This is a genomic window from Actinokineospora sp. NBRC 105648, assembly GCF_030269645.1.
Classification (GTDB): Bacteria; Actinomycetota; Actinomycetes; order Mycobacteriales; family Pseudonocardiaceae; genus Actinokineospora.
The window spans coordinates 1-57,671 of record NZ_BSTR01000023.1; the positions used below are offsets into that span (position 1 = coordinate 1).

The 57,671-nt window shown below is 71.2% G+C and carries 49 protein-coding genes and 1 pseudogene (1 of these 50 running past the window's edge); 27 read left to right on the forward strand and 23 right to left on the reverse strand.

Features of this window, described 5'->3' with window-relative positions:
• Positions 1–416 precede the first annotated feature (416 nt).
• From QSK30_RS20450 to QSK30_RS20460, 3 genes are all read right to left on the reverse strand, one after another.
• Positions 417–2,018, reverse strand: a complete 1,602-nt coding sequence (locus QSK30_RS20450) for an amidase family protein (protein WP_285504937.1) — start codon at positions 2,016–2,018, stop codon at positions 417–419.
• A gap of 418 nt (positions 2,019–2,436) precedes the next feature.
• On the reverse strand, positions 2,437–4,707 hold the full coding sequence (locus QSK30_RS20455) for a catalase (protein WP_285504938.1): 2,271 nt from the start codon (positions 4,705–4,707) through the stop codon (positions 2,437–2,439).
• Between the two features lie 315 nt (positions 4,708–5,022).
• The gene (locus QSK30_RS20460) at positions 5,023–6,159 is read right to left on the reverse strand and encodes an esterase/lipase family protein (RefSeq protein ID WP_285504939.1); all 1,137 of its coding nucleotides are present in this window, start codon (positions 6,157–6,159) and stop codon (positions 5,023–5,025) included.
• 170 nt (positions 6,160–6,329) lie between these two features.
• Between QSK30_RS20460 and QSK30_RS20465 the strand changes: the two genes are divergently transcribed.
• From QSK30_RS20465 to QSK30_RS20480, 4 genes are all read left to right on the forward strand, one after another.
• Positions 6,330–7,424, forward strand: a complete 1,095-nt coding sequence (locus QSK30_RS20465) for a polyprenyl synthetase family protein (protein ID WP_285504942.1) — start codon at positions 6,330–6,332, stop codon at positions 7,422–7,424.
• A gap of 26 nt (positions 7,425–7,450) precedes the next feature.
• Positions 7,451–8,932, forward strand: coding sequence for a phytoene desaturase family protein (gene crtI, locus QSK30_RS20470; RefSeq protein WP_285504943.1), 1,482 nt, complete (start codon positions 7,451–7,453; stop codon positions 8,930–8,932).
• Positions 8,929–9,912, forward strand: coding sequence for a phytoene/squalene synthase family protein (locus tag QSK30_RS20475; protein WP_285504945.1), 984 nt, complete (start codon positions 8,929–8,931; stop codon positions 9,910–9,912). The genes crtI and QSK30_RS20475 overlap by 4 nt, the downstream gene beginning before the upstream one ends.
• A gap of 88 nt (positions 9,913–10,000) precedes the next feature.
• Positions 10,001–10,747 carry a phosphotransferase family protein gene (locus QSK30_RS20480; protein WP_285504947.1) on the forward strand — a complete coding sequence of 249 codons (747 nt, stop codon included), beginning with the start codon at positions 10,001–10,003 and terminating at the stop codon, positions 10,745–10,747.
• Between the two features lie 221 nt (positions 10,748–10,968).
• Here QSK30_RS20480 and QSK30_RS20485 read toward each other — a convergent pair whose 3' ends face one another.
• Positions 10,969–12,003: a Rieske (2Fe-2S) protein gene (locus tag QSK30_RS20485; RefSeq protein ID WP_285504949.1), complete on the reverse strand. Its 1,035-nt coding sequence runs from the start codon at positions 12,001–12,003 to the stop codon at positions 10,969–10,971.
• An 11-nt stretch (positions 12,004–12,014) separates the two neighbouring features.
• Entirely contained in the window at positions 12,015–12,884 is an 870-nt protein-coding gene (locus QSK30_RS20490) for a YhjD/YihY/BrkB family envelope integrity protein (RefSeq protein ID WP_285504951.1), read from the reverse strand.
• Positions 12,885–12,962: 78 nt separating this feature from the next.
• Here QSK30_RS20490 and QSK30_RS20495 point away from each other — a divergent pair, with 78 nt between their 5' ends.
• Positions 12,963–13,643: a CDP-alcohol phosphatidyltransferase family protein gene (locus QSK30_RS20495; RefSeq protein ID WP_285504954.1), complete on the forward strand. Its 681-nt coding sequence runs from the start codon at positions 12,963–12,965 to the stop codon at positions 13,641–13,643.
• On the opposite strand, the gene QSK30_RS20500 is transcribed toward QSK30_RS20495, so the two are convergent.
• From QSK30_RS20500 to QSK30_RS20510, 3 genes are read right to left on the reverse strand one after another with little or no spacing between them, the layout of a single operon-like run.
• Positions 13,644–15,122: a phytoene desaturase family protein gene (locus QSK30_RS20500; RefSeq protein WP_285504956.1), complete on the reverse strand. Its 1,479-nt coding sequence runs from the start codon at positions 15,120–15,122 to the stop codon at positions 13,644–13,646.
• Positions 15,123–16,229 (reverse strand): glycosyltransferase family 2 protein, encoded by a 1,107-nt coding sequence (locus QSK30_RS20505; protein ID WP_285504957.1) that lies wholly within the window; start codon positions 16,227–16,229, stop codon positions 15,123–15,125.
• A complete protein-coding gene (locus QSK30_RS20510) occupies positions 16,226–17,032 on the reverse strand; it encodes a carotenoid biosynthesis protein (protein WP_285504959.1) in 807 nt (268 codons plus the stop codon). The genes QSK30_RS20505 and QSK30_RS20510 overlap by 4 nt, the downstream gene beginning before the upstream one ends.
• Before the next feature lie 85 nt (positions 17,033–17,117).
• Here QSK30_RS20510 and QSK30_RS20515 point away from each other — a divergent pair, with 85 nt between their 5' ends.
• A complete protein-coding gene (locus QSK30_RS20515; protein WP_285504960.1) occupies positions 17,118–18,719 on the forward strand; it encodes an FAD-dependent oxidoreductase in 1,602 nt (533 codons plus the stop codon).
• Between the two features lie 140 nt (positions 18,720–18,859).
• Here the strand turns inward: QSK30_RS20515 and QSK30_RS20520 are convergent.
• From QSK30_RS20520 to QSK30_RS20530, 3 genes and pseudogenes are all read right to left on the reverse strand, one after another.
• Positions 18,860–19,640: pseudogene (locus QSK30_RS20520) on the reverse strand (transposase family protein).
• 287 nt (positions 19,641–19,927) lie between these two features.
• Entirely contained in the window at positions 19,928–22,204 is a 2,277-nt protein-coding gene (katG, locus tag QSK30_RS20525) for a catalase/peroxidase HPI (RefSeq protein ID WP_285504961.1), read from the reverse strand.
• Positions 22,205–22,229: 25 nt separating this feature from the next.
• Positions 22,230–22,655 (reverse strand): Fur family transcriptional regulator, encoded by a 426-nt coding sequence (locus tag QSK30_RS20530; protein WP_285504963.1) that lies wholly within the window; start codon positions 22,653–22,655, stop codon positions 22,230–22,232.
• Between the two features lie 134 nt (positions 22,656–22,789).
• On the opposite strand from QSK30_RS20530, the gene QSK30_RS20535 reads away from it, so the two are divergent.
• Complete coding sequence (locus QSK30_RS20535; RefSeq protein ID WP_285504965.1) at positions 22,790–24,100, forward strand: NAD(P)/FAD-dependent oxidoreductase; 1,311 nt, start codon at positions 22,790–22,792, stop codon at positions 24,098–24,100.
• Positions 24,101–24,684: 584 nt separating this feature from the next.
• Here QSK30_RS20535 and QSK30_RS20540 read toward each other — a convergent pair.
• From QSK30_RS20540 to QSK30_RS20575, 8 genes are all read right to left on the reverse strand, one after another.
• On the reverse strand, positions 24,685–25,869 hold the full coding sequence (locus QSK30_RS20540; protein WP_285504967.1) for a carboxylate-amine ligase: 1,185 nt from the start codon (positions 25,867–25,869) through the stop codon (positions 24,685–24,687).
• Entirely contained in the window at positions 25,866–26,063 is a 198-nt protein-coding gene (locus QSK30_RS20545) for a CDGSH iron-sulfur domain-containing protein (protein WP_285504968.1), read from the reverse strand. Before QSK30_RS20545 ends, QSK30_RS20540 begins: the two co-directional genes overlap by 4 nt.
• Before the next feature lie 158 nt (positions 26,064–26,221).
• Positions 26,222–27,502 carry a glycosyltransferase family 2 protein gene (locus QSK30_RS20550; protein ID WP_285504970.1) on the reverse strand — a complete coding sequence of 427 codons (1,281 nt, stop codon included), beginning with the start codon at positions 27,500–27,502 and terminating at the stop codon, positions 26,222–26,224.
• On the reverse strand, positions 27,496–28,458 hold the full coding sequence (locus QSK30_RS20555; RefSeq protein WP_285504971.1) for a glycosyltransferase family protein: 963 nt from the start codon (positions 28,456–28,458) through the stop codon (positions 27,496–27,498). Before QSK30_RS20555 ends, QSK30_RS20550 begins: the two co-directional genes overlap by 7 nt.
• 294 nt (positions 28,459–28,752) lie before the next feature.
• A complete protein-coding gene (gene ppk2 / locus QSK30_RS20560) occupies positions 28,753–29,727 on the reverse strand; it encodes a polyphosphate kinase 2 (RefSeq protein WP_285504972.1) in 975 nt (324 codons plus the stop codon).
• Between the two features lie 439 nt (positions 29,728–30,166).
• Positions 30,167–31,447 (reverse strand): GAF domain-containing protein, encoded by a 1,281-nt coding sequence (locus tag QSK30_RS20565; protein WP_285504974.1) that lies wholly within the window; start codon positions 31,445–31,447, stop codon positions 30,167–30,169.
• Positions 31,448–31,529: 82 nt separating this feature from the next.
• Complete coding sequence (locus QSK30_RS20570) at positions 31,530–31,967, reverse strand: SRPBCC family protein (protein ID WP_285504976.1); 438 nt, start codon at positions 31,965–31,967, stop codon at positions 31,530–31,532.
• Between the two features lie 248 nt (positions 31,968–32,215).
• The gene (locus QSK30_RS20575; protein WP_285504978.1) at positions 32,216–32,650 is read right to left on the reverse strand and encodes an Hsp20/alpha crystallin family protein; all 435 of its coding nucleotides are present in this window, start codon (positions 32,648–32,650) and stop codon (positions 32,216–32,218) included.
• Between the two features lie 163 nt (positions 32,651–32,813).
• Here QSK30_RS20575 and QSK30_RS20580 point away from each other — a divergent pair, with 163 nt between their 5' ends.
• From QSK30_RS20580 to QSK30_RS20610, 7 genes are all read left to right on the forward strand, one after another.
• Complete coding sequence (locus QSK30_RS20580) at positions 32,814–33,452, forward strand: HSP18 transcriptional regulator (protein WP_285504980.1); 639 nt, start codon at positions 32,814–32,816, stop codon at positions 33,450–33,452.
• 98 nt (positions 33,453–33,550) lie between these two features.
• Positions 33,551–33,811, forward strand: coding sequence for a hypothetical protein (locus QSK30_RS20585; protein ID WP_285504981.1), 261 nt, complete (start codon positions 33,551–33,553; stop codon positions 33,809–33,811).
• 37 nt (positions 33,812–33,848) lie between these two features.
• Positions 33,849–34,703 (forward strand): RCC1 domain-containing protein, encoded by an 855-nt coding sequence (locus QSK30_RS20590; RefSeq protein WP_285504982.1) that lies wholly within the window; start codon positions 33,849–33,851, stop codon positions 34,701–34,703.
• A 133-nt stretch (positions 34,704–34,836) separates the two neighbouring features.
• Positions 34,837–35,253, forward strand: coding sequence for a DUF6892 domain-containing protein (locus QSK30_RS20595; RefSeq protein ID WP_285504983.1), 417 nt, complete (start codon positions 34,837–34,839; stop codon positions 35,251–35,253).
• Positions 35,254–35,720: 467 nt separating this feature from the next.
• Positions 35,721–36,305: an alpha/beta hydrolase gene (locus QSK30_RS20600; RefSeq protein ID WP_285504984.1), complete on the forward strand. Its 585-nt coding sequence runs from the start codon at positions 35,721–35,723 to the stop codon at positions 36,303–36,305.
• A gap of 23 nt (positions 36,306–36,328) precedes the next feature.
• Positions 36,329–37,516 (forward strand): zinc-dependent alcohol dehydrogenase, encoded by a 1,188-nt coding sequence (locus QSK30_RS20605; protein ID WP_285504985.1) that lies wholly within the window; start codon positions 36,329–36,331, stop codon positions 37,514–37,516.
• Positions 37,513–38,400, forward strand: a complete 888-nt coding sequence (locus QSK30_RS20610; RefSeq protein WP_285504987.1) for an SDR family NAD(P)-dependent oxidoreductase — start codon at positions 37,513–37,515, stop codon at positions 38,398–38,400. Before QSK30_RS20605 ends, QSK30_RS20610 begins: the two co-directional genes overlap by 4 nt.
• 170 nt (positions 38,401–38,570) lie before the next feature.
• On the opposite strand, the gene QSK30_RS20615 is transcribed toward QSK30_RS20610, so the two are convergent.
• On the reverse strand, positions 38,571–40,439 hold the full coding sequence (locus QSK30_RS20615; protein ID WP_285504989.1) for a helicase-associated domain-containing protein: 1,869 nt from the start codon (positions 40,437–40,439) through the stop codon (positions 38,571–38,573).
• 41 nt (positions 40,440–40,480) lie between these two features.
• On the opposite strand from QSK30_RS20615, the gene QSK30_RS20620 reads away from it, so the two are divergent.
• Positions 40,481–40,627, forward strand: coding sequence for a hypothetical protein (locus QSK30_RS20620; RefSeq protein ID WP_285504991.1), 147 nt, complete (start codon positions 40,481–40,483; stop codon positions 40,625–40,627).
• Between the two features lie 1,312 nt (positions 40,628–41,939).
• Here the strand turns inward: QSK30_RS20620 and QSK30_RS20625 are convergent.
• Positions 41,940–43,094, reverse strand: a complete 1,155-nt coding sequence (locus QSK30_RS20625; RefSeq protein WP_285504993.1) for a glutathione-independent formaldehyde dehydrogenase — start codon at positions 43,092–43,094, stop codon at positions 41,940–41,942.
• Between the two features lie 68 nt (positions 43,095–43,162).
• Positions 43,163–43,516: a hypothetical protein gene (locus QSK30_RS20630; protein ID WP_285504995.1), complete on the reverse strand. Its 354-nt coding sequence runs from the start codon at positions 43,514–43,516 to the stop codon at positions 43,163–43,165.
• Positions 43,517–43,526: 10 nt separating this feature from the next.
• Between QSK30_RS20630 and QSK30_RS20635 the strand changes: the two genes are divergently transcribed.
• The 10 genes from QSK30_RS20635 to QSK30_RS20680 all read left to right on the forward strand — a co-directional run bounded on the left by QSK30_RS20635 (position 43,527) and on the right by QSK30_RS20680 (position 52,886).
• The gene (locus QSK30_RS20635) at positions 43,527–43,760 is read left to right on the forward strand and encodes a hypothetical protein (RefSeq protein ID WP_285504997.1); all 234 of its coding nucleotides are present in this window, start codon (positions 43,527–43,529) and stop codon (positions 43,758–43,760) included.
• Between the two features lie 945 nt (positions 43,761–44,705).
• Positions 44,706–45,026: a hypothetical protein gene (locus tag QSK30_RS20640; RefSeq protein WP_285504998.1), complete on the forward strand. Its 321-nt coding sequence runs from the start codon at positions 44,706–44,708 to the stop codon at positions 45,024–45,026.
• A gap of 36 nt (positions 45,027–45,062) precedes the next feature.
• Positions 45,063–46,364, forward strand: coding sequence for a glycoside hydrolase family 18 protein (locus QSK30_RS20645; RefSeq protein ID WP_285505000.1), 1,302 nt, complete (start codon positions 45,063–45,065; stop codon positions 46,362–46,364).
• Positions 46,365–47,628: 1,264 nt separating this feature from the next.
• Positions 47,629–47,988 carry a MerR family transcriptional regulator gene (locus QSK30_RS20650; protein WP_285505001.1) on the forward strand — a complete coding sequence of 120 codons (360 nt, stop codon included), beginning with the start codon at positions 47,629–47,631 and terminating at the stop codon, positions 47,986–47,988.
• Positions 47,989–48,083: 95 nt separating this feature from the next.
• Positions 48,084–48,368, forward strand: a complete 285-nt coding sequence (locus tag QSK30_RS20655) for a P-loop NTPase family protein (protein WP_285505002.1) — start codon at positions 48,084–48,086, stop codon at positions 48,366–48,368.
• Between the two features lie 828 nt (positions 48,369–49,196).
• The gene (locus tag QSK30_RS20660) at positions 49,197–49,952 is read left to right on the forward strand and encodes a methyltransferase domain-containing protein (protein ID WP_285505003.1); all 756 of its coding nucleotides are present in this window, start codon (positions 49,197–49,199) and stop codon (positions 49,950–49,952) included.
• Between the two features lie 195 nt (positions 49,953–50,147).
• Positions 50,148–50,654, forward strand: a complete 507-nt coding sequence (locus QSK30_RS20665) for a metallophosphoesterase family protein (protein ID WP_285505004.1) — start codon at positions 50,148–50,150, stop codon at positions 50,652–50,654.
• 319 nt (positions 50,655–50,973) lie between these two features.
• Positions 50,974–52,086: a hypothetical protein gene (locus tag QSK30_RS20670; protein WP_285505005.1), complete on the forward strand. Its 1,113-nt coding sequence runs from the start codon at positions 50,974–50,976 to the stop codon at positions 52,084–52,086.
• 414 nt (positions 52,087–52,500) lie between these two features.
• Positions 52,501–52,716, forward strand: coding sequence for a hypothetical protein (locus tag QSK30_RS20675; protein ID WP_285505006.1), 216 nt, complete (start codon positions 52,501–52,503; stop codon positions 52,714–52,716).
• A complete protein-coding gene (locus QSK30_RS20680; protein ID WP_285505007.1) occupies positions 52,713–52,886 on the forward strand; it encodes a hypothetical protein in 174 nt (57 codons plus the stop codon). The genes QSK30_RS20675 and QSK30_RS20680 overlap by 4 nt, the downstream gene beginning before the upstream one ends.
• An 828-nt stretch (positions 52,887–53,714) precedes the next feature.
• Here QSK30_RS20680 and QSK30_RS20685 read toward each other — a convergent pair.
• A complete protein-coding gene (locus QSK30_RS20685; protein ID WP_285505008.1) occupies positions 53,715–54,014 on the reverse strand; it encodes an STAS domain-containing protein in 300 nt (99 codons plus the stop codon).
• A 662-nt stretch (positions 54,015–54,676) separates the two neighbouring features.
• On the opposite strand from QSK30_RS20685, the gene QSK30_RS20690 reads away from it, so the two are divergent.
• Positions 54,677–57,448, forward strand: a complete 2,772-nt coding sequence (locus QSK30_RS20690) for a winged helix-turn-helix domain-containing protein (RefSeq protein WP_285505009.1) — start codon at positions 54,677–54,679, stop codon at positions 57,446–57,448.
• 47 nt (positions 57,449–57,495) lie between these two features.
• On the forward strand, positions 57,496–57,671 hold the beginning of the coding sequence (locus QSK30_RS36955; RefSeq protein WP_352231600.1) for an ANTAR domain-containing protein. 409 nt of this gene lie beyond the right edge of the window; only the first 176 of its 585 coding nucleotides appear in the window; its start codon is at positions 57,496–57,498; its stop codon lies off the right edge, out of view.

A 57,671-nucleotide genomic window follows, 5' to 3' on the forward strand; every position in this document is an offset into this window, starting at 1 on the left:
ATCAACCGGCTCAAACGCCACCGTGCCGTGGCCACCCGGTACGACAAGCTGGCCGTGCGCTACGAAGCCACCGTCTATGTCGCCGCGATCAACGAATGGCTCTGATCGACTTCGATACAGGCCCTAGGTGCTTGGGCACTCGATCGGGGTGCCGGGGTCGGCGCGGTGCTGGCGGTACAAGTCGGTGCCCAGCCGCTTGAGCGAACCCTCGACGGCGGTGCGGATGTTGGCGGGCTGCTGTCCAGGCCCTCTCGGCCGGTGTGTGACAGGAATCTGGACTTGGTGGCCGGCTCGACTTGGTCGCGGCGGCCCTCCAGGGCTCCACACCGACGAGGAATTCGTCGGTGTGGAGCCCGTGTATCTCCGCGGCGTCGAGGAACGTCACGCCTTGCCCCTCTTGGTCCGGTCCACCGCGCTCAATGTGTTGTCGGTAGGTAGCGCGGGGTCTGCCGGGTGTTGGTGGCCTGCTCGAAGGCGTACGCGAACCCGATCAGGCGGGCGTCGCTGAACCGGGTGCCGATGAAGGACAGGCCCAGGGGCAGCCCGTTCGTGGAGTAGCCCGCCGGCACGGTGATGTGCGGGTAGCCGCCCGCCGCGGCGTGGGTGGTCGTCTTCGCGAAGGGGGCGCTGTCGCGTTCGCGGCCGATGACCGGTGCGGGCAGTGACGTCGGGGTGACGATGGCGTCGAGGCGGTGCCGTGCCAGCAGGTCGTCGATCGCCCGCCTGGCCGCGCCGGTGGCCGCCTCGCGGTGGGCCCGGTACGCGGGGGCGGTCAGGTCGCCGTCTGTCCCGTTGGCCATGTCGAACAGCAGGTGGTCGAACCCGTCGGGGTGCCGCTCGTAGTACTCGATCAACTCGCGGAGGTCCCTGGGGTGGCTGCCCGGTGTGGCGGCGAGGTAGGCGTTCAGGTCGTGCTTGAACTCGGTCAGCACCGCGGGCAGCATGTGCGCCGTCGTCACGTCCTGGATGTCCGGCACGTCCGCGCCCTCGACCACGGTGGCACCCAGATCGCGCAGCCGCCGCACAGCCGCGTCGAAGACCCGGTCCACATCGGCGTCGACCCCGGTGTGCCCCTCGCGCCACAGGCCGATGCGCTTGCCCCGCAACGCGTCCCGCCGCAAGACGGTGCGGGGATCACCCGGCAGCGTGCCCGCCGCGACCGCGGTGTCCGGGTCCGCCGGGTCGACGCCCTGGATCGCCCACAGTGTCAACGCCGCGTCGGTGACGGTGCGCGCGATCGGCCCCGGCGTGTCGTGGCGCGAGGTGATCGGCACGATCCCGCCGCGGCTCACCAGCCCGAGGGTGGGCCTGATCCCCACGGTCGAGGTGGCGCTGGCCGGGTACACGACCGACCCGTCGGTGTCCGTGCCGATCGCGACCGCGGCCAACCCCGCCGCGGCGGACACCGCCGAACCGCTCGACGAACCGGACGGGCTGCGGTCCAGGACGTAGGGGTTGCGCGTCTGGCCGCCGACCGCGCTCCGCCCGTCCGGCAGGTTGGACCCGCGGAAGTTCGACCACTCGGACAGGTTGGCCTTGCCCAGGACCACCGCGCCCGCCGCCCGCAGCCGCGACACCAGGAAGGCGTCCGCCGCGGGCTTGGCCCCGAGCAGCGCCGTGGAGCCCGCGGTGGTCTGCTGGCGGTCCGCGGTGTTCATGTTCTCCTTGAGCAGCACCGGGATTCCCTCCAATGGCCCCCGGGCCCCGTGGGCGCGTCGATGGGCGTCGCTGCGCCGCGCCATGGCGACCGCGTCCGGGTTGACCCGCACCACCGCGTTCAGGCGGGGGTTCAGCTGGTCGATCCGGCGCAGGTAGCCGCGAGTCACCTGCTCGGAACTGAGCCGACGCGCGCCCATGGCCACCTGCAGGTCGACGACCGTGACGTGCTCGAGCAACCCGACCAGGGCCGCGTCACACCTCGCACCGGTCGAGGCCGCGGCGGGCGAGAGCGAACCCACCGCCAACACCGCGGCGAGCCCGGCCACCGCCAAGCACCTCCGCCGACTGAACGCACCCATCGAGTCCTCCTCGTACCTCTGTCCACACGGGACGCGACACGGTGTCGCGCACCCAGGGAGAACGTTATGGAGGCGCTGTGGGTGAGGCCATCCTGCTGGGTCCCGGACCGGCGGTAGCGCAGGCACCACCACGCGGCAGGCGAGGGTAGCCGTGTCGGAGGTGTCCATCGAACGCGGTCACGAGCGCGCTCGGTCCGCCTGAGTGCCTACCGTGCGGGCGTAGGCCGGGGATGGTCCATCATCGGTTCGGCGGCGAGGACGGCCTGTTCGTCACGGCGGTCCCGCACATGCCGGTAGACCTCGCCCGGTCGAAGACCTCGTCGAGATCGCCCGAGGCCACGTACCGGGGGATCCAGGTTCACCGCGGTCCGAGCCAGTATGTCCACTGAGGACTTCCCGGCTCGGACCGCCGGCACCGCTACCTCGCGGGGGCGGTGAAGCGCTCCCAGACCCGGTGCAGGGTCAGCAGTCGGGTCACCTCGGTGAACACGTCGTCCGGGTCGTTCCCGACGACCACGCCCGGTGCCCCCGGGGGTACCCGCGCCTCCAGCAGGGCGGCTTCGCCACCACCCCAGGCGCCGATCGCCTTGCCGTGGCGGTAGGCCTCCTGGAGCATCAGCACCACCCGCGGGTCGACGGTGGCCGCCGGTGCGCCCGCCCTGTCGTCGAGGCTGGGCAGCGCGTCTGGTGCCGGGGGCGGTGCGGCGGCCAGCAGGATGGTGTCGAACTCCACCGACCGCGCGGTGAGGAATGTCCGCTGCGCCACCAGGCCGTCGGCCAGCTCTCCACCTCGGGCGGCGATGACCAGAGGTGTCATGTCGGCGCTGGTGATCGTCCGGCGGAGGGCGTGCAGGGCGCTGAGGCTGTCCGGGTCGTCGGCGTCCACCACGATGCCGATGACCCGGCCGTCGGTGGGCCACGCGTTGCCCAGCTGGGAGAGTGCCGGGCTGGGCACGACCTCGAGCGGGGGTTCGGTCGCCTCCGGGGCGGGCAGGCCGAGGCCCTTGGCGACCTGGGCGCAGAGCTCGGTGTCGACGTTGGCCAGGACCCGCAGTTGGCGCTCCTTGATGACCTGTTCGTAGCACTTGCCCAGTTCGAAGGTGAACGCGCGGATGACGTGGTCGCGCTCGACCGCGGTGAGGCTGCGGTAGAACAGGCTCGCCTGGCTGAAGTGGTCGGCGAACGTCGCGGGGGAGCGGCGTTCCTTCACCGAGGCCGCCACGGTCGCGGCCACGTCGACGAACGCGCCCGCGTCGATGCCCGCCTGGAAGGGGCAGCCGCCGTCGAGGGTGTTCGGCTTGTATGGGGCGACACCGCTGTGCACGGCGTGCTGGTGGGCACCGTCGCGCAGCATGTCGTTGACCGGGGCGTGCGGGCGGTTGACCGGGATCTGGTTGAAGTTCGGCCCGGCCAGGCGGCTGAGCTGGGTGTCGAGGTAGGAGAACAGCCGGGCGTGCAGCAGCGGGTCGTCGGTGACGTCGATGCCCGGCGGCAGGTGGCCGGTGTGGAAGGCGACCTGCTCGGTCTCGGCGAAGTAGTTGGTGGTGTTGCGGTTGAGGGTGAGCATCCCGACCGGCTGCACCGGGGCCAGCTCCTCGGGCACGAGCTTGGTGGGGTCGAGCAGGTCGATGCCCTCGAAGGTCTGCTCGGGGGTGTCGGGCAGCACCTGGATGCCCAGCTCCCACTGCGGGAACGCGCCCGCCTCGATGGCGTCGAACAGGTCGCGCCGGTGGAAGTCCGGGTCGATCCCGGAGATCAGCTGCGCTTCCTCCCACAGCAGGGAGTGCACGCCGAGCCTGGGCTTCCAGTGGAACTTCGCCAGCGTGGTCCCGCCCTCGGCGTTCACCAGGCGGAAGGTGTGGACGCCGAAGCCCTCCATCATCCGGTAGGACCGCGGCACGGCCCGGTCCGACATCTGCCACAGGACGTGGTGGGTGGCCTCGGTGTGCTGGGAGACGAAGTCCCAGAACGTGTCGTGCGCGCTCTGCGCCTGCGGGATCTCGCGGTCCGGGTGCGGTTTGGCGGCGTGGATGATGTCCGGGAACTTGATGCCGTCCTGGATGAAGAACACCGGGATGTTGTTGCCCACCAGGTCGAAGTTTCCCTCGGAGGTGTAGAGCTTCGCGGCGAACCCGCGGGTGTCGCGCACGGTGTCGGCCGAGCCGCGTGAGCCCACCACGGTGGAGAAACGCACGAACGCCGGTGTCGTCGCGCCCTCCGCGAGGAACCCCGCCTTGCACACCTGCGCGGCGTTGCCGTAGCCGACGAACACCCCGTGCACGCCTGCGCCACGCGCGTGCACGACCCGCTCGGGGATGCGCTCGTGGTCGAAGTGGGTGATCTTCTCCCGCAGGTGGTGGTCCTGCAGCAGCGTCGGCCCGCGCGCGCCCGCCTTGAGCGAGTGGTCGGTGTCGTGCAGGCGCGTGCCGGTCGCCGTGGTCAGGTACGCGCCCTGCTGCTCGCGCGCCTCGGGGCCCGCGCCGGTCTCGGCCCCGGTGGCGGTGCGGGTGTCCGGTGAGGCCTGGTCGGGCTTGCGCGGCAGCGGCCCCTGCGGCTCCGTGGGCGGGTCGAGCTCCGGCGGCGCGCTTCCCGGTGCGCCGGGAACGGGTGGGGTCACCAGGTCGGCGACCCTTTCCGCGGCCTTTTCCAAGGCGTCCTTGACGATTCTGGCGGGTGTGAAAGCGTCCACGTGATCCTCCTGGTCGACACGTGAGACTCGTCTACCCGGGGCTGATGACCCCTACACGTGAACCACCCGCCCGAACGGGGACCCGACAATTTGTCCACTGTGGACACTAAATATCGATCGAATGCTTTGGACGCGCGGCAAACTCGCCGCGTGCCGCGGTCCGGTTCCCATGACAGCGGTTCTTCCGCTACAGCGCAGTGAGTGTTGTCAGCGCAGTGGGTGTTGTCGGGTACGCGCGTCCCGGCTTGGTGGCCGTCTGGCGGTGATCGTCGTCAGCGCGGTGTCTGGGCACGTCCCGACGAAAGGACCCCCAGGCTAACCCGGTCGCCGAGTTCCCGCGTGCCGGACCGCGCGCTCGTCCCCGTCGGGACCGCCCAGCCAGGCGAGCACGGCGTCGTAGACGGCGTCGTGGCGCAGGAGCGCGAAGTGGTTGAGGCCGCCGAGCCACCGGAGGTCCGCGGTCTGGGTGTGGTCGCCCGCGCTGCTCGAGGCGACCATCAGGTCGCCGAGGAGCCGTCCCCACAGGCTCCCCTCGGTGCGGGCGAGCGTGCTCGCGACGAAGTACTGGCGCAGCCCCGCCGGAAGCCTGGTCGCCGTGCTCGCGTCGGCCGCGGCAGCCTGCCCGGACCACTGGGCCCGGTGCAGGCGGCCCTGGGCGAGGTCCTTGATGCCGTCGCTGCGCAGGCCGAGGACTCGTGCCAGGGGAGCGGTGACGACGAGTCCGTCGAGCACCGCCGCGGTTCGGACCACCCACCGCTCGAGGGGGGCTCCGGTGTGCGGCGTCCCCAGGCACACCAACCGGGTCGTCGGGCTGGTCCACGGCGCGGACTCGGCAGTGGCCTGGTGCAGGGCGCTGCGGGCGACGAGCCCGCCCATCGAGTGCCCGATGAGGATGATCTCGGTGACGGTCACCGGCCAGGACCCGACCAGGCGGGTCAGCAGGTCGGTGAGCTCGCGGCCGTTGTCGGAGACGTGCCGCCCGGTGTTGTACCGCAGGTAGACCGCGGTCGCGGGCAGGTCCGCGGCGAACCTGCTCCCGTAGTCGGTGCCCGAGCGGGATCGAGCCGGTTCGTCCCGGTGGTACCACGCGCGTTCGGTGTCCAGCAGGCCGTGCAGGAGCACCACGATCCGGCTCGACGCCGCGGGGTAGGCCGCCGCGAGGGACGCGCGGTCGACGGCGATCCGACGACCGTCCACTCGCACGGTCATGGCCGCGGGCAGCACCCCACGGCGGAGGTCGGCGTTCTCACCGAACAGGCCGGTCGCGATCCCCACGACGCGCGTGCCCGCGACGGAGCGGAGGAGCCTGTGCCCAGTCCGGTGCCACACCGGTCGCCGGACCGCGGTTGTCGGCATGTGGAGTTCCTGTCCCGGGTGGTCCGGTGTCTTGACCCGGCCGTTGTCGTCGCGGATGGCCCGCAGTCCTGAGTGCCCGGTCGAGCGGTCCTGCACACCGTGGACACCGTGTTTGTGACGGACATCCCCTGGTGCGGGCACCCGCGGACGGCTTGTGCCCGGTCGCGACAAGCGCACCTGATCGTGACCGCGACGTTTCGACCGCGCTCTAGCGGCTACCCACGGCACACGCCCATCGTCAGGGTCGAGACGGAGAGGCGGTGCGCATGGGACTCTCGCTCGCGGATCAGACACCGGTGACCGAGCACGAGCCGTTCGACCGGTGGCGGGCCCGGGTGCGTGACTCGGCGGCGGCGCAGGTCGGGGTGTTCGTGTCGCAGCGGTGCGACGAGCACCTCGCACCGGCCCCCGAGACGGCGTTCCTCGGCGAGGTGCTGGTCGGGTTCGTGGCGTCCGGGAAGTTCCTGCGGTCGGCGTTCGTGCTCGCGGGTGTGCTCTGTGGACAGCCCGAGTCGGCGGCGGCGGTGCGCGCCGCGGCCAGTGCCGAGCTGCTGCACTGCTTCGCGCTGCTACAGGACGACGTGATGGACGGCTCGCCCACCCGCAGGGGCGCGCCGTCCGCGCACGTGCGGTTCGCCGACTGGCACCGGCGGGCCGGACTGCCGGGATCATCGGCCCGGTTCGGGGAGTCGGCCGCGGTGCTCGCCGCGGACCTCTGCCTGGTGTGGGCGAGCCAGTTGCTCCGGGAGTGCGGCCTGCCCCCGGACGCCGTGGCGCGGGCGCTGCCGCGCTACGACTGGATGCGCGCGGAGTTGGCCGTGGGCCAGCTGCGGGACCTGGCGAACCAGGCCAGCGAAGACCCGTCGCTGGTCGAGGTGCTGGCCATCGCGCGGGCCAAGTCAGGGCACTACACCGTGCGCAGACCGGTGGAGCTGGGTGCCGACCTCGCGGGCTGCCTGCCCGAGGTCTTGGCCGCGCTCGGGGTCTACGGCGACGCGATCGGCGAGGCCTTCCAGCTCCGCGACGACCTGCTCGGACTCTTCGGCGACCCCGCGACCACCGGCAAGCCACGCGGGGAGGACCTGCGCGCGGGTCGGGCGACCAGCGTGCTCGTGGTGGCCCGCGACCTGGCCACGCCCGCCCAGCGGCGGGCGCTGCGGCTCGGACCCGAGCCGGGTGACGACGCGGTGGACCGGTGCCTGGCCGTGGTCGAGGAGACGGGGGCCAGGCACCACGTCGAGCGCCTGATCGATCAGCGGTTGCGGAACGGCCTGGCCGCCCTGGCGTCCGCGGCGATCCCGGTGGCGGCGCGGGAGTACCTGACCGGGCTCGCGCGGCTCAGCTGCGTACGAGACCACTGACCGCTGATCGGCCCACGAGGAGAGCGATGCGCACCGTACGGGGCAAGACGGATCACGTGGTCGTCGTGGGAGCCGGGTTGTCCGGCCTGTCGGCGGCCGTGCACCTGGCCGGACGCGGGCGCCAGGTGACCCTGCTCGAACGCGACAGCGTCCCAGGGGGCCGCGCGGGCAGGCACGACATGGCGGGGTACCGGGTCGACACCGGCCCCACGGTGCTCACCATGCCGGACATCCTCGACGAGACCCTTGCCGCGGTCGGCTCGTCGGTGCGGGAGCGCCTCGAGCTGCTCCCGCTGACCCCGGCCTACCGGGCACACTTCGCCGACGGGTCCCGGCTGGACGTGCACAGCGACGCCGGGGCCATGACCGAGGCGGTCCGCGGGTTCGCCGGACCCGCCGAGGCGGACGGGTACCTGCGGTTGCGGCGCTGGCTGACCCGGCTGCACGAGGTCGAGTACGACCGGTTCATCGCCGCGAACGTCGACTCGCCGCTGTCGCTGCTGACCCCGACCCTGGCCCGGCTCGCGGCGATGGGCGGGTTCCGCAGGCTCGACCGCGCGGTGGGCCGGTTCATCTCCGACGAGCGGCTGCGGAGGGTGTTCACCTTCCAGTCGCTCTACGCGGGCGAGGCACCGAGCCGGGCGTTGGCGGTCTACGCGGTGATCGCCTACATGGACACCGTGGCAGGCGTGTACTTCCCGCGCGGCGGCATGCGCGCGGTGCCCGACGCCCTCGCCGACGCCGCCCGGGAGGCGGGCGTGGACATCCGCTTCGACACCCGGGTCGAGGAGCTGGAGCGACGGGGGAGCCGGATCACCGCCGTGCGCACCGCCCACGGTGACCGGGTCGAGTGCGACGCGGTCGTGCTGACCACCGAGCCGCACACGGCCTACCGGCTGCTGGGGCGCACGCCGCGCAGGCTCGTCCGGCTGCGCGCGGCGCCCTCGGCGGTAGTCGTCCACCTGGGACTGGACCGCGCGTTCCCGGACACCGCGCACCACTCGCTCTCGTTCGGGCGGGCCTGGGACAGCACCTTCGACGAGATCATCCGGGTGGGCACCACGATGCGCGACCCGTCGCTGCTGATCACCCGGCCCACCGCGACCGACCCCGCCCTGGCGCCGGCCGGTCGCGACCTGCTCTACCTGCTGGCCCCGGTGCCGAACCTGGACGCGGGGGCCATCGACTGGGCCCGCGACGGCAAGGCCTACGCCGAGGAGGTCGTCGAGGTGGCCCAGCGCAGGCTGCTGCCCGGCCTGGCGGGCTCGGTCGTGGCCACGCACCTGGTCACCCCGGCCGACTGGGCCGCCCAGGACCACACCGCTGGGACACCGTTCAGCTACGCGCACTCCCTGCCCCAGACCGGGCCGTTCCGACCGGCGAACTTCCCGCGCTGGAGCGACAACGCGGTGCTCGCGGGTTCGGGGACGGTGCCGGGGGTCGGCGTGCCGACAGCACTGGTCTCCGGGCGGCTCGCCGCCGACCGGATCACCGGGACCACGCCGTGACCCGGCGCGAGCTCGACGCCGCGGGCATCGACGACCCGGTGCTGCGCGCCGCCTACGCCCGCTGCCGCGCGCTCAACGCCGCGCACGGGCGCACCTACTTCCTCGCCACCCGCTTGCTCGCACCGAGCCAGCGGCCCGCGATCCACGCCCTCTACGGGTTCGCCCGCTGGACCGACGACCTGGTGGACGAACCCGCCCCGGGCGCGACACCGGCCGAGCTCGACGGCGCCCTCGCGAAGATCACCCGCCACCTCGACCGCGGGCTCGAGGCGGGCCACGACGACCACCCGGTGGTCGCCGCGGTGGTCGACACCACCCTCCGGTACGGCGTCGACCCGGGGTTGTTCACCGCGTTCATGGCCTCGATGCGGATGGACCTGCAGGTCACCGACTACGCCAGCCGCGCCGACCTGATGCGGTACGTGCACGGGTCGGCCGAGGTGATCGGCTTGCAGGTGCTGCCGGTGCTGGGCACCGTGACCAGCCAGGCCGAGGCCGCCCCGCACGCCGCGGCCCTCGGGCGGGCCTTCCAACTCACCAACTTCCTGCGCGACGTCGCCGAGGACCTCGACCGCGGTCGGGTCTACCTGCCCGCCGACGAGCTGGCCTCCTTCGGCGTCGACCGTGAACGGCTCCTGTGGTGCCGCGCGATGGGCCGCGCGGACAAACCGGTCCGCGCGGCCCTCGGTCACCAGGCGGCGATCGCCCGGGACGTCTACCTGATCGCTCGACGCGGCATCCCGATGCTGCACCCGGTGTCCCGGCCGTGCGTGGAGACGGCACTGGTGCTCTACGCCGAGATCCTGCACCGGATCAGCGACCTCGACCACGACGTGTTCGCCGGTCGCGCCCGGGTCGGCGGCAGGCGGAGGGCGGCCGTGGCCGGACGTGCCCTCGCAGGGGCGGTCTGGGCTCGTAGGGGAGGTAGGGCACCGCGGGCCCCCGCTGACAACAAGACCGTCCAGGCCCGCGTGGCGTGATCGGGCCGAGCCGAACCGGACCGGTGGCGGCCGGCCCCGGCGAAATCCAGGCGACTTCGTCGGTTGTTTCCGGCCAGTATGGCCGGGTATGGACGAGGTTGAAGTCGTTGTCGCTCACAGTCAGCGCGCGACGCTGCGCGTGGGTGGGGTGTTCCTGAAGGTCGACGGCGACCCGGCGCACGCCGGTGTGGAGGTTCGGGCGATGGCCATGGCGCCGATACCAACCCCGGCGATCCTGTGGCACGAGCCGCCGGTGCTCGCCATCGCCGCCGTGCCCGGCACGGCGCTCGGCGTCCTCGGTGAACCGTCGACCGCGTCACCGGCGGCGTGGGCCGCGGCGGGGGCCGCCATCCGCAGGCTGCACGACGCGCCGCTGCCACCGTGGCCGGGTCGGAGCCTCGACGACGTGGCGGCGGAGCTCGACCGCGAGTGCGCGTGGCTGCTCGACAACGCGGTGCTGCCCGCCGACGTGGTCCTGCGCAACCGCGAGATCGCCGAGGCCGCGCTGCGGCCGTGGACACCGGTGTTCATCCACGGCGACCTGCAGATCACCCATGTGTTCGTCGACGGCGACGAGGTCACCGGCGTCATCGACTGGTCCGAGGCCGCCCCCGGCGACGCCATGTTCGACCTGGCCACCCTGACCCTCGGGCACGAGGAGCGCCTGAACGACTTGCTCGCGGGCTATGGGACCGGCGCCGACCGGGACGTGATCCGCGCTTGGTGGTCCCTGCGCAGCCTGGTGGTGTCGCGCTGGCTGATCGAACACGGCTTCGACCCGGACACGCCGGGGTGCGAGTTCGACGTCCTCCGGTCCCGGATGCGAGAACCCTGAGCAAACCATGTCCCCGACGGTGAGTTCCCCGCCATCGATCTCCGGGCAGGACCGGGATTCGCCCGGCGGTGCGCATCGAGGGCGAGGCACACACCGTGATCCGGCACCGCGACCCGCGGACCCGGTGGGCGACCCCAGCACCCGACAACAACGGCGTCTTTGTCCCCGTCGGGCGGCTACCCCGCGCGGCCGCTGAGCACGACCGTGGAGTCCACCGACACTCACGAGGGGCCGTGCCGCAGGGCGTAGCGGCGCTGGGCGTAGGCCAGGTCGTCGCGCCAGAGACGAGCGGCGCCCCAGCGCATCAGCGGGCGCAGCAAAGGGGCAGCGCGGTGGGCGGCGGCGAACCCCGCCCGGTCGGAGACCGCCACCACGGCCTCTGTGACCGCGGTGCGCGCCCGTCCGTCCACGCCCCGGGGCAGCGGGGTGGCGTGGGTCTCCACGACGCTGCCCGCGCCCTCGCCGTCGGTGATCCGCATCAGCACCGTGCGCGGCTCCGGGCAGGTGAACTCCGCGCGCACCGGTACGCCCAGGCGCGGGCCCAGGCGGAAGGTCACGTCCACCACGAACCGATCGTGACCGCCACAGCCACCGCCACGGTCACCCCCGCCGGTCTCGCTCGGCGCGCTCAGCACGTTCAGCCGGGCGAAGGAGTACGGGTGGAACCAGGCGCCGTGCCAGGGGTCGAGGCGGTTGGCGATGATGTCGACCGGCTCGCACACGCCGGTCAGCCGCGCCACGGCGGCGATGCCGAGGGCGGGGTCCGGTCGCCCGACGATCACCGGCGCGGGCAAGGGGTCCTCGCCGCCGAGGGCGTCGAGCCGCACCCAGGCGAGGACGCCGTCGTCGTGCGCGGGCAGCGGTCGCCAGCCGGGGCCGCCGTCGCGGTCCAGGGGCAGGCCGTGCCAGCGGCAGCGCAGGGTGCCGCAGTCGACCCGCCCGGCGGCCAGCGGCGCGCCCAGGTGCGGGCACGCGCCGGGGCCGATCACCAGGGTGTTGTCCGCGGCCCGCCAGGCGACCAGCTCCACACCGCCCACATATGTCCCAAAAGGACGGTCGGGTCGGATGTCCGAGCTCGCCGCGAGGACGAACCAGTTGCCCGAGGGGCGAGCCGACGCGCGGGCCACCGCCGCCTCGATCAGGGCCGGGCGGGCGTCGGCGAAGGTCGGGCGCTGCCGGGACCACTCCTGCGGCTCGAGCGGGCGCACCGGCACCGAGTCGGGCCACCGCCGCCGCAGCCAACCGGACACCGCCATGGGCAACTCCCTCAGTCTCGGTCACCACTGTGGACCTGATCGGCCCGGCCCGCCCGACTGGTCGCCGCGACGCTCAGGACCGCCTGGTGGCCGACCAACAGCACCACGTGCAGCAGGTAGAGCCACAGCGCCCAGGCCGAGACCGCGCCGATCAGCGGCAGCCCGGCGAACGGCGCGTCCCAGTCCAGCAGGATGGCCAGGAACAGCAGGAACCCGTGCAGGAAACCGGAGAGCACCGCGCCGAGGCCGAACCCGGCCGCGATCGCCGCGCTCGGCGTCGCGGACGAGTTGACCGCGAACACCAGGGACAGCCCGATGGACACGACCACCCAGAGCACGTGGAAGGACACGACCACCCCGAGCACCGGGTACCAGCCCGTGCCGGTGTAGAGCGGTTCGACGACCGGCGCCGCGGTGAGGACCAGGATCGCGGCCACCGGGGCGGTGGCGACGACCGGCAGGAAGCCCAACCGCCCCTTCCACCCGGCCGCCGCGTCCACGGGCGCGCCCGCCACCTGGCGCATGGCCCGCCGCAGCCCCTCGCCGTAGAACGTCGCGGGCAACAGGACCACGACCGCCACCCACCACGGCATGCGCAGGGCGGCCTCGGCGAACGCCACGATGCCGCCTCCGCCATCGTGCGCGTCGGGCAGCATCTTGGTGACCGCCCGCGCTCCCCGCAGGACCACCGACGGCGAGGTGAGCAGGGCCGCCCCCCGGGCGGCGATGAGCAGCAGCGGGACCGTGGCCAGGATGGCGAAGAAGGTCAGGCCCGCCGCCCACAGGGACACGTCCCGGCCGCGCAACCCCGCCGCGGCGTGCCGCACTGTGTCCCGGACCCGGCGCACGGCCGACCCGGCGGGATCTCGGGTCACCGTCATGGGCGCCGGGTACCCGGTAGGCGGGCGTTCCTACCCACCGGCGCATACCGTGAGGTCATCAACACAAGGAGAGCACCAGTGGCGCAGGACGGCGAGCCCACCGAGAGCGCCGTGGCGGGCTGGTCCCGGCTGCACGGGGTCGACGTGTCCGGCAGCCCGGTCGTGGTGGGCTGGCTGCGGCTGGTGCACGCCTGCGCGCGGCCGGTGCGCCGAGTGCCGCCTGATGTCCTCTCCGCGATCGGTGTGCTGTGCGCCGCAGGTGCCGTGGCGGTCGCGGCGGCCGGTGGGCGGTGGCCGTTGCTCGCGGCGCTGCTCGTCGTGCTCACCGGGCTGCTCGACGGCCTCGACGGCGCGGTCGCGCTGCTTACCGGGCGCGCCCGGCCGCTGGGCGCGGTCGTCGACGCCGTGGCCGACCGACTGGGCGACATGGCGTTCGTCGGTGTCCTCGTGGTGCTCGGTGCCCCGGCGTGGTGGTGCGCGGCGGTCGCGGCCGCGGTGCTGCTGCACGAGTACGCCAGGGCCCGGGCCCAGGGCGCGGGGATGACGGGGGCAGGGGCGGTGACCGTCGCGGAGCGCCCGACCAGGGTCATCGTCACCACCGTGGTCGCCGTGGGCGCTGGGGTCTTCCCCGGCGGCGCGCCGGGGCCCGGGTGGGCGTGGGGGTTGGTCGGTGCCGTCACCTGGTCGGCGTTGGCGGCGGTCGGTCTGGTCCAGCTCGCGGTGGGTATCAAGCGTTCCCTCGCCGAACCGCGCGGGTGATCACGCGGGGCCGATGAGGTCCGCGACGATCTCGGCCGACAGCGCCACCAGCGGCAGCCCGCCGCCCGGGTGCGCCGAGCCGCCCACCAGGTAGAGACCGGGCACGGGGGAGCGGTTGGCCGGGCGCAGCAACGCGGCGCGGGGCCCGTTGGAGGAGGTGCCGTAGATGGATCCGCCGGGGGAGCGGGTTTCCCGCTCCCACCACGCCGGGCTGCGGATCTCCCGCCACAGCAAGCGGTCCCACACGTCCAGGCCGCGCTCGGCCAGCACCGAGAGGACCCGGTCCGCGTAGCGCTCGGCCAGCCCGGGCGCGTCCCAGTCGACACCGCCCGCCGGGTCGTGGCGGGGCGCGTTGACCAGGACGAACCACGCCTCGTGGCCCGCGGGCCGAACGGTGGGGTCGTCGGGGGCGCAGATGTAGACCGTCGGGTCGGGGACCGGGCGCGGACGCTTGCCGAAGATGGCGTCGAACTCGGCCGCGTAGTCGGCCGGGAACAGCACCCGGTGGTGCCGCGGTAGCTCGGACCGTCCGCGCAGCGCGAGCAGCAGCACGAACCCGGCCAGTGACGGCTGGGCGCGCCGAAGGGAGCGCCGGGGGCGACGCGCGCGCGGGTCGGTGACGAGGTCGCCGTAGAGGTGCTCGGCGTCGGCGTCGGAGACCACGGCGGTGGCGGCCAGCCGCTCGCCGTCGGCGAGCCGGACGCCGGTGACCCCGTTCCGGTCGGTGCGCACCTCGGCGACCTCGGTGTCCAGGCGGATGGTGACGCCCAGGTCGAGGCAGTGCCGGTGCAGGGCGTCGGCGAGGCCGCGCAGCCCACCGCGCACGTACCAGCCGCCGAACCGCTGCTCGATGTAGGGCACGACGGTCATCAGGGCCGGGGTGCGGCGCGGGTCGGACCCGGAGTAGGTGGCGTAGCGGTCGAGGAACTGCCGCAGCCGGGGGTCGGAGAGCTCGCGCGCCCCGAGCGCGTGCAGCGTGCGCCAGGGAGCGATCGCCCACAGGTCGCGGGGGTTGGTCGAGTGCTTGAGCAGGTCGCGCACGCCGTTGAGCGGTTTGCGCAGCACCGGCTCGCCCACCAGGTCCCACAGCCGGTTCGCCTGGGTCATCAGCCCGGTCCACTCGGTGCCCGCGGCCGGGCCCAGGGCCGCGGCCAGCGCGTCGGGGATCTTGCGGTGGTCGTGCGGGATGTCCAGCTCGGTCCCGTCGGCGAAGCGGTAGTGGCAGGTCGGCTCAACGGGAGCGACCTCGACCACGGCGTCGAGGTCACCGCCGGTGTCGGCGAACAGCCTGCGGTAGACCTCGGGGAGGGTGAGCAAAGAGGGGCCGGTGTCGAAGCTGAAACCGTCCCGGTCGAACACGCCGAGCTTGCCGCCGGATGCCGGGGACCGCTCGCACACGGTCACCGCGTGCCCGCCCGCGGCCAGTCGCGCGGCGACGGCGAGCCCGCCCATGCCCGCCCCGATCACCACGACGCCCACTCAGCTGCTCCCGTCCAGCGCCCGGCCCTTCCAGGTCAGCCCCCCGGTCAGCCGGGCCCACCACGACCGGGCGACGAGCCCGAGCAGCACCGCCACCGACACCGGGTGCGCGAGCGCGTCCGGCCAGACCCGTGCCCCGGTCTTGCGCCCGGTGACCACCCGGCTGGCGACCCCGGCGAGGTAGCCGACCAGACCCGCCCGCGACCCGAACAGCGCGGCCACCGGCGGAACCAGGTAGACCCAGCCGAACGCGCCCACCACGGCGGCAGCCGCCCACGGCGACCCCGTGGCCGACCAGAGCGACTTCTCGTACCCGCGGCCCAGGTCCGACCACCCGGCGTACATCCGGCACCGCGCGACGGTGCTCCCGTCGACCAGCGCGGTCCGCCCACCCGCGCGCTTGAGCAGCCGGACCACCGCCATGTCGTCCAGCACCGCGCCCGCGATGGCCTCGTAACCGCCCGCCGCCCGCAGGGAAGCGGCGTCGATCACCAAGAACTGCCCGTTCGCCGCCGACATCGACGGCCTCGGCGAGCGTTCGGCCAGTCGCATCGGCAGCAGCACCAGCAGCAACCACTGCAACAGCGGTTGGGTGAGTCGCGGTCCGAGCCCGTCGGCGAGCTGGCGCGGGAACGGCGACACCGCCACCAGCCCGTTGCCCCGCAGGAGTTCCACGGCGGCCGCGACGGCGTGCGGCGCCAACTCCACGTCGGCGTCGACCAGCACGACCACCGCCCCGCGCGCCTCGCGGACCAGGTGCGCACAGGCGTGCGGTTTGCCCGGCAGGCCCGCGGGTGGCGGCTCGCCGACCAGGACCCGGACCCGCTCGTCGTCGCCCCCGACCCGGCGCACGACCCCGGCCGTGTCGTCGGTCGAGCAGTCGTCGAGCACCAGGATCTCCAGGTCGGGCAGCCCGCGTTGGGCCATCAGCGAGCGCAGCGCCGGGGTGATGCGATCGGCCTCGTCGCGCGCGGGCAGCAGCACCGACACCGACTCGCGGCACGGCCGCGGGCGGGCGGGCGGAACGCGGATCAAGCGGGCGTTGAGCACCGAGTGCGCGGCCCCGAGCACCGCCGCGACGGCCGCCCCGAAAACCCAACGGCTCACCGTCCCCACCGGGCCCGGGCCGACCTGACGACCACCCACGCGTAGGGCAGCGCCACGAGACCCATCAGCAGACCACCGACCAGCGACACCCACGGCCGGTCGAAGAACGCGGCGTGGGCCCACACCGAGGACACGTAGGTCCACACGTACAGCGCGGGCGCGGGACCGGCGGCCACGTCGGACGGGTCCCCCCGGTCGCGAGGGACCCAGGCGTGCAGGCAGGCGACGATGACGACCGCGACCACCAGCCACCCCGCGAAGTTCGACACGGGCACCCCGGACACCCCCGGCAGGGCGGGCTCGGGATCCGACCAGGACCAGTACCCGGCGTCGACCATCTGCGGGTCGAGGAAGACGTCCCACGAGGCCAGGGCCCAGGCGCCCACGACGACGGCCCACCGGCCCACCCCGAGCGCGCGGCCGACCAGCAGCGCGGGCCAGGCCATCATCACCCAGGCCAACGGCACCACCGCGGGCACGCCGAGCACCGACCACCCCAGGTCGCCGGAGTAGGCGTACTCGCCGAACGGCAGGCCCGTGTGGACACCGACGACCTCCGCCAGCAGACCGCCGCCACCGGCGAACACCAGCAGCCCCACTGCCGCGCGCGGACCACCGCGCACGGCGGCGTCCACCACCGACGCCGCCGCGAAGAACAGCACGGTGAGAACGGTGAGCGGGACCCGACCGCCGGGTTCGGTCTTGGAGTAGAGGATCTGGCTCAGCACATACCCCAGCGCGCACGACCACGCGAGGACGACCGCGACGCGCGAGCCGACCACCGCGGTGCGCGACAGGACCATATCCCGAGCCTAGGACGCCGCGGTCCCGTTGGCGCGCCGACGATTTCACCCGGCGCGGGCCGCACCGCACTGCGAGACTTCGGGAATGCTGCCCCTGCGGACCCGGGCCCCGGGCCTGCCGGGGCGTGACCGGGAAGCCCAAGTCCACCCGGGCGCCGCCGGGCGCCCCACCGTCGACCACCTCGACCGGGTGCCCCGCGTCGCCGTGGTGGGTGGTGGGATCGCCGGCGTCACCGCGGCGGTCGCGCTGGCCGAGCGCGGTGTCCTGGTCGAGGTGTTCGAACGCGAACCCGAACTGGGCGGGCGGGTCACCGGTTGGCACACCACCCACGCCGACGGGACCGGCGCGACGATGTCGCGCGGCTTCCACGCCTTCTTCCGCCAGTACTACAACCTGCGCGCCCTGCTCCGCAGGATCGACCCTGACCTCGCGATGTTCACCCCGGTGGCGGACTACCCGCTGGCCCACCACGACGGCACCACCGAGACGTTCGCCGGGTTGCCGCTGACCCCGCCGTGGAACGTGGCCTCGTTCGTCCTGCGCAGCGACACCTTCACCCTGCGCGACCTCACCCGGATGAACCCCACCGCGGCGGCGGGCCTGTTCGACGTGTCCGTGCCCGGTGTCTACGACCGACTGGACACAGTGGACGCAGGCACCTACCTGACCGACATCGGCTTCCCCGACGCGGCCAGGCACCTGGCCTTCGAGGTGTTCTCCCGCAGCTTCTTCGCCCACCCGGAGTCGTTGTCGGCGGCCGAGTTGGCGACCATGTTCCACATCTACTTCCTCGGCTCCAACGAGGGCCTCCTCTTCGATGTGCCGACTTCTCCTTACCCGCGAGCGATCTGGCGCCCGCTGCACGCGCACCTGACGGACCTGGGCGCACGCGTGCGCACCGGTGTCGAGGTGGATCGGATCACGCGCGGCCGCGATCGACCGCACCGCGTCGGGGACCACGAGTTCGACGCCGTGGTCCTGGCAGCGGACACCGCGGGCCTACGCGACGTCGTGTCGCGGTCGGAACACCTCGGCGACCCGGGGTGGCGCGGAAGTGTGTCGCGCCTGCGGACCGCGCCGCCGTTCCTGGTCAGCCGCTACTGGCTCGACCGGCCGGTCGACACCGACCGCGCCGCGTTCCTGGGTACGAGCGGCTACCGCTATCTCGACAACATCAGCGTGCTCGACCGCTTCGAGGACGAGGCGCGCCAGTGGAATCGGCAGACGGGCGGGTCCGTCGTGGAACTGCACGCCTACGCACTCGCCGAGCCCATCGACACCCGCCAGACCGCCGAAGCCGCCTACGCGGAGGCGTGCCTGCTCTATCCCGAACTACGGCGAGCGAGGCCGTCGCACACCGAACACGTCCTGCGCGCCGACTGCCCGCTCTTCGCCCCCGGCACCTTCACCGACCGTCCAACGGTGTCGACCCCCGATCCGACTGTGGTGTTGGCGGGCGACCTCGTCCGGGTCGAGTTGCCCGTCGCGTTGATGGAACGGGCCGCCACCACGGGATTCCTGGCCGCCAACACCCTGCTCGCGCGGTGGAGCGTACGCGGGCACGATGTCTGGACCGTCCCCAACGGCGGCAGGTCCCCGCTGCTGCGCCGCGCCGCCCGACGTGCGGCCGCCCGCCAGAAACGGCACAACGGCACGCAGGCACCATCGGAACCGCTTCCTCGGTGACCCACCGGTGAAGTCCGAGTCGCCTGGACGCGCCCGGCTCTCTCGCCACGAACACGATCGCGGTTAACAGCGGGCGAAGGATCAGCCACCGGACAGGCGGGCCGACGTCCACAGCGTTTTCGACATCACTGAGCCCTTTTTCATCCTGCGGTGGCCTCGTGGTTCTGTAGGACGTGGATGGTTTTGGCGAGTCGGCCGGCGCGGCGGGGGCAGCAGCGGAGCTTGCGCAGGATGCGCGAGGTCTTGAGTTGGGCGTTGGCGCGTTTGCCGGGGCCGCGCAGGCGGGCATGAGCGCGGTTGGCGTCCTTCTGCGACTCGGGTTTGTTACGACCCTTGTACGGGGTGATCACGTGACGGCCGGTCTGGTCGTAGCCGTGACACCCCTTGTCTTCCACAGCGATCAGCCCAGCGTCGCGCAGCGCGGCGAGGATGTTGAAGATCCTGGCGGCGGCGGTGTCGTGGGTACTGCCCGGCAGGTCACCGGAGACCCACGCCGATCGTCCCATCCGGGGACGCGATCACCTGCAGGTTCACCCCGTGCATCCTGTGTTTACCCGAGTAGAACGGTCGGTCCGCGGCGACCCTGTCGATCGGGATCAACGTGCCATCGATCACCACATGGGCCATGCCTTGCCGCTTCGCCCCGCCCAACGCTTCCCGCGGCTTCGGGGACCGCCGGGCCGGCAACTCGACGACTTCGTTGACATAACGCCAGCAGGTTGTCGTGCAGACCTCGAACCCGGCGCCCACCTCGGCGAACGGCTCACCCTTGCGCAGGTACACCAGCCCAAGCAGTGCCTGCCGTCCTGGGTTGAGCTTGCGCCACACCGACCCCAACTCCCGGCAGTGGGCGCGGACGAGTCCAGACACAAAAGTCAGGGTCTGATGCGACAACGGCAGTGCGGCACGGTAGAACAACACGTGAAGCCCCTGAGGTGCGGAACGATCTTGGTCGAAACCTCTGCTACCAGGGCCCTCGCCACGTCTGGAACCCGACACGCCGACCATCGACCAGTTGTGATCAACATCCCCTGTACGCCAACACATCCACATCAGGATGAAAAGGGCTCACTGCACACGTCCGCCCGACCAGCCCGGCGCGTAGTCCTTGCGAACGAGACTCGGCCGTCATCACGAGTCCCGTCCTGGTCGCGAACGAGCCCGGCCGTTCGAGGGTGATCGGCCGGGCTCGTCAGTGTGGCTGGGGGTCAGGCGAGGTCGAAGCGGTCGAGTTCCATGACCTTGGTCCACGCCGCGACGAAGGCGGTGACGAACCTGTCGCGGGCGTCCTGGCTGGCGTAGACCTCGGCCAGGGCACGGAGTTGGGAGTTGGAGCCGAAGACCAGGTCGACCGCGGTGGCGGTCCACTTCACCTCGTCGGTGGTCGAGTCGCGGATCTCGTAGACGTGCTCCTGGGACGCCGAGACCTGCCAGCGGGTGCCGGGGGAGAGCAGGTTGACGAAGAAGTCGTTGGTGAGCACGCCGGGTCGGTCGGTCAGGACGCCGTGCTGGGTGCCGCCGACGTTGGTGCCCAGCACCCGCAGACCGCCGAGCAGGACGGTCATCTCCGGGGCGGTCAGGTCGAGCAGGTAGGCGCGGTCGACCAGGAGCACCTCGGGCTGGAGCTTCTCGCCGGGGCGTACGTAGTTGCGGAACCCGTCGGCGCGCGGCTCGAGGACGGCGAACGACTCGACGTCGGTCTGTTCCTGGGTGGCGTCGGTGCGGCCCGGGTGGAACGGCACACTCACCTCGACGCCCGCCTCGCGCGCGGCCCGCTCCACGGCGGCCGAGCCGGCCAGCACGATCAGGTCGGCCAGCGAGACCTTCGCGCCGCCCGCCTCGGTGAACTCCCGCTGGATGCCTTCCAGGGCGGCCAGGACAGTGGCGAGCTGCTCGGGCTGGTTGACCTCCCAGCCGCGCTGCGGTTCCAGGCGGATCCGGGCGCCGTTGGCGCCGCCGCGCTTGTCGGTGGACCGGTAGCTCGCGGCCGCGGCCCAGGCGGTGGTGACCAGCTGGGCGGTCGTGAGCCCGGAGTCGAGCACCTTCGCCTTGAGGGCGGCGATGTCGGCGTCCCCCACCAGGTCGTGGTCGACCGGGGGCACCGGGTCCTGCCAGAGTTGGGCCTCGGGCACCCACGGGCCGAGGAAGCGGCTGACCGGACCCATGTCGCGGTGCAGCAGCTTGTACCAGGCCTTGGCGAAGGCCTGGGCGAACTCGTCGGGGTGCTCGAGGAAGCGCCGGGAGACCTTCTCGTAGGCGGGGTCGACGCGCAGCGCCAGGTCGGTGGTGAGCATGGTCGGCTTGTGCTTGCGGGCCGGGTCGAAGGGATCCGGGATGATCGCCTCGGCGTCCTTGGCCACGTACTGCTTGGCGCCGCCCGGGCTGGTGGTGAGCTCCCACTCGTGGCCGAAGAGGATCTCGAAGAACCGGTTGCTCCACTGGGTCGGCACGTCGGTCCAGGTCACCTCGAGACCGCTGGTGATCGTGTCGGCGCCCTTGCCGCTGCCATGGGTGCTCAGCCAGCCCAGGCCCTGGTTCTCCAGCGGGGCGCCCTCGGGCTCCGGGCCGACGTGGTCGTCGGCGATGCCCGCCCCGTGGGTCTTGCCGAAGGTGTGGCCGCCCGCGATCAGCGCCACGGTCTCCTCGTCGTTCATCGCCATCCGGGCGAAGGTCTCCCGGATGAAGTGCGCCGCCGCGGCCGGGTCCGCGCTGCCGCGCGGCCCCTCGGGGTTGACGTAGATCAGGCCCATCTCGGTCGCGCCGACCTCGGGCACCATCTCGGTGTCGCTGGCGTAGCGCGCGTCACCCAGCCAGGCGTCCTCCGGACCCCAGAAGATCTCCTCCGGCTCCCACACGTCCTCGCGGCCGAAGGCGAAACCGAAGGTCTTGAAACCCATCGACTCCAGCGCGACGTTGCCCGCGAGCACGAGCAGGTCGGCCCACGAGACCTGCTGGCCGTACTTCTGCTTGACCGGCCACAGCAGCCGGCGCGCCTTGTCCAGGTTGGCGTTGTCCGGCCAGCTGTTGAGCGGGGCGAAGCGCTGGCCGCCGTCGCCCGCGCCGCCGCGGCCGTCGTGGATCCGGTAGGTGCCCGCGGCGTGCCAGCTCATCCGGATCATCAGACCGCCGTAGTGGCCGAAGTCGGCGGGCCACCAGTCCTGCGAGGTCGTGAGCACCTCGACGATGTCACGCTTGAGCGCCTCGACGTCGAGAGCGGCGACCGCCTCGGCGTAGCGGAAGTCCTCGCCCAGCGGGTTGCCCTTCGACGAGTGGGCGTGCAACACCGACAGGTCGAGCTGGTCGGGCCACCAATCCCGGACCGTGCGCGGCCGGCCACCCGTCTTCGGGGTCGGCGCGTCGATCGCCGGGTTCTCGCTCTCACTGCCGTGCGCGGTCACCGAGTCGTGGGCCACCGGGCAGCCCGCCGCCGCCTGCTCGTCCACGCCCTGCGCGCTGGTGGTGGGCGTCGCCCTGGGATCGCTCATGTGCTTCCTCTCAACCTTCGGATCATCAGGTGGTGCGTTGGGCCGCGCAGTCGGGACACGTGCCCCAGAACACGACCTCCGCCTCGTCGACCACGAACCCGTGGTCATCCGAGGCGGTGAGACAGGGAGCGTGACCGACGGCGCACTCGACATCGGCGATCGCACCGCACGCGCGGCAGACGACGTGGTGGTGGTTGTCGCCCACCCGCGACTCGTAGCGCGCCGTCGCGCCCGCGGGCTGGATCCGCCGCACCAGACCGGCGTCGGTCAACACCCGCAGCACGTCGTAGACCGCCTGGTGGGACACGCCGGGGTGCTCGACCCGCACCAGCGAGATCACCGTCTCGGTGTCGACGTGCGGGTGGTCGCGCAACACCGAGAGCACCGCCAGCCGGGGCCGCGTCACCCGCAACGAGGCCGCTCGCAGCCTCACCTCGGCATCGGACGTCACCCGGCCGACTGTAGGTCCGTTTCTGGAACTCTTCAACTTAAGCCGTCACAACCCAGGCCGGTGCCACGGGCACGCCATCGCGGTCACGCGGGCGACCAGTGTGTGCCCGGCCGGGCAGTGGGTACCTGAGCGGTATGGCTGAGCGGACCGACGTGATCGTGGACCGACCCGGTGACCGGCACCGCGTGGTGGTGGTCGGGGCGGGTTTCGGGGGGCTCAACGCCGCCCGGGGCCTGCGTCGGACCGACGCGGAGGTGGTCGTGGTGGACCGGGTCAACCACCACCTGTTCCAGCCGCTGCTCTACCAGGTGGCCACGGCGCTGCTGCCGCCCGGTGACATCGCGCCGCCGCTGCGGCAGGTGCTGGGCAAGCGCAACCGGGTGGTGCTCGGGGAAGCTACCGACGTCGACGTCGCGGAGCGCACGGTCACCCTCACCCAGACCGACGGCCGGACCCGGCTGCTGGGCTATGACTCCCTGGTCGTGGCGGTCGGCAGCACGGACAGTTACTTCGGCCATGACGAGTGGCGCCGGTGGGCGCCGCCGATGAAGACCCTCGACGACGCGGTGGCCCTGCGTGGTCGGGTGCTCGGCGCGTTCGAGCGGGCGGCGGTGGCGACCGTGGACGCGGTCCGGCGCCGCGACCTGACCTTCGCGATCATCGGCGCCGGGCCCACCGGGGTGGAGCTGGCGGGCCAGCTCGCCGCGATGACCCGGCGGACGCTGCGCGGGCAGTACCCCGAACTGGACTTGGACGAGGTGCGCGTCGTGCTCATGGACGCGCTGGACCACGTGCTCCCGCCGTACGCGCCCGCGCTGCGCAGGCACACCGAGGCGAAGCTGCGAGCCTTGGGCGTCGACGTGCGGTTGGGTCGCAAGGTCGAGCAGGTCGACGAGGACGGCGTCGTCAGCGCCCCCACCGCTGGTGGCGAGCCGGAGCGGTTGAGCGCGGGCACGGTCGTGTGGGCGGCCGGTGTCCGCGCGGCGCCGTTGACGGCCAAGCTGGCCGCGTCGGCCGGAGTGGACAGTGACAAGCGGGGCAGGCTCGTGGTGCGCGACGACTGCACGGTGCCCGGGCACCCGGAGGTGTTCGTCATCGGGGACACGGCCAACCACCGAGACCTGCCCGGGGTGGCCGAACCCGCCATCCAGCAGGGCAAGTACGTCGCGAAGGTGCTGCGCGCCCGGCTCGCTGGTGGCTCGGCGCCGGGGCCTTTCCGCTACCTCGACCTCGGCGTGATGGCCACGATCTCCGCGGGCGACGCGGTGGCCGACGTGCGTGGTCTGCGGTTGCGAGGGCTGGTGGGCAAGGTGGCCTGGTCGGTGGTGCACCTGGCTTTCCTAGTCGGTTGGCGCAACCGGGCCGCGGTGCTGGCGGAGTGGGCTTGGACGGTGACCACCGGACGGCGCAACCAGCGAGTGATCCTGGAACCGGTGCGCGCCTGACGCCGCTGTCCCAGATGATTTGCGGCTGGACCGCCGGGACTGACGAGCAGTGGCTGCGCACCGAGGTGGATCGTGAGCTGGCCGAGTTCGAGGTGGCGGCGCACCGCGGCCCTCGTGTCGGACCTCGAGTCGGCGGTGGCGGTGGGCGCGGACCTGGTGACCATGCGGGATGAATTGGCCCTATCAGGACGTATCAGTGTCCTCTTGCGACCTGCGGGGGCGGCTGACTCGGCCACGGCCCCTGAGCCGCACCTGCCCGGCACCGCCGGTGATTGCCCGCGCTGCCTCGCACATCCGGCCGGGTCGACCCCGCCTCGCCCGTGGTGGGCAGCCGGATAGACCACAGCGTCATAGACCACAGCGTCGGGACGTGGTCCGCCGTGGTCGAGGATCCCACCGAGGTGCGGGTGTCGAACCCGGGGGAGTTGCTGGAGCCGGAGGCCCGGGTCTGGCCCGTAGGATCGGCGGTGGCGCGGCAGCCAGCGGGGGTGGACGGCGGAACACTCGCCACCATGAGCGAGCGCGCGCACCGCGGGCCGATGTCGGTGATGCCCTTACAGGTCTTAGTTGTGACGGTTCCGCTGTCATTTTGTCGGGGTCGCCAGGGGTCCACTTGTGGGCGGATCACAGGGAGCCGTCCGGGCGTCAATAGCGTCCACTTGGGCTGTGACCGCACTGCGCAGACCCGCGATCCCGTGGCGTGCGGCTTCTCGTTGCCTGCGGGCGCCGGTGCCGTGGTCTGCCAGGGCGGTGAGGGCGGCTCGCACGAAATCGGTGTCGGACGTCTGGGCCAACGCCGGGCCGACCCACCGGGTCAACTCGGTCACCCGGTCGGTGATCGTGGTCGGCCGGGCCCGCACTGGGTCCACGGCGGGCCCGTCCAGTCCGAACCGCGCGGCGGTCCACACCGCGGCGGCGCCGACTTGCGGGTCCACCGGCCCGGCCTCGTGGCCCAGGGCCAGTTCGGTGAGCGCCGTGCGGACCAGGGCTCGGCTCAGTGCGGCTTGCAGCAGGGTTTCCCAGGGTCGGACCATGGTGTCGGCCACGCGCAGTTCCACCGTCGGCAGGTGTGCCGATCGACGGACAAGCCAGAACGACATCCGTTCGTCGACGAGCACCCCGCAGTCGATCAGCCGGTCGACGTGGCGGTCGTAGTCGGCCGCGCTCGCCGCCCACGGGGGCAGCCCGAACCCGGGGAATCGTGTCTGGTCGGCGATCCGGAGGCTTGCCTGCCCGCGGTCGCGACCGCCGCGAACCGGGGAGTTGGTGGAAAGGGCGAGCAGTGTCGGCAACCAGGGTGAGAGGTGGTTCAGCACCGCGGTCGCGGTGTCGGGATCGGCGACGCCGATGTGGACGTGGCAGCCGCTCGCCTGGTAGTCGGCCATGAGCGCGGAGAACCGGGTGCTGATGGCGGCGAATCGCTCGCCCTCGGAAACCGGCACCGGTGGTCCGTCCACTATCGGCACCCCGGTTGCGGCCAAGCGCAGCCCGCGCTCCGCGGCCGCCGCCGTCAGCACCTCGCGGCCGTGCCGGATCTGGGCACCCAACTCCGCCAGGTCCCGGCACACACCCGTGCTGGCTTCCACCTGGCTGGCGAACAATTCCGAGTGGAACCGCGTCGTGGAGAGGTCCGACTGCCGGGCCGAGGCCAAGACGGCGGGGGCCAGCGCGGCAGGTGCGGCTGTGTCGGCGTCTACCAGGAGGAACTCTTCCTCGACACCGATTGTCACACCATCGGTGGGCTCGCCCGCGGCGGTGGAGGTGGTCATTCCGGATCGGTGGGGGAGGTGCGAGGCTTGCCGACCTTGTGCAGGGGTTTGATCGCCGATGGACCGCAGCGGCACAGGGCCATCGTGGGCCGCTGCACGGTCCCACCGTCTTGGGTGCGAATTTCGAAGTCGCCCCGGATGAGCAGCGGGCCACCCTCGTAGACGGTGATGGTCGTCGCCGGATCCGCTGCCATGGCGACGGTCTACCCACTCACCGCCTCGGCCACACGTCGCTCCGTCCGGTGGCGGTCGCGATTGGACTCCTCCATCCGGTAGTCCCGGACCTCGGTGACAACCGAATGCAGTCGCTTCCGCAACTGACCCAGTGCCATCGGACACCACGATCCGTTCGTCATCCTCCCCAGCCGTTGTGGAAGAAGCCGTCCAGGGTGTCGCGCGGGGCTGGTCCGCTCCCGACGTCGAGGGCGCCGGTGCCGAAGCTCGACCGGACCTGGTCGGCCGGCATGAGCCCCGCCCACCGTCGGACTCGGCCGGTGGCGCGGGTGCTGGACAGCACGGCCCCGGGCGCTCCCCCCGCCGTGATGACGACGCGGGCCAGGTCGTCGTCGACCAGCGTTCGCATGGCCCGGGTGAGCGCGCCCGGGGGGAGTGGGCTGTTCACCAGCAGGTGGGCTCGGGCACGGCGGCGCTGGTCCGGTGACCACGCGGTGCCGTCCGCGGTACCGGCGTAGAGGGCACGGGTCTGGTCGTCGGCGTGGTGCGGGAGACAGACCCTGAGGTCGCGGAAGTCCTGACGCAGCAAGGAATGGACCGTGCGGATTACGTCGGCGCCGGGTGCGAGGTCGACCAAGACATCGGGGACACTGGCGGGCAGGGGGGCGCCCCGGGTGCCGGGTTCGGGGATGAGCGCGGCGAGACGGGCGGTCTGGGCGTCGAGGTCGTCGGGGTTCGTGCGCCCTTCCCAGGAGGGACCGTCGTGCCAGGCGAGCGCGTCGGACTCGTGCACGAGGACGGCCCCGCTGTTCCACGCGCGGTAGGCCAGGTCCCAGTCCTCTCCGCCGTACCCGGTGAAGCGTTCGTCGAATCCGCCGAGGTCGGTGAACAGACTCGCCCGGCAGGCCAGGACGGCGCTGATGACGTAGCGGAAGCCGCGGCCGTCGGTGTGCAGCAGGTTGCCGCTCGCCCGGTACCCCTCGACGAGCCAGGCGGGCGCTGGCAGGGCCGGCGCCGTCGACGGGTCCGCACCGGGGTGCAGGGCGCTCAGGTCGCGGTGTTCGCGTCGTCCGACGGCGAGTACGTCGGGGCAGCGGGCGACCCGCTGGGTGAGTGCGGCGAGGAAGTCAGGTCCGGGCACGGTGTCGGCGTCGAGGAACACCAGCACCTCGCCGCGCGCCGCCCGTGCGCCCATGTTCCGCGCCGCTGCCGCGCGGAACCCCCGGTCCGGCTGGGTGAGGACCTTGGTGCCCGGGCACACCGGAGCGGTGGCGGACCCGTCATCGGCGACGATCACCTCCGCGGGCGGCGTGGTCTGGGCGCGCAGGGCAGCCAGGACGCGAGCGAGTTGGGCGTGTTGCTCGTAGTGGGCGACCACCACGCTGATCGTCGGGTCGACGGGGGCGCGCACGTCGAGCAGGTCCCACCGGTTGTGCGGGACGTAGACATCGGTCACCACGCTTTGCCCGCCCTCAAGGACCGGTAGAGGCGGGCGTGCGCGGCACCCGCATCGGGCCAGGCGGGCACACGGTCGAGCCAGGTGTGCCCGGGGGAGCGCAGCGCCTCGGCGACCGCGCGGTCGAGCTCGGCCTCGTCCGACGAGAGCGCGAGCGCGCCCGGGTGGCGCTGGTGGAGTTCCCTGGCGTAGTCGCCCGCGGCGGTGATGGGTCGACGACCTGACCGCCACCAGGTGAGCAGGGTGCCGCTGGCGCTGACCCGGTGGTTGAGCGCGAGCGGCGCGGTGATGGCGGCCGCGGCGGCGGCCATGGCCGGGTCGGGGAGCGAGCCCGTGATGACCAGGTCCACGCCGCGGTCGGCAGCGCGTTCGCGGAGCGAACGGATCAGTCCGCTGTGACCGGGACTCGCCCCGCCCGCCGCCACGACCCGGGGGTTGAACGGGCTCCGCGCGGCGGCATCGATGGCCGCCTCGTGGCCCTTGCCGGGGTAGATGAACCCCAGCACACCCAAGACCGGCCGATCAGCCCACCACGGCACGGGGCCCGGTGCGGACAAGGACGGCAGCGGTAGATCGATCACGTGCACCGGCCGGTCGACGAAGCCGCGGACCTTCACCGCTTCGTGCTCCGAGGACACCACCACGGCGTCACACACCTGGGCCACCCGCCGATAACCCTCGACCCGCGCCTGGTCCCGGTTCGAGTCCGGGTCGCCGCCCGGTACGTCGTGGAAGGTCACGACCAAGGGCCGCGGCGCGGTGGTGGCCCACTCCAAGAACGCCGTGGTCGACCTGGCGATACCCGTTCCGAAGAGGGAGTCGGTGAACTGGGCGTGGGTGAGGTCGGCGCGCACCCGCACGGGCCAGATCCCGTGCGGGCGCGCCAGGTCGACGACGAGGGCAGCGTGTCTGACGACACCGTGGCCGGGCGGCCCGGGGGCGTACGAGCCGACCTTCACGACCCCACTCCCGACCCCGCGGGCGCGGCAAGGGACGCGCCGCCGATTACACGCGGGCGCGGCAGGTGAACTCGCGCCTCGGGCGTGAGCGAGCCCCGCTGCAAGCAGACTGTGAACACGGACGCGGGTGCCCGGCCAGGAATATCGACAAACCCCGTACACCCAGGACCGACCTCTTGCTCAGCTGCTTCGGGTCACAGACCACGGTTGGCGCACCACCGTGGACACAGTCACCCGAACAGCGCCGCGCCCATGTCTGCCATCGCGTCTTCCGGGCCCCGCCCGCGCCGAGGGCTAGTCGGGGTGCAGCCCGGGTTCGTCGGTGAGTTCCGGGGCGATCGGTGTCGGGCTGAGTGAGGAGTCGTCCTCGCCCTGTTCCAGCAGGGTGTTGGCGGCGCCGACGATGCGGTTGTCGGGTTCGCCGATGACGTCGGGGTCGCGGTCGGTGTAGTCGAGGCGGGCCAGGACGCTGCGCATGGCCTCGATGCGGGCGCGGCGCTTGTCGTTGCTCTTGACCACCGTCCAGGGTGCCTGGGCGGTGTCGGTCGCGCGCAGCATCGCCACCTTGGCCTGGGTGTAGTCGTCCCAGCGGTCCAGGGAGGCCAGGTCGTTCGCGCTGAGCTTCCAGCGCCGGACGGGGTCGACCTGCCGGATGATGAACCGGGTGCGCTGCTCGGCGCGCGAGACCGAGAACCACAGCTTGACCAGGATGACGCCGTCGTCGACGAGCATCCGCTCGAAGACCGGGGCTTGCCGCAGGAATCGTTGGTACTGCTCGTCGTCGCAGTACCCCATGACCCGTTCGACGCCCGCGCGGTTGTACCAGGACCGGTCGAACAGCACCATCTCACCCGCGGTGGGCAGGTGTCGGGTGTAGCGCTGGAAGTACCACTGCCCCCGCTCGCGTTCGGTGGGGGTGCCCAGCGCGACCACGCGAGCGCCGCGCGGATCGAGGTTCTCGGTGAACCGCCGGATCGTGCCACCCTTGCCCGCCGCGTCGCGGCCCTCGAAGACGATGACCACCCGCTGCCCGGTGTCCTGGACCCAGTACTGGAGTTTGAGCATCTCGATGTGCAGCAAGCGCTTGGCCCGTTCGTACTCCCGGCGGCCCAACCGTTCTCGGAACGGATAGTTCTCCCGCCACGTGTCCACCACCGTGCCGTCCGAGCGGAGCAGCACCGGCTCCTCGCCCTCGGGGAAGCGGACATCCACCTCGTCGGACGGTTCAGGGAACATCTTCGCCGCGGCCTGGAGCCCTTGGTCGGTCATGCACTCCTAGTACCCGCCCATCCCCGGACCAATCCGACATTTCGCCCGGCGTCGCAGTGGCGCCGGCCGGTGTCGGCCCGGACCCGCGTTCTGCTTGGCGGGTAAGGGCTTCAGGGATGCGGGGCGGTAGGAACCAGCCCAGACCCCAGTTGTATGCCTCACCTCTCGGGAGACCTCCGAGCAGGCGCGTGCGTGCCCAGTCGCGACCGTCGTCCACAATGGAGTCGACCTGGACCTGTGATCGCCTGGCCCCGGCGGGGCTGGTCCGGTCAGGTTGCACGGCGGGCGCACCTGCTCGCTCACCGCGATGGTCGGCGGCTACGAACGCCTCTACCAGAGCCTGACGGCGTGATCGCCCACTACGTCCACCACCACGGCTCCGGTCACCCGCACCAGGCCCGCACCACAACCACCCTGCCTGTCCCTCGGGGGGTAGTGGTCAGCCGGGTCGGCGGTTGATGTACGCGTTCAGCCCGCCGAGCTCCTCGCTGGCGATGAAGGCCGACCGCACGTGGATGATGGCTTCTGCCGCGTGGGCTTGGCAGCCCCAGGCCGCGTCGCCCCAGGAGTCGGCGACCTTGAGCTCGGCCGGCGCGGTGCACCCGTCCGCGCCGCCGAGTCGGCAGTGCTCGGGGTGCGGCGCGGCGGCCTGCGCGGCCGCGGCGGCGCGCATCCGCGTGGCCAGTTCGGCGGCCGCGGTGGCGCGCTGTTCGGCCTCGGCGCGCAGTTCCCGTTCGGTGTGTATCGACTTGGCCAGCTCGTCACGGGCCGCTTCGGCGCGGGTTTCAGCGTCCCGCCGGGCTTGCTCGCTGTGGTGGCGTTCGATGGCCAGGGCCGCGGTGCCCGCGAAGACCCGGGCGAGGGCGAGGTCGAAGTCCTGCGGGACGCGGGGGACCCGGTGGTACATGGCGAAGGTGCCCAGCAGGCTGCCGTCGCGGGCCAGGATCGGCGTGGACCAGCACGCGGCCAGTCCGGCCCGGTCGGCGAGGTCTCGGAAGTCGGCCCAGAACGGGTCGGTGGCGATGTCGGTGACGATGACCGGTTCCCGGCGGTGGGCGGCCGTGCCGCACGAGCCGATGCCCTCGCCGGTGGCGATCCCGTCGATGGCCTGGTTGTAGAAGTCGGGCAGGCTGGGCGCGGCTCCGTGGCGCAGGTGCGCGCCGTCGGCGAGCAGGACGGAGACGAGCACCTCCTGCGGGGTGAGGTTCTCGATGCAGCGGGCCATCCCGTCGAGCACCTCGGTCAGCGGTGCCTGCCGGGCGATCTGCTCGAGCAGGGCGCGGTGTTCGGTCATCAGCTGCTGGGCGTGTTTGACCTGGGTGGTCTCGACACCGATCACCTGGACCCCGACGACGCCGCCCTCGACGTCGCGCCGCGGCTCGTAGGTGAGGTCGAAGAACGCCTCCCGCGCGTGCGGGCCGGAGTCGAGGACGACCCGGACATCGCGGACCGTGGCGGACTCGCCGGTGCGGTAGACCTCGTCGAGCAGGGCGACGAAGCCCTGACCGGCCGACTCGACGAGCGGGACACCGGTACGGGCCCGTTGCCCGCCGATGGTGGCCAAGAACGCGGGATTCGCCGTCTCTACCAGGTGCGCGGGGCCCGCCAGTGAGGCGAACACCGCGATCGACTCCCCGAACAGCGCCCGCAGGTCCTCCTCCGCCTGTCCGGCGACCGCGGGCTCCGCGGCGCGGGGGTGCTGGCTTGATGGCGCTGTCATGGTGTGGTCCGTTCCTCGTGGAGAGGCCATGCTCGCACCATCACCTGGTACCCACCGTCTCGGCCGGGAAACGCCAGGGGCATCAGCGGGCTTCGATCAACGTCTTGAACTCGACCGCGGCCTGTTCCACCTTCGACTGGGGGTCGTCGAAGATCGCGGCGATCACCTCGCCGACCTTGCCGACCGGCGGCGAGTACTCGAGCTGGATCTCCACGCCGGTCAGGCCTCGCCCCTTGTCCACGAAGCTGACTGCCCCACGACTGGCCACGTCATCGCCATCGCCCACGGTGCTCCACGAGATCTTGCGCGGAGAGGCCTCCTCCACGATCCGTGCCGTCCACTCCAGGGTGCTGCCCATGGGGCCCGCGACTTCCCAGTCGGTGATGTCGGGATGACCTCGCCTCGTCGTGACCTGTCGCACGTCGGTCATGATCTCGGGAAGCCTGGTCAGGTTCCGCCACCAGTCGTAACAGGCCTGCACGGGGGCGTGCACCTCGATGTAGTGCGTGACAGCGCCCATGGCAACTCTCCTGTCGGCCGGGAGACGCGCGATCCTGGACCTGGGTACCCGGACTGGAGCTGGTTACTCGACGCGGCGAGATTGATGTGTTCCGGACGACCACTGTGGACCCCTGGCCCGCGGCCGATGGTCGGGTCGATCAGCGATCACGGCCGCTGGCCATGGCCACCGTCGTGCGCCGACCAGAACGCCGGCGCAGGGCCGGGAGGGTGCCCGGCCCTGCGCGTTGTCGACGTAGAACGGGTCGGTCAGGCGTTGATGACCTTCTGGTCGCCGCTGGTGGCCTCGATGGCGATCTTGCGGGGCTTGGCCCGCTCGGCCACCGGGATGCGCAGGGTCAGCACACCGCGGTCGTAGGCGGCGCTGATGTGCTCGGTGTCGAGGGTGTCGCCGAGGAACAGCTGCCTGCTGAACACGCCGCTGGGGCGCTCGGCAACCTGCAGCTCCACACCCTCGGCGCTCTCCTGCGGCCTGCGCTCGGCCTTGACCGTGAGCACGTTGCGCTCGACGTCGAGGTCGATGGCGTCGGGGTCGACGCCGGGCAGGTCGAAGGAGACCACGAACTCGTCCCCGGCCCGGTAGGCGTCCATCGGCATGGAGGTCGGCCGGGACCACGTCCCCTGGCCGAACACCTGCTGGGCGAACCGGTCGAGCTCCCGGAACGGGTCGGTGCGCATCAACATCGTTCCACCTCCTGTGTTGTCGCTCGGTCGTCAACGCGCAGGACATTTCTAACACGTCATCACAACGATGACAACCACGATGTCGCTGATGTGACGACGCTCATGGCTGTTCTGCCCAGGTCGGGGGAGCTACGCTGTCGTCCAGATGACGACCGACGGGTGAATGGACGAGCGCATGGAGGACGACCGGGACGTCGCGCGATCGCGGCTGCGAGCGGAACGGACCCGCGACGACGCGGTGGCCGACCTCGCCCTCGTCCGCGCGGTCGCGGGGCAGCAGGACGCGGTCGCGGAGGACGTGCTGGCCGCGCTCGGCCTGCTGCGCCACATCCGCGACGAGCTGGCCGACTGGGAACCGCGGCTGATCGAGGCGGCGCGGGTCGCCGGGGTCAGCTGGGCCCGGATCGCGCCCGCGCTCGGGGTGGCCAGCAGGCAGGCGGCCGAGCGCCGCTACCTGCGGCTGCGCCCGGACGGCACGACGACGAGCACGGGGGAGCAGCGGGTCCGCGCCGAGCGCGACCGCCGGGCCGGTGACCGCGCGGTCGGGCGCTGGGCCCGGGACAACGCCGTCCTGCTGCGCAGGCTCGCCGCCGCGGTCAGCGCGGTCGACGGGCTAGGCCACGACGGCAGGCGCTCGGTCGAGGGCGTCACCGACGCCCTCGCCGGCAACGACACCGCCGACCTGCTCGACCCACTCGCCGACGCGGGCCCCCACCTGCGCGAGACCCACCCCGACCTCGCCGACCAGATCACCGCCGTCGGCGACCAAGCCGACCGCGCCCGCCACGACACCGCAACCTGAACTCGCGCGCGCTGTGCCCCGGCGGACCAGTCCTCTGTTCTGTTTGTTGGCCGCGACAACGGGCGGTTGAGCAGACAGCGGCCCAGGACGCCGCGTTCATGGACCACACCGCGTTCGTCGGTGACCCGGGACACTCGGCGCTGGTCATCGGCCTGACGGTGATCACCTTCACCGGTTCGGCTGGCCTCGCCGCGCTCGTGATGGCGAGCGAACGCGCAACGGCCGCCGAACGCCCTCTCCGATGCGCTCGTTACTCTGATCTTCGTTGGCCGCACCGAGTTGAACACCCGCACAGTCGGTTCGCCTTTCCAGGGGGCGTCGTCGACGTCTTCTCCGTCGATGAGATGAACAGTCGATGAGATGAACAGACGTCCACAGTGGCCGGCGAGGAGTGAAATGCGAGGAAACGCATCGGCGCTGGCGGCCGGGCGGCGTCATTCGGTCGGTCGTCGTCGGGACGGAACGGTTCTTGCCGCCGGAAACAATGCGGCCGGCGAGTGTCATGTCGAGCGCTGGAGTGACGTCGTTTCTGTGGCGGTGGGCAATGTGCACAGCGCGGCAAACACCGGGAAGTCCCACACGGTCGGACTTCGATCGGACGGCACCGTGCTGGCCACGGGGTGGAACGCGGACTTCCAGTGCGATGTCGCCGCGTGGCGTGACGTCGTGGCCGTGGCCGCGGGCTGGCGCCGCACACTCGGGCTCATTTCGGATGGCACGGTGCTGGCAGCCGGCCGAGGCTCGGAAGGCCAGTGCGACGTGCGGTCCTGGCGGGAGATCGTGGCCCTGTCCTGTGGCGACTGGCATTCAGCCGGAATCCGGGCGGACGGTTCGGCATTGGCCGTGGGAATCAATCGCCGAGGACAGTGCTCTGTCGACGGTTGGCGGGACCTGACCGCCGTCGGCGCCGGCTATCTGCACACGGTCGCTCTCAGAAGCGACGGGCGTGTTCTGGCGACGGGGGAGCGGGCGACCGGGGCCTGCGACGTCCAGCAGTGGGAAAACGTGGTGGCGGTCTCCGCGGGCAGCTATCACACTGTCGGAGTCACAGCGCATGGACGAGTCCTCGCGGCAGGCGACAACACCCACGGACAGTGCGAAGTCGCCAATTGGCGAGACATCGTCGCGGTGGCCGCAGGTTCCCTCCATACCCTGGGAGCGCGTGCCGATGGTACGGTCGTCAGCACTGGGAACAACCTCCATGGTCAATGCGACGTCGAGTCCTGGTCGGGAATTCAACCCAGCACGTGAACAGCGCGCCGAACCGCTGCCTCGGTGTTCCTGCACATCCACCTCATGGACATGGGCCTCCCGACTGCCGGTTGGGTCAGGGACAAGATGACGTCTCGGACGGCGGTGTCATCCCCGCCTATATGGTTCGGGTATGAGCCAACCGATTCCCTTCGCCGACGGCAACTTCAAGCTCGCCATCGTCCAGGAGCTGATGTACAACCAGGACCTCTTGCCGAGGTTCGACCTGCGCGAGTACGCCGCCGAGCAGGGCTTCACCTACGACGTCGCGAGCGCCGAGGCGGTGCCGGAGGCTCTGGCCTACTTCGAGGCGCTCGAGGTCCCCGTCGAGCTCGCGGAGAAGATCACCGAGATCGAGATGGACGGCGGCAACGAGATCTACCTCGAGATCGCGCCGGGCTGGGACGGCGAGGACGGACTGTTCGACGTCGACGAGTTCGCCGACCTGCGGCACTTTTCGCACCTGAAGTCGATGACACTGTTCTACACGGGCAACGAGGAGGCGCTGGAGTCGCTGCGTGCCCGCGGGATCGAGGCGGACTGGCTCTGAACCGGCTGCGGTCGACACCGTCGGGCACTTCCGCCAGCCGGGCCTGGACCTTGGTGATCTCGTTGGTACCGGCCTGGACCTGACGATCGTGGTGCCTCCCGCGATGGCCCACATCGCGGGAGGACGACGTGGATCGATCGTTCTCGCAAGTCCACGCGCCGCGCGGCACCTTCCCGCCGATCGCGATCCGCACCAGCCATCGGGTGCCCTGGAAACCCAGCGGGCGGGCTGTCGGCGGTGGGAGACGCAGTGTCGGATTCGACAGTTCCACCTCAGTTCGTCCGTTTGCGAGCGACAGGCGAGGGTATGCCGTCCGCGACCGGTTGAGCGGGCCGCGCCGACCACGTCCGGGACGGAGGTGTGACCTGCAGACCACTGCACGTCTCGTTCCTACCCGTGTCCGGCAGTCGCCTGCGGGGGCGGTGGTCGTGCTGCACGGTGGCGGTAGCCGGGGTGGGGCCACGCCGGTGAGCCCGACGCAGCTTTCAGTGGTGCGCATGATCCCGATCGCCCACCGCGTCGCTCATGCTGGACGGGGGCGCTTGGCGGTGTGGCGGCTATTGAACTCAGTGCGCGGGTGGAATGGCTCGCACACCCCGGTCGACGACGTTCGCTGGGCGTTGGAACGGATCCGGGCGCAGCTTCCGCCGGATACACCGATCGGCCTGATTGGACACTCGCTCGGCGCGCGGGCGGCGATCCTGAGCGTAGGTGAGGAGAATGTGCGCAGCGTTGTCGCGCTCGCACCCTGGGTCTACCCCCACGACGGCGACGTCGATGCCACCGGTCGTCGGGTTCTCGTCGTGCACGGTGCGAACGATCGGGTGGCCAGCCCAGGACGCGCGCGCGCCGCCGCCAGTCGGCTCGCTCGTACCGGGCAGGTCAGTGTGATCCGAGTCGACAACGGCGAGCACACGATGCTGCGCCGCCGCAAAACGTTTGAAGGACTGGCCGCCGACTTCACCACGGCCACCCTGCTCGGTGAAGCCCCGGACGATCCGCGCGGCCCGCTCGCCCATGTCCTGTCGGGTGAATCGTTCGCGACCGTCTGACCCCCATCGACCGAGGAGTCGTCATGAAAGCACTGACATGGCAGGGAAATCAGAACGTTCAGGTCACCGAGGTGCCGGATCCGCGCATCGAGCACCCGACCGATGCCATCATCAAGGTCACCTCGACCGCGATCTGCGGCTCCGACCTGCACCTCTACGGTGTTCTCGGCCCGTACCTCAAGCCCGGTGACGTCCTCGGACATGAGGCGATGGGCATCGTGGAGGAGGTGGGCGCCGAGGCCGCCGGACACCTGTCGGTGGGTGACCGCGTCGTGGTGCCGTTCAACATCTCCTGCGGCCACTGCTGGATGTGCGAGCGCGGCCTGTTCGCCCAGTGCGAGACGACCCAGGTGCGCGAGCAGGGCAAGGGTGCGAGCCTGTTCGGCTACACCTCCCTCTACGGATCGGTGGCCGGCGGGCAGGCCGAGTACCTGCGCGTGCCGCAGGCCCAGTTCGGGCCGATCGTCGTGCCCGAGGGCACGCCGGACGAGAGGTTCCTGTTCCTCTCCGACATCCTGCCGACCGCCTGGCAGGCAGTGCGGTACGCCGACGTGCCCACGGGCGGCACGGTCGCGGTCCTGGGTCTCGGCCCTGTCGGGCAGTTCGCCGTCCGCATCGCCGCGCACCTGGGCGCGGGCCGGGTCATCGGCGTCGACCGGGTGCCCGAGCGGCTCGCGCTCGCCGCGCGGTACGGCGCCGAGACCGTCAACCTCGACGAGGTCGACGACGTCGCCGCCACGCTGATCGACATGGTCGACGGCCGCGGTCCGGACGCCACCATCGACGCGGTCGGCATGGAGGCACACGGCGGGCGGCTCGTCGCAGCGGCGCAGAAGGCCATGGGCCTGCTCCCCGACGCCATCGCCCAGAAGGTGACCGACAAGATGGCCGTCGACCGGCTCGACGCCCTGCACGCGGCGGTGAAGGGCGTGCGCCGGGGCGGGACGGCGTCGGTGTCGGGCGTGTACGGCGGCGAGGTGGACGCGATGCCGATGATGGAGATGTTCGACCGGGGCATCCAGCTGCGCATGGGCCAGGCCCACGTGCGTCGGTGGACCGACGAGATCCTGCCGCTGGTCCTCGACGCGAGCGACCCGCTCGGCACGCTCGACCTGACCACCCACCACCTACCGCTCGCCGAGGCCGCGAACGGCTACGAGATGTTCCGCGACAAGTCCGACGGCTGCGTCAAGGTGGTGCTCAACCCGTGACCGGCCGGGTCGTGGTCGTCGTCGGCGCCAGCAGCGGGATCGGGCTGGCCGCCGCGACGGCGTTCGCCGCCCGCGGCGACGACCTGGTGCTGGTCTCGCGCAGCGCCGAGGCCCTCGACACCGCCGCGGCGACGTGCCGCGGCGCGGGAGCCGGTGACGTGGACGCGATCGCCGACGACATCGGCGACCCGAGCGCGGCAGGCCGGATCATCACGCGAACCCTCGACCGGCGCGGACGCGTCGATGTGCTGGTGCACACCGCGACAGTGATGGGCTACGGCACCGTGGAAGCCATTCCGGCGGATGTGTTCACCAGCGTGGTCGACAACGCCGTGCACGGCACAGTCCACCTGGCCCAAGCGGTACTCCCGGTCATGCGACGCCAACACGCGGGCGTTTTCATCGGGGTCAACTCGCTGCTGGGCTCGGTCACCGTGCCGCAGATGGGAGCCTACGCGGCAGCCAAATGGGGGCAACGCGCCATTCTCCGCACCCTGCAACAGGAAACCCGCGGCGAACGCGGCGTCCACGTCTGCATCGTGAGTCCAGGGAGCATCAACACACCCATCTACTACCAAGCCGCCAACTACACCGGCCACCCCACCCGCCCACCCTGGCCGGTCTTGACCCCCGAACGCGTAGGGGCCGCGATCGCGCGGCTCGCCGACCGACCCCGCAAGCACGTATCCGTACCTGTCGGCCCCGGAAACCCTGTCATCATCACCGGATTCCGACTTCTACCGCTGCTCTACGACCGCCTAGTCGGCCCCCTGTTCCGACTGGGCGCGCTCACCCGAGGGCGTGCGGAACCCACACCCGGCAACGTCAACAAGCCAGTGCCCGCCCAAGAACGCGTCCACGGGCACTGGCCAGATCCCAGCTGAGCGCACCCCTTCCCGCGGATCTGAGGGGCTCGTACACGTCCGGCGATACGTCGCGACTGGTCGACACCGTCGCGCAGCGCGAATGCTAACCACACGTGGACAGTCGTCAGGCGTGTTCTTGGCGGTCCACTCAGGACGGACGGTGACCGGTCCGCACCGTCGGACATCGACTACTCGGCCCTGGTCGCCGTGGAGTCGACCGGTTCGGCGGTCGAACTCGGCGCTGGTGACACCGACTTGATCCGTTCCACTCTGAACTGCCGGTCGGCCTCCCGCATGTGGCACCACGCCAACAGGAACGGCCCGTCCCATCTGATCGGCGTGATGGTGCGCCTGGAGGCTTCGCCCTTCCCGTCGACGTAGTCGATGCGCACGTCGGATTGCTCGTCGATGGCCCCGGCCAACAACGACACCGCTTTCTTCGACAGCTTCCGGTTCCGTCCTCGCACGATCTGCGCCGTGGACGGCTCATCCGGATCCAGGTCGGGGAGGTCCACCGCAACTGGCTCCACCTGTTCCACCGGGGCGGCCACTCGCGCCTTCCGCGGCCGCCGGACGACGACACTCCCGGATGACGGATCGTCGATCACGGCGAACCCTTCCGACCGCAACTGGGTAACTACTTCCGACGTCGGCATCGCACTTCCCGCCACAGTCGGCGCTAACTCCGCGAAACCGGGCAACCGCAACACCTCTGCGATGACATCCGCCTCGGCCACCACGCAGCACCCCACCTCCCGCAACCGCACCTGCCCTCGCCCGCGTTCTCCCAACAGTGCCCGCAGCGCCCACGGCACGTTGTGCCGCGTCAGCTCGTCCAGGGAGGCCAGCAAGGACTCTTGGGTCCACCCCTGGGCGAACGCCGCCCGGACACTCGCCGCGGTGAACCGCCACACCCGCGCCCCGTCCTCCACCAGGCTCTCCGCGGAAGCCTCCAGCACCCGCGCGGCCTCGACCGTCAACTGCCCGAACACCACGGCCTTCAGGTCGTCCAGCACTTCCACCTCGCACCGCATCGGCACCACCACCTCGGCCACCGCAGCGGCCAGCGCCTCCGTGTCGCGTGCGGCCAACAACGCCTCCCCGCACACACTCAGCGCAGTACCGGCCACCACCCCCACAATCGTCGCCTCACGAACAACCCCGACGGCGTGCTGATGCACCGCCGGGCAGAACCAGTAGGCGGCGGCAGCGACCCCTTCGACCGACAACCCGTCCCGTCCCGCCCGCAGCACCGCCCACCGGGCTGCCCGAGCATGCGGCGACTCGACCTTCGACACCGCCGCGCTCCGCCGGGCGGTCGGGGAGTGGGACAACCAGAACCAGGCCCACGCCAGTTCGGCCCACTGCTGAGCCGGCGTTGCCCCCCGCCACCGCTCATACCGCGCGGTCACCTCGAAAGCCGTCCCGACCTGCACCAACAACCCGGCCGCGAACAGCAGGTCCAGCACCAACAACAGGTAGTCATCGTCCAGCCCGAGAGCCGCCCCCAACCGTTGCCGCTCCTGGACCCCGACCCCACCCCGTTGCAACCCCACCATCGGCCTGCTCGTGTCCAACAACGCATATGCGACACGCAGCAGGTGCTGCACCGAAGACCGCAACTCACCGTCCGCACCGCGCCGACCAAGCTCAACCGCCGGCGGTCCAGTCACCTCCATGTGGCCGGTCGCCCGCGTGAACCGCGCCAGGACCGGCGGTACCAGACACACCACGCCCCCATCCGGCCACGCCACCCCGACCCGCCGCAACTCGCCCAGCGCCGACCGGACCGCTTCCCCGCGCCCCCCGGTCAACGCCGCCACGGCGTCAACGGTGGCCCCGGGCCCCAAGCCGGCCGCGGCCTGCCCCGCCGCCACCGCGTCCCGGCTCACCAACCGCACCGCGGCCAAGGACCCGCGACCGCTCAACCGTTCCGCGAGCGCCCCAGGCCCATCGGGCACCGGCGCCGTCCGCACCTCCGGCCGAACCCGCAACACCTCAGCCAGCTCCGCCCGGTCCATCCGACCGAGGTACCGCGCGAACGAACCGGTGTCCATACCAGGCATTCTGCCCAGCACCAGGTTCTCGCGTCGCCCAGATGCGCGACCGGGTCGCGTTGGTGAAGGGCGTCAGCAAGGTCCACGAGCTGGAGTACCACGACGGATTCATCAAGGACCTGCACTCCCCACATGGAATCCCAGAGGGAGACGTCCCACTGCCGCTCGATGACGGCCTCGACGAGTGATCAGCTTGTGGGTGCTCGCCGCGTTCACCGCCGGGCACGTCGAGCAGCGCATCGGCGGCGCCTAACACCCGGTGTCGGTGCAGCGCATCGACGCGATCACCGCTGCCTCGATGAGTTCTGCGGCGAGTAGACCCGCACACCTGTGCGGAACCGATGAGCGCACCCGCTTGCCGGGTACCCGTCATCTGCCGCTCGTCAGCCCGGCGGGTCCGGCCCGCCTTCGGCACCTCCCACTGCTTGCGCTGCGGCGAGGGCGGCGACGCCAGTGCGTTCGCGACCCCGCCAGAGATCTTCGTCCGTCGGGACCGAATGACCCACAAGACCTGTGGCCGATCAGGCCGCGGCCTTTCGCCGCCGAGCCCCACGCGCCTGCCGTCCCGCAGGATCCGCGCACGCACACCCTCGCCGAGGGCCACGGTCATTCCTGCGGAGTCGTAGCACCTTGAGCTGCGGGTTTCCGGGACTGTCCGGTCCCGGTCCGGGTCGAGTCTGCCCGAAGCCGATCTATTCGCCGACACCAATCGACACAGCGACTTCGGTCGAAGCGGGCGAACCACTGGCTCTCGGTCTGCGCCCCGAGATCGTGATCACCGACATGCGGGTGCGCAGGACGGGTGTGCGACCTGTCCGTCGCCCGGCGGGAGTACCGAAGGATGTGAGCAGGGCTGACCAGCGGGTTTACCGGCAGCCTGGTGGTTGAGTCATCGTCCAGCCTGTCCGCGCCCGAGTGGCGGCGTGGGGACGGGTCGCTCGGACCCGTCCCCACCGCGTGCGTTCCCTCTCTCCAACCGGGCGCCAGTGGGACTGCCTCAACCAGCCAGGAAGGCGGGAGCTGCGCGAGTGCCCTGCCGAAGAGGTCTTGCGGGGGCCACTGGGGCTCTGGTAGGGAACTCCGTGAACTGGAGGAAGAAGCCGTCAAGTGCGTCCACGCGCAGCCAGACCGGCAACGGCGCTTCACTTTGACGGGCATTGCCGGGATACCAGAGGAAACCAGCCGCGACCCGCAGGTTCGCGTCGCTTGCGCGCATCCCCGAGATGATCTTGACTCCCGGTCGAATCCGGGTCGCTGCTCCCCCGTCCGCTCCCCGGTCTTGCCTGCGGCAGGCTTGGTTGATCTTGCAAGTCGTGCTCGACCCGTCTGAGCATGCCCGGGTGTTCGCCACGCCAGGCGTAGGTCGCAGGCTGCGGTGCGCAGTGCGGCGAAGAGGTGACCAGCCTGATCCTGCTCCAGGGCATGACTCCGAGTGGTGCTCGAACAACGGGGTGGGCCGACGGTCGGGCACGGGCCCGACCGTCGGCGACGGAGCGGCCCTCAGGGGTGCAGCACGACCTTGGTCCAGCCCTTCTCCCGTCGGTCGAAGTTGCGGTATGCCTCGGGAGCCTTGTCGAGCGGTAGTTCGTGGGAGACGATGATTCCCGGGTGTGCCCTGCCGCCCGCGATCAGATCCCGCAGTGCGCGGTTGTACTTCTTCACCGGACACTGCCCGGTGCCGATCGTCTGCCCCTTGAACCACATCAGCCCGAAGTCCAACGCCAGCTTGCCCTCGGCCTCGAGCTCGCCTGCCCGCTGCTTCTCCCGGCCTCCGGGGTCGCTCGGGACGAACACCCCGACGCAGCCGATCTTCCCGGTGAACCGGACGGCGTCGATCAGTGTGTTGAGGGTCAGGCCGGCGTCCTCGTTGCCCTGCGGGTCGTGGGCCTGGTAACCGACGCACTCGCAGCCGTTGTCGGCACCGAGTCCGAGCGTGGCGTCCTTGACGACCTCGACCGGGTCCTGCGCGGAGTCGTCGATCGGGATGGCACCGATCTTCGCCGCGAGCGCCAACCGGTCCGGGTGCCGGTCCACGACCCACACCCGGCCTGCGCCCTTGAGGATCGCGGAGTAGGCGGCCATCAGCCCGACCGGGCCGCCGCCCATGATCACCGTCTGGTCACCGGGCTTGACCCCCGCCATCTCGGTGGCGTGGTACCCGGTGGGGAAGATGTCCGCCAGCATCACGTAGTCGGTCTGGCGCTCGGCGGCGTCCTCGCCCAGGCGCAGGGCCATGAAGTCGCCGTGCGGCACACGCAGCAGTTCGGCCTGCCCGCCCTGGTAGGGACCCATGTCGGCGAACCCGAAGGCCGCCCCGGCGAAGGACGGTTCGGGCTGCATGGTGAGGCAGTAGTTGGTCAGGCCGCGTTCGCAGTTCTTGCAGAACCCGCAGGAGACGTTGAACGGCAGCACGACGTACTCGCCGACCTTCACCTTGCGTACGGCGTCCCCGACCTCGACGACCTCGCCCATGTTCTCGTGGCCGAAGGTCCGCCCGGTCTCGAAGCTCGTCCGGCCCTCGTACATGTGCAGGTCGGATCCGCAGATGTTGGTGGTGGTGATGCGGACGAGGATGTCGTTCGGGTCCTCGATCCGGGCGTCCGGCACATCGGTGACGGCGATGTCCTCCGGGCCCTGGTACACGACTGCCTTCATGCCGATCCTTCCTGGTGCTGTCGGTGGGGTGTTGCACGTCCCGGTCCGCGTCCATGCTGCGCGCCGGATCAGCGGCACCGCTTCAGCCCGACAGGGCGAAAACGGGGGCCGCGAGCCGAATCCGGGAGGCGCGTGTCACCGCATGGGCCTCCCGTGAACCCGCGCGTCACGGCCGGAACACCGGCACGGCCGCACCCGTCCTTCTCCTTGAACATCCGATAGCTCGCCGGACCGTCGTCCAGCCGCATCGGGTGGGTTGCGAGGTGGCGGGTGGGCAGCTCACCCGTTGCGATGCGGTCGAGCAGCATCGGGATGTAGCGCTGCCCGTGCTGCTGGGCACCGCGCAGGGTCAGCCCCTTGTTCATCAGCGCGTCGAGCGGGAACTTGTCGACGATGCCGCGGAAGACCCCCAGGCAGAACACGGAGCCACCCTTGCGGCAGGCGTGGATGGCCTCCCGGATCGCGGGCGCGGGCAGCGACCTGCCCGACGCCACCGGCACCCCACACCGCCACGACGTCACCCGGCTTGACGCCACCCAGGTGCGCGCCCATCCACCCGGTCGGGCCGGCGTCGGAGGCGAGGACCGCGGCGAGGTCGTCCTCGATCGCCTCCGGCACGACGAACGTGCTGTGGTCGGCGAAAGGCACGCGGATGACTCGGCATGACTGCCCGCGTACCCGCCGAGGGCGTGGGAGTACCCGAAGCGGGCACCGATGCTCTGACCCCAGAGTGCTCTGACCCCAGAGTGCCGACCGAGCTGACCGCCGGCCGCAGGATGTCCTGCTCCCGGGTCCGATCGAACCTGACCATCGCGAGCGCGAACACGCTGCGGACGTTCGACATCTGGGGGCGAAGCGCGACCGGATGCTGTTGATCGTCCACCATGGCTGCCCAACCGAACGGCTCCGGGGTCGCCGACGACCAGCTCGACGACTGGAGAGCCGGCGCGCTGGTCCGGGTCTGGGCGGGCCGCGCGGGCGGGTCGGGGTGGTGAATCCCGTACCGCACACCACGATCTCGCCGACCCAGCGGATCGGGTACGGGGTCCGCGGCGGGTGGTGGATACGTTCGACCTGGGTCGGCCGTGTCTCCCGGGGCACCGGGCCCGGCCGCCGGAGCAGGGTCACCGGGGAGGCCAGGGTGCGGCTGTCCTCGGAAGTGATCATCAGGTGCCGGGCGGACCCGCTCCCGCGACACCAAGTCCGCGTAGACCGGCGAGATCGGGGCCCGGCGGTGATGTAGACCTCGCTCGGCCATCCCGTCCCGCTCGATGAGCACCTGGCACACCCGCCGGGTACAGGGTGATCCGCAGTCTCCCGACCCGCATCAGCTGATCCCAGGGCACGCGGTGCACAACCCCATGGCACCCAAACGCGTCGAGCAACGCCGTCGAGGTCAGGACCCCGGTACGGATCAGGGTCTCGCGCGGCGACCGCGCCGGCGAGCTCAGGTCGACGTGGTCGAGCCGGCGCCGGTCAGGACCACCGCCGACCGGCGGCATCGCCTCGCACTCGACCGTGCGCGGCGGCCGGATCGGGTAGTCCGGTTCCCGACCATGATCCCGATCCCGGCACCGGATCCACCGACATCGCGCGTTCGTCGTCGCCGGCGTGCCGGCCGTGGTGGCCGAGGAAGGTCAACTCCAGCACCGCCTCGCCCGGGCCCGCCGCCCCGAGGGCGGCGTCGGGCGCGGCCGCGACAGGGAGTCCATAGTGGACATTCCGCCAACGCGCCCGGGGGCCATGGGCATCCGCTGCGAGAAGATCTCCCGCTGGGAGGCCGGGCGCGGCGCCCCGGCGCCGGTCGCCCAGGCCGCGACGGCCGACCTGCGCGGTGTGCTGCCCGCGACGGTGGCACGGCTGAACCGGGGACTCGTGATCGCGTCCGGATCGCCCCGTATGGGCGTATCGGTGGTGCGGATCTTGCTCTAGCTTGGTCTAGACCATTGCGCTGGTACGAGGAGGATCATGTCCGGGAAGAGGTGGGGGGCCGCCGTCGCGGTCGGTGCCTTGGCGGTCGGGTTGGCGGTTGTCGGGGCGCCCGCCCAAGCACACGGCGGCGGTGGTGGTGAGGTCCGCACAGTCGGCTACTACACGCAGTGGAGCCACGAGGACCGGGGCATCCCCGTCCGCTACATCGTGGACAACGGCACGGCGGCCAGGCTGACCCACATCAACTACGCCTTCGGCCTGCTCGACGAGCGGGGCCGCTGCGTCAGCTCCGACCCGGTGGCCGACTACCAGCGGCTGATCCCCGCCCAGGAGTCGGTCAACGGCGAGGCCGACCGGCCGGGCCAGCCGCTGGCGGGCAACCTCAACCAGCTCAAGCAGCTCAAGCGGAAGTACCCGGGCCTGCGCGTCTACATCTCCCTCGGGGGCTGGATCGGCTCCACCTACTTCTCCAACGCCGCCCTGAACCCGCGGTCCCGCGCCGCGCACGTCAAGTCCTGCATCGACCTGTGGCTCAAGGGCGACCTCCCCGGTGCACCCGCCGGTGCCGCCAAGGGCGTGTTCGACGGCATCGACCTGGACTGGGAGTGGCCCGCGACCGAGGGCAACGCGGGCAACGTCGTTCGCCCTGAGGACAAGCAGAACTTCACCGAGCTGCTGCGCGAGTACCGCGTCCAGCTCGACCGGCAGGGCCGCGCCGACCACAAGCGCTACGACCTCACCGCGTTCCTGCCCGCCAACCGCGAGGCGATGGACCGCGGCTACGAGCTCGCCGAGGTGTACCGGCTGCTGACCTTCGCCACCGTCCAGGGCTACGACTACCACGGCGCCTGGGAGAAGACCGCCAACCAGCAGTCGGCCCTGCGCGTCCCCGACGGCGACCCGACCTCGCCCAAGGACAGCGGCGAGATCGTCGTCAACGCCCACCTCGACCGCGGCGCCCCCCGGGACAAGATCACCCTCGGCGTGCCGTACTACGGCCGGGGCTGGACCGGGTTGCCGAACGCGAACAACGGCCTGTTCCAACAGTCCACCGGCCCCGCGCCGGGCACCTACGAAGCGGGCTACGACGACTACCGCACCCTCAAGAGCCTGCTGACGAGCGGGAAGTCCACGCTCTACCGCGACAACAAGGCAGGCCACGCCTGGCTGTTCGACGGCACCACCTTCTGGACCTACGACGACCCGACCGAGCTCACCCGCAAGGGCCGCTACATCAAGGACCGCAAACTCGGCGGCGCCATGATCTGGTCCCTCGATGGTGACACCCCCCAAGGCGAACTGATCCGCGCCCTCTCGACCGGCCTGCACCGGCGGTAGTCCCGGCGTGCCTCTCCGCTCGCCGGCAGGCGAGCGGAGAGGCACGTTCTCGTGCGATGTCCGGCGGCGGTGCCGGATCGGAGTGGTCGCGGTGGTGTGGAGCTCGAGCAGAGCGGCGTCGAGGGCGTCGATCCCGTGTCGTCGGCGCCGTGGAGGTCAACGCACCACGTCGCGGGTGACCACTGGGTGACCGGGCGCGGGTCTGGGACCCAAGTCGATCACCTCGGGCGGGCCCAGCACCGCGACCTCGTACAGCGCAGCGGGTGAGGGCGCGATCCCGCAACCGACACCCCCCGAACGCCACAGCCGGCGACTAACCGCCAACCGTGATCACCCGCGCGCCGGGGTAGACCGGACCGCGGGCGATCTCGCCCATGGTCGGGCGCCTCTCGCACCTATCGCTGCCTCGCTCGTCCTCGTCGGTGCCGAGGGTTCGGTCCACCTCCGCACCGACGAGCCCACCTCATCACAAAATCTGTCGTGGCTGGAGTAGACATTCGCACTCGGGCGGGTGTAATGTTCTACTCATACCGAGAGAGACAGCGTCAAGCAGGCGCGGGAGATGATGGAACTACCCGCGAGGCGAGACCCGCGGCCGGGCAGGGTGATCACATCGCCGACCGGCCAGTGCCGGGACCGGAGTGCAAGACGATGTACGAGGCAGTGCCGGTCCCGAGGTGACCAGCGCGGGCGCACGGGTGGCCAGTGAGCCCGAGTGCCGGGTAAGGCAGCTGGAGCAGTGGCACGACAGCGTTCGAGCAAGTGAATGACAGCAAGTGAATGACAGCAAGAGCGAGCAGCAAGAGCGAGCAGCAAGACGGTCAGGTGGCCGGAGCCGATCGGTGGACGGGGTTCCGGGCAGTGATCAGCGGCGCGGGGCGCGCTGGGGCCGGTCAGTGGTAGGGGTCCCGCCGTGAACGCCGCGCACAAGGCAGTACACGCAGTACCTGTGGTCGACAGTGCAGTACCTGTGGTGAACGCAGTGGTAGAGGCAGTTGAGAAGAAGAATGGTGAAGGAGGGGAGAGGGCCCATCATTGGATCGCCCGCGGCGGCCGCCTTGACGTGCCGCGCGGGTACCGCAGTCCCATCGGAAGGAAGGGTGGTTCTGGGTACGAAGCAGCGATCCCCGCACCGGCTGTGTCGTGGCCGGGTCAGGCGGGTAACGGAAGCCGGTCTCACGGCCGGATGACAATGGTGACACCCAACCCCGGGACCCCGGACGCCGAACACGGCGTCCGGGGTCCCTTGTGCCGCGGAGGTGCGATGACCCCTGACCACAGCGAGACCCCCGCCGCCGGCGCGACCGGGGCGGAGGAGAGGTTCGACGACGAGTACTACCCCGCTTACACCATGGGTGGCGCGGCGGACCTGCTCGGCGTGACCGCCGGATTCCTGCGCAGCCTCGACGAGGCGGGCCTCATCGAGCCGCACCGCTCCACCGGCGGTCACCGCCGCTACTCCCGCCACCAGCTCCGCTTGGCCGCCCGCGTGCGAGAACTGCTCGACCAGGGCACCGGCCTCGACGCGGCCTGCCGCGTCATCACCCTCGAGGACCGACTCCGGGACTCCGAACGACACAACACCGAACTCCGCGCCGCCGCCGATCCGCACCGCACCGACTGATCCGGGCTGCCGGGCCCCAGCCCCGTCATCTCATCCGGTGTCTTCGCTCCCGTCGCGGCATACCAGCGTGGGCCCCGGCGAAGGCGGTCCGTGTGATGAATCTGATCGACACACCCGTGCGCTCGGACCTCGTCGTCGAGGTGGAGAGGCCCCTCGACGTCCTCGTCGCACCGCCTGCGGTGGAGGACGGGCAGCCGCAGACCCGACTGCCGGTGCGCGTCGTGGTCGAGATGGGCGTACGCGCACTGCTGTTCGCCAAGGAGGTCGACCGCCCGGCGGCCGGTGCGCCAGCCGCGTCGCGACGATCCGCGTGGCACCGTCCCCCCCACGGTGCGGCGGATGAGCGACGTCGTGGACCTGGGCGCCCTATCGCGGCGTAGCCACGGGGCACCTTCGACGGGATCGGACCAGGCCGCCGAGGCAGCGACGGGTCGCGAGGCCGATCTGGGCTTTCCGCGCCGCTTCGTTGACGATCCCACGTCCGCTTGACGGTGCCTGATACCTGCGCCGCATCACCGAGTTGACCGCTGCGGGCGCGCCACACCTGGTCAACCTCGGCTCCGCCGCGCTCGGCGTCGAATGCTGCTCGCCGCGGGCGCGTCCTCACCCTCACCGCGGCCACCGCGGTGTCCTGTGTCGTGCTGTTCGTCGGGGCGCTGCTGATCGACGCATCCGCCCCGAACGGATTCTGCGTCCGCCGGTCGATCTCGTCGACTCCCGACCCCCGGCTGCGACATGCTCTCGTCGGGCCCACGGCGAACAGACCGTGGTCCGCGGTTGCCGACAGGCGGGAAAGGCGCTTCCTCCGCTGCCGAGGAACCAGTGCCGTTGTTGGCCCCCGGGAGGGAGAGCGATCGCGCGGTCGACCGGGGAGAGGTCGAGCACAGACATCGCACTGCCTGCGAGGCCGTTCTGTGTGAACAGCGTCGCGTTGCCGCCGTACCCGCAGTCACCCTCCGCCAGTTGCCGCCGCCACGGTCGAGGCCAAGTGGCCGGGAGGGCAGTTGGGTGGATAGACGCGGCCGCCCATTCTCGGTGGCGCCGAGACGACGTCCTACTCGGGTGCCCACCACCCATGTGCCCCCACTTCGGCGATTCACGCTGGCCGGCTGGGTGTGGGAACGAGCCGATTCGTCGAGTCCGGGGGAGCACCTGGTCGGTGCGTGACTCGATCAGCCTTCCGCACGGTGTGCTGGAAGACTGGACGGGTGCGCTCGTTCGATGACTTGGTTCGTGAGGCCGCCGCGGTGTCGGTGGCGGGCTCGGATTACTCCTGGTTGGCGGGTCGGGCGAGCGAGGAGCGCCCCCCGTGGGGGTATGTCCGGCTGGTCGCGCGGCGGGCGTCGCGGGTTCGTCGGGTGTTGGACGCGCAGACCGGTGACGGTCGCGTGCTGGCCGAGGCCGTGCGTGTCGCGCCGGAGGTGTTGGCGGCGACTGACAACAGGCTGGACCTGCTGGAGAGCGCTCGACGCGCGCTGGTACCGCTGGGTGGCGTGGTCGTCGCGGCGGAGGATGGTGTGCTCCCGTTCCGCGACGGCGCGTTCGACTTGGTGGTCAGCAGGCATCCGCGGATCGGGTCCATGAACTGGTCGGAGGTGGCCAGGGTGCTGGCACCCGGGGGTGGGTATCTTGGTCAGCACGTCGGGTCGGGGTCGGGCCGGGAGTTGGTGGAGGCCATGCTCGGCGCCCAAGAGGTGGACGACGGGCTCGCCGAACGGGAAGCCGGGGCGGCCGAAGCGGCCGGGTTGCGCGTGCGGGACCTGCGCAAGGTTGGTCTGCGGGTGGAGTTCGCGGACATCGGCGCGGTGGTCTACCTGCTGCGCAAGATCGTCTGGTTCGTGCCCGACTTCGCGGTCGAGCCGTACCGGGAGCGGTTGGCGTTGGTGGACAAGCACATCCGTGCGGAAGGCTCGTTCCGCACCCTTGCTCACCGCTTCCTCATCGACGTTCGCGCGTCCGGCTGATGTGTGTTTCCGGCTCTCGTGGAATCGGCCGGCGTGGGAGTGCGTCGTCCGGATTTCAGCTTGTGAGCCGGTCACCAGGGAGGTCCGGTTTCTTACCCACCCGATGGCGGGCAGGAACCGTTGTCATCAGTGGTACCCATCCGCGGTGAGGGGACTGTGCCCGCCCGTGCCGCGGCCCGGTGGAAGGAGTTCCTGGTGAAGGTGGTCGTCGTCTCCGACACGCACGCGCCGCGCCGGTGGAAGTCGTGCCCGCCGGAGTTGGCCGCGTGCCTGGCCGATGCCGACGCGATCCTGCACGCGGGTGACGTGTGTGTCCCGAGCGTGCTCGACGAACTCGCCCAGTACGCCCCCGTGCACGTGGTGCTCGGCAACAACGACGGTCCTGATGTGGCCGCTTGGGGCGCGTCGGAGACCCTGCTGCTGGACCTCGATGGCCTCGTCGTCGCCGTGGTGCACGACAGCGGCCCCGCCACCGGGCGCGCCGCTCGGCTGCACAAGTGGTTCCCGACGGCGGACCTGGTGGTCTTCGGCCACTCGCACATCCCGCTGGACGAGCGGACCCATCAGGTCCGGATCTTCAACCCGGGGTCGCCGACCGACCGGCGCAGGCAGCCACGAGGCACCTTCGGCGTGCTCGACATCAACGCGGGGGCCCTGGTCTCGGCCCACCTCGTCGCGGTGGCCGGTCCGACGAGGGCCTGACCACCTGGCCCTTCCGAGACCGCGCGCCGGGGCGAGTGTTTCGACGCCTCCGCGCGTTCGCTCAGTGGCGGCCTGCCGGGGGCGTTGGCGGCCAAGAGCGGCCGTCCACGATGTTGCGGGCGGAGGCGGCACGGCGCGCTGGTGGGGTAGCGGGAGCTCGGGGTGCTGTCACTGTTCGCTCGGTAAGCGGCGATCTTGCTCGCCAACGCGCGGTTGGTGCCGCCGAAGTGGTTTCACGGCCACGCCAAGGAGAAGCCGCGTGGTTTGGCCGGTGGCGCCCCGGGCAACCGGTCAGTACCGATGAGCGAGGTGAAGTCGCATGGACACACCCGATCAGGTGAGTATCGGGGTGCTGGCCGACAAAGGGCTGCCCGGGCAGGTGATCACGGCGATCGCCGACGATCTACCCAGGGTTTTGGCCGCCCGAGTGAGCGGGGAGACGCGGTGGGGGGTGGAGCACCGGGTCGAGCAGTTGCCGTTGGACGAGGACGGTGACATCCCGATGCGCTCGTTGTCGCAGCAGTACAGACAGGACCGGGGGTGGGACCTGCTGGTCTTGATCACTGATTTGCCCCGGCGTACGGGGGCGAGACCTGTCGTCGCGGGTATCGATGTCGAGCACGGGGTCGCGATGATCTCGATGCCTGCGCTTGGCGCCGTCCTGGTGCGTCGTCGGGCACGGAGACTGCTGGTCCGCGTGGTGCGGCAGTTGGTGTCTCAGCGGTTCGGGATCGAGGGGGATCAGGGCCGACGGGGGTTGGCTGATCGGCTGGGTGAGGTGTTGGCCCCGACGCAGCGGGTGTCCGGCGGGCACCAGTCCGCGGCGAGCCACCTGGCTCTGGTGGGGCTGCGTGGCCGGCTGCGGCTGCTGGCCGGGATGGTGCGGGACAACCGTCCGTGGCGGCTCGTCCCGCACCTGGCCGGTGCCACCGCGGCCGCGGCGGGCACCGCCGCCTACGGCGTCATCACCAGTTCGTTCTGGAAGCTGGCGGACGCGTTGTCCCCGCTCCGGCTGGCGGGGATCACGGTGGTCACGGTCGTGATCATGGTGGTGTGGTTGATGGTGTACAACCACCTGTGGGACCGGCCTTCCGAGGCCGTCGAGCGGCGCAAGGCGGTGCTGTACAACGCTTCCACGGCGGCCACGCTGGCGATCGGGGTGTTGTGCATGTACACGATCCTCTACGTGCTCGCGGCGCTCGCCGCGGTTGTCCTGATCGACAGCGGCTATTTCGCGCAGACCCTGGGGCACCCGGTCGGTATGGGTTCGTACTTGAACCTGGTGTGGCTGTGCAGTTCAGTCGGGATCGTCGCCGGTGCGCTCGGGTCAAGCCTGGAAGACGAGGAGACCGTCCGCAAGGCGACCTACAGTCGCCGCGAGCGGGAACGCCAAGAAGGAAACCGGGGCAGGCGGGAAGACCGACCCACCTAGCGCGGCGACGGCACTCAGGACAGCGGGTGACGTCGTTGACTATTCGGTCGAACCGGGTCTGTCGTGCCGTCACGGTCGGGGAGGGCACTCGGGTGGCGTGAGTGGCGCGTCGGTCCGAGTACCAGGCGATCGACTGGTGCGCGGTGTGATCGTGAGGTGTGGCACCGGCAGGGAGTCGGGACCGGTGTGGCGCGCGGAGTCGGGTTTGCGTCCGTGCTGAATGTCCCTCTCGTGGTCGAGGACCGGGTGTTGGGCGAGCTGCCCCGCGGTGAATCTGGGCTGTTGGCCAGGCTGTGCATCTCGGCCGCGGCTTGCGTGGCGTTGGGGGTTCAGTCGCCGCCGTCCGGGGAACGTGATCATCATGTCGCGACCGACTGGGTGGGATCGCGGTCGCTGGGTGGAAGGGGGACTGTCATGTTCTCGCGCTTGGACGCGGGTGATCTTGTGGTGTGGGTGCTGGGGGTGTCCGCGCTGGTGCTGCTGGCTGTGTCGCTGGTCCTCACGCTGAGCACCGGCGAGTCGACGGTCAGGAACTCGACCGGTGCGGCCGGAGGGATCCTCGTGGGCATGTGGGCGGCGGCCTCCACCGGCAACGACAAGGACAAGGCCGAACGCGGAGCCGACAAGTGAGCCGGACGGTGGCCACGGTCTTCCTGACTGTGTCGGCGATCCTGGTGGCAGCTTCGACCACCATGGCCATCATGTGGCGACAGCCACTGGCCGTGGTCACCTCGGCCATACTGCTCGTGCTGTTCGCTTACTCGGTCGTCTCGGTCCGTAGAAGTACGCGAGACGACTGATCCGCCCAGAGGCTCGCACGGTGGCGGGCAGGGTGACCCCGGTGGCGGCGTTGCGTTCGCGGCGGTCACGTTTCGCGGACCGTGCCGCTGCGAGGTCGCCCTGGGCGTGGCGCAGGCAGTCGACCTTGGCCGGACGAACGCGCGGTAGGTCGGGAACAGCCGGTCGCGGGCGGCCGCCATTGGCATCTCCCGAGATTTTCACCGCCGCGGGAAGCCGCCGATCGACCAGGGCGGTGGCGACCGATCCCACCAGTTGTGACCGGTGTTGACGAAGACCTCGACACAAGCCACCCAAGGCCACCGCAATCGCCGCGTTGCCGATCCACACGGTCAAACCAGTACGAACACGCGGTCGCGAACCCGCCGAGGTCGCCCAAGGCATCCCGGGCGTAGAGGTAGGGGCCACCCACCCCGGTACTCGTTTGCCCAGCTTGCCGAAGACCAACGCGAGGTGAGCGCTCCGACGACGACCAACCCGAAGGCCACCAAGCTCAGTGGCTCGCACGGAGCGTGATCGGGACGGCAACGCGAACACACCCGTCCCGATCACCGATCCCACCACCAGGACCGTCCCCGTCGGCAGCCCGTAGCACTCGGTGACACGCCTTCCCCTTGGTCGCGCACCGGTGTCCTGACCGCGTGCGCACGCGCTGCTCTGTTCGGACATGACGACCATTTCCCCAGTGTCCTGAGTCGACAGTCGACGTGACTCTCGAGGGCGGCAGTGGGAAGCCGGTACGTCATCCAGCAGGGGTGGGCAGAACCGAGGTCGCCGACCTTCGACTCCGTCGTCTGCCGCGTACTGGGCCGCGCCACCGGGGTATCGGGTTACACGCGCACCATGTCGTGGCAGAGCGTGCCCGCCACGCCGGTCACCTCGAACAGCCGCGACACCCCCCGATTGCACACCACCACCAGCGTGACGCCACGGCGAGTGGCTCGGTGGTGCGCGTCCAGAACAACCAGCAGGCCGTGCGATCCGAAGAACGTGACCTCGCTGAGGTCGAGCACGACGTGCCCAGCGGCACCTTCGGTCGCCGCCATCAACGGCTCGGTCAGCAGCCAAGCCGAGGTCGCGTCGACCTCGCCGCGGACCTCGATCGTCCACAGCGGATTGAAATGGTGCATGCTGACTTCGAGGAAACCGGGCCTGTGCGGATGAATTCCCATTGCTCTCCCTGTCGGACCGCGAGTGCGTGAACACGCTGGAGCGAGTTCACCGGATCGTTTTCGACCATAGGTCGGAAATGTCTGGTCCGGTTCGCCCCGGTCGGGTGATGGGTGCTACCCCGGACCGTCCTCATCATCGCGCGGAGAAGCCCGCATCTGCGAAATAGGGTCTAAATGGGACGTTCAGTCGACACGCAGTCAATCTGCCCGGGTGCGCGACGGAGGTGAAAGGGCCGCCCGCCAACTGTCTTGCGGCTCCTGCTGATGTGCACCGCGATCGGGCTCGCTCTGGCCTTGGCGCCGCTGCCCGCGCTCGTCGCGATCGTGCTCCACTGGGCTCATAGACCGGTGCCGGGCCTGGGAGGTCCGCTGCCGCCGCGCCCCGACTCGCCGCGGCGGGATTCCTGCCAGGTCCGGCACCGGTGGGCGGAGCCGCCGGTCCAGGGATGCCCGGGTGAGCGCCGTCCGCCGACAACGATGCCGGTTGCACCCAGCAAGATCATCACCTATTGCGGGTGAGAGCCGAACAGCGGCCGAATGATTCTGCGCGGCGAATTTCCGGCGGTTTCCACTACCGTGAGCCAGGTAATAGTCGATCTTGTGTCTTTCGCCCGCTAAAGGTGAGGTCCACACTGGCGCCCACCGATCTACTCCTGACCAAGAGTGCGATGGTCCGGCGCGACATGCTGTCCATCGTCTGCGTTGACAACAACGGCGGCGTCGAGTTCGACCTACAGTGTGAACAGGGGCAGAAGAACATGCTGGAGCAAGGCCGAATGGCACAGATAAACGAGGCTGACTCCGTGGTGGTCGCGCGTGGTCGTGCGTTGCCCACCGGAAGGGCGCGCACACCGCACCCGAGTGTGGTACCTGCCTGGCGTGAGCGACTCGTCGGTGTGCTGGACGAGTGCGTCTCCTCGGTGTGCACGCCTCCGCCGGTCACGCTCGTGCACGGTCCCGCGGGTTCGGGCAAGACCACCGCGCTGGCCGCGTGGGCGGCTGAGCCTGCCCGGCCTGCGGCACCCCGGGTTCGCTGGGCCGGCCTCGACCAGCACGACAACTCCCCGGCGAGGCTGTGGGGCACGATCCACTCCGCGCTCGCAGTCGACGACAGCCCGCTGTCGTGGGATTCCACCGACCCGTTCGCCGACTTGGTGCGCGCGGTGGACAGCGCGTCGGGCCACACCTGCCTCGTGCTCGACGACATCCACGAATTGCGCGAGCCCGCCGCGTGCGAGGTGCTGTCCGCCCTGGTGCGGCACCCGCCGGACGGACTGCGGCTGATCCTGGCAGGCCGGACGCCGCCGGTGCACCTCTCACGGCTGTCCCTGGAGGGGCGCTTGCGCGAAGTGGACGGACACACGCTCGCCCTCACCAGGGCCGAGACGGCGGCGCTGCTGGCCGAGTACGGCATCGACCCCGACCCGACCGCGCTGACCGCGCTGCTGGAACGGACCATGGGCTGGGTGGCGGGCACTCGGCTGGTGGCGTCCTGGATGGCCGGAGCACCCGCGGCCGCGCGCGACCCCGGGGCGTTCCCGGCTGACGACCCGCTCGCCGCGGACTACTTCGCCGAGGAGGTGCTCGCCGAGCACCCACCGCACGTGCGGCACCTCCTGCTCGTGACGAGCGTGTGCGATCGGGTCAGCGCCGAGCTGGCCGCGGTGCTGTCCGGGCAACGGCACGCCGGGACGCTGCTGCACTGCCTGGCCCGGACCAACTCGCTCGTCATGCGCTGCGCGGACACCGCGGGTGAGTGGTACCGCTACCACCCGTTGCTCCGCGATCACCTGCGTGCCGAACTCACCCGAACCCGGCCCGGTGCACGGCAGCGGTTGCACCGGAAAGCCGCGCGATGGCTGCGCGCCGAAGGTGATGTGTCCGCCGCGCTCAGGCATGCCGAACTGGCCCAGGACCACGACCTCACCGCCGAGATGATCGAGGCGGATGGGCTGCGGGAGGTTCTGCGCGGCAACAGCGACCAGGTGTGCGCGGCCGTCGCCGCGCTGCCCGAGGACAAGGTTGGTGCGCCCGAGGTGACGGCCATCGCCGCTGTCGCGGCTCTCGAAGTGCCGGATGTGATTGCTGCCGAGGGGTTCCTGGCCCGGCTCGCCGACGCTGACCCCACTCGATGGTCTTACCGGATGCGGGCCTTGCGCGCGTTCGCCCTGCTGCGCCGCGCCCACCTCGACGGTGGCGGCGTGGTGCCACCGCAGGCCCGGACAGCGGTGAGCGGCGACCCGCAGGTGGACGTGCTCATGCGATTCGCACGCGGTAGTGCGGCCCTGTGGTCGGGCAGACCAGGTGCGGCGGAGTCGGAGCTGAGCCTGGTCGTGCAGGCATGCCTGCGTGCCGACCTGCCCTGGGCGGCGCTGCACGCCAAGGTCTACCTGGCGGTCACCGCCGCGCTGCGCGGAGACCTGCCGGAGGTGGAGCGGCGGACCCGCCGGGCACTGCACCTGGCGGCACGGCACGGCTGGGAGCGCTCATGGGCCTGTGCGCCCGCGCACCTGCTGCTGGCCTGGCAGGCGCACCAGCAGGGTGACACCGCGGCCGCCCGACGGCACGCCGGGGTGTCCGCCGAACTGGCGCCCCGGTACCAGGAGCCCGCCCTGGCGCTCACCCACGCGTGCCTGACCGCGTTCATCGAGTTCGAGGACGCGGCGGACCCCCACGCCGTGGTGCGTGACACGAACCGCTTGTGGCAGCGGCACACCGCGGTTCGGGTGGCCCCGCAAGTGGTCGCGCTGCTGCTGCCGTCCCTGGTGCGGATGACGCTGAGGGTCGGCGAACCGGTGCGCGCGCTGGAATTGGTGGATCGCGCCCAGCCCGTGCTCGAGGGCCACGCGGAGCTTTCCGTGCTGCACGCGATCATGCACGACCAGCACGGCCGCACGACCCAGGCGCGCAGACTGCTCGTCCCGGTGCTCAGCGGGCGAACCCAGCCGCTCGCGCCGCCGACCACGGTCGACGCCTGGCTGCTGGAGGCGACCCTGGTCGACCGCGCCGACCGCAAGCGCGCTCACGAGGCAGTGGGTCGTGCCCTGCGAGCCGCCGAGCCGATCAACGCGATCCGTCCGTTCCTGACCGCGCGGCGCTCGGTGCGCGATCTGCTGGCCGAGGGCGCGGGCCGATTCGGCAGACTCGACCCGTTCGCCGAGGCCACCCTCGCCGCACTGCCCGTGACGGCCGCGACCTCCGACCCGCTCACCGGCCGCGAGCGTGAGCTGCTGCTGGAGTTGCCCTCCATGCGCACCGTCGACGAGATCGCGGAGTCGATGTTCGTCTCGGCCAACACGGTCAAGACGCACATGCGCGGCATCTACCGCAAACTTGGGGTGCGGCAACGCCGCGACGCCGTTGTCGCCGCCCGCAGGCAGGGCCTGCTCTGACCACGGGAAGGGCGCTGCGGACCAAGGACTCGTGGCTCGACTGCCTCATGCGGCTCGTCCGGCACGGGGTCCACGCCGATCTGCCGGGATGCTGGGCGCCGCGGTGTGCGTTCTGCGCCCGTGCACCCGCACCACCGACCGGCGGTGTTCGTCGCCTCAGGCGTCGGCCGGGCCGAGTGCGGAGGCCGCGCTGGTGGCGCACCGGTGGCGACGCCAGACCTGT

What these genes read in the sequence shown, in the direction of transcription:
- QSK30_RS20450 (WP_285504937.1), bottom strand. Translation starts at nt 2,018, where the DNA reads ATGGGTGCGTTCAGTCGGCGGAGGTGCTTGGCGGTGGCCGGGCTCGCC.
- QSK30_RS20465 (WP_285504942.1), top strand. Translation starts at nt 6,330, where the DNA reads ATGGGACTCTCGCTCGCGGATCAGACACCGGTGACCGAGCACGAGCCG.
- crtI (WP_285504943.1), top strand. Translation starts at nt 7,451, where the DNA reads ATGCGCACCGTACGGGGCAAGACGGATCACGTGGTCGTCGTGGGAGCC.
- QSK30_RS20480 (WP_285504947.1), top strand. Translation starts at nt 10,001, where the DNA reads ATGGACGAGGTTGAAGTCGTTGTCGCTCACAGTCAGCGCGCGACGCTG.
- QSK30_RS20485 (WP_285504949.1), bottom strand. Translation starts at nt 12,003, where the DNA reads ATGGCGGTGTCCGGTTGGCTGCGGCGGCGGTGGCCCGACTCGGTGCCG.
- QSK30_RS20490 (WP_285504951.1), bottom strand. Translation starts at nt 12,884, where the DNA reads ATGACGGTGACCCGAGATCCCGCCGGGTCGGCCGTGCGCCGGGTCCGG.
- QSK30_RS20510 (WP_285504959.1), bottom strand. Translation starts at nt 17,032, where the DNA reads ATGGTCCTGTCGCGCACCGCGGTGGTCGGCTCGCGCGTCGCGGTCGTC.
- QSK30_RS20515 (WP_285504960.1), top strand. Translation starts at nt 17,118, where the DNA reads ATGCTGCCCCTGCGGACCCGGGCCCCGGGCCTGCCGGGGCGTGACCGG.
- katG (WP_285504961.1), bottom strand. Translation starts at nt 22,204, where the DNA reads ATGAGCGATCCCAGGGCGACGCCCACCACCAGCGCGCAGGGCGTGGAC.
- QSK30_RS20535 (WP_285504965.1), top strand. Translation starts at nt 22,790, where the DNA reads ATGGCTGAGCGGACCGACGTGATCGTGGACCGACCCGGTGACCGGCAC.
- QSK30_RS20540 (WP_285504967.1), bottom strand. Translation starts at nt 25,869, where the DNA reads ATGACCACCTCCACCGCCGCGGGCGAGCCCACCGATGGTGTGACAATC.
- QSK30_RS20545 (WP_285504968.1), bottom strand. Translation starts at nt 26,063, where the DNA reads ATGGCAGCGGATCCGGCGACGACCATCACCGTCTACGAGGGTGGCCCG.
- ppk2 (WP_285504972.1), bottom strand. Translation starts at nt 29,727, where the DNA reads ATGACCGACCAAGGGCTCCAGGCCGCGGCGAAGATGTTCCCTGAACCG.
- QSK30_RS20565 (WP_285504974.1), bottom strand. Translation starts at nt 31,447, where the DNA reads ATGACAGCGCCATCAAGCCAGCACCCCCGCGCCGCGGAGCCCGCGGTC.
- QSK30_RS20570 (WP_285504976.1), bottom strand. Translation starts at nt 31,967, where the DNA reads ATGGGCGCTGTCACGCACTACATCGAGGTGCACGCCCCCGTGCAGGCC.
- QSK30_RS20575 (WP_285504978.1), bottom strand. Translation starts at nt 32,650, where the DNA reads ATGTTGATGCGCACCGACCCGTTCCGGGAGCTCGACCGGTTCGCCCAG.
- QSK30_RS20580 (WP_285504980.1), top strand. Translation starts at nt 32,814, where the DNA reads ATGGACGAGCGCATGGAGGACGACCGGGACGTCGCGCGATCGCGGCTG.
- QSK30_RS20585 (WP_285504981.1), top strand. Translation starts at nt 33,551, where the DNA reads ATGGACCACACCGCGTTCGTCGGTGACCCGGGACACTCGGCGCTGGTC.
- QSK30_RS20590 (WP_285504982.1), top strand. Translation starts at nt 33,849, where the DNA reads ATGCGAGGAAACGCATCGGCGCTGGCGGCCGGGCGGCGTCATTCGGTC.
- QSK30_RS20595 (WP_285504983.1), top strand. Translation starts at nt 34,837, where the DNA reads ATGAGCCAACCGATTCCCTTCGCCGACGGCAACTTCAAGCTCGCCATC.
- QSK30_RS20605 (WP_285504985.1), top strand. Translation starts at nt 36,329, where the DNA reads ATGAAAGCACTGACATGGCAGGGAAATCAGAACGTTCAGGTCACCGAG.
- QSK30_RS20615 (WP_285504989.1), bottom strand. Translation starts at nt 40,439, where the DNA reads ATGGACACCGGTTCGTTCGCGCGGTACCTCGGTCGGATGGACCGGGCG.
- QSK30_RS20620 (WP_285504991.1), top strand. Translation starts at nt 40,481, where the DNA reads ATGCGCGACCGGGTCGCGTTGGTGAAGGGCGTCAGCAAGGTCCACGAG.
- QSK30_RS20625 (WP_285504993.1), bottom strand. Translation starts at nt 43,094, where the DNA reads ATGAAGGCAGTCGTGTACCAGGGCCCGGAGGACATCGCCGTCACCGAT.
- QSK30_RS20645 (WP_285505000.1), top strand. Translation starts at nt 45,063, where the DNA reads ATGTCCGGGAAGAGGTGGGGGGCCGCCGTCGCGGTCGGTGCCTTGGCG.
- QSK30_RS20650 (WP_285505001.1), top strand. Translation starts at nt 47,629, where the DNA reads ATGACCCCTGACCACAGCGAGACCCCCGCCGCCGGCGCGACCGGGGCG.
- QSK30_RS20655 (WP_285505002.1), top strand. Translation starts at nt 48,084, where the DNA reads ATGAATCTGATCGACACACCCGTGCGCTCGGACCTCGTCGTCGAGGTG.
- QSK30_RS20670 (WP_285505005.1), top strand. Translation starts at nt 50,974, where the DNA reads ATGGACACACCCGATCAGGTGAGTATCGGGGTGCTGGCCGACAAAGGG.
- QSK30_RS20675 (WP_285505006.1), top strand. Translation starts at nt 52,501, where the DNA reads ATGTTCTCGCGCTTGGACGCGGGTGATCTTGTGGTGTGGGTGCTGGGG.
- QSK30_RS20685 (WP_285505008.1), bottom strand. Translation starts at nt 54,014, where the DNA reads ATGCACCATTTCAATCCGCTGTGGACGATCGAGGTCCGCGGCGAGGTC.